This window comes from Kerstersia gyiorum (assembly GCF_004216755.1).
In the GTDB taxonomy this organism is placed as follows: domain Bacteria; phylum Pseudomonadota; class Gammaproteobacteria; order Burkholderiales; family Burkholderiaceae_B; genus Kerstersia; species Kerstersia gyiorum.
This window is the reverse complement of the sequence record NZ_SGWZ01000001.1, coordinates 1,378,852-1,431,133: the sequence shown is the minus strand read 5'-3', so window position 1 is coordinate 1,431,133 and position 52,282 is coordinate 1,378,852. Positions and strand designations below refer to the sequence as shown.

Below are 52,282 nucleotides of genomic sequence, written 5' to 3'. Positions count from 1 at the left end.
GCGCTGGCCCACACGTCATAGGGACTGGGCTGCACCGGGATCAGCACACGCTCGGCCGCCAGCAGCGCGGAGCGCGCCAAGGCGGCAATCCTGGGCGGCCCATCAATGACGACGTGATCGGCCCGCCTGGCGAGTTCTGGCGCTTCCTGATGCAGCGTTTCGCGGGCAAGGCCCACGGCGCTGAATAGCCGTGGCAAGCCTTGCTGGCTTCTTCGCTGCGTCCAGTCCAGCGATGAACCCTGCGGGTCGGCATCGAGCAGCACGACGTGCTGGCCGCGCAGCGCCAGTTCGCCCGCGATGTGGGTGGCGAGCGTGGTCTTGCCGACGCCCCCTTTTTGGTTGAGCAGAGCGAGGATCATGGCGCAGCCCTCCGGCTTGGAAGACCGGGCTGTTTTTGCCTTGCCGAACGGGGTTGGTTTTTCTCTTGGTTTTGCTGTCGGATTTGCTGCTGATTTTGACTTTCGGCAGTTGTCCACCGAAACGGCGCTTCTCTACTAAAAGTTAGAGAATTTAAGTTAGGTAAGTTAGAGGGCGCGTAAGCCCGCGCCATTATTGGTTTTCCGGCGGTTTCGTACTCCTGATAGCACGATAGTCGTACTCCCGATAGCACGATACCCCTTACTCCTGATAGCACGACACTATTCACAGGTTCTCCCGAAGTTATCCCCGTGCCGTTTGCGGCACGGGCCGGAAGGTCAGCAGTTCCATGTCGTCTTCGGGTATTCGCACGATGCCCAGTTCGTAACCCGGCAATGATTGCTTGGCGACCAGCGCACGCAGGTCGTAGGCAAAATCCGAGAATCGCGTGCTGCTGCCCGACTTGCGGTACAGGTGCCGGAAATCGAACTGCCAGCCATATTCCTGTTTGCCTCCATGCTTGCGCACCAGGCGGTACAGCCAGCGTTCGATGCCGCCAGTCAGGCGGAAGTACGTCGGGTCGATGGTCAATACCAGGGCGGCATCCACCACGCCCGCATAGAACCAGTCCGGCAGGATCAGCTCGATGCCCAGCGGCGTGCCGTGGGCATCGGCCAGTTCCTTCCACTCGTTGATCCAGGAAAAGCGGTGCAACCGCCGCCCGGTCGTCTCGCGGATGGAGGTGGCCACCGTGGTCGATTGCAGGCGATCCAGCGCGGCTTTCAGGCGCTGGTAGTCGCGTGAGCCGGTGCCGCGCCCAATGAAACGCAGGATCTCGTAGGGAGTGGCACGCATCAGCCGGGATGTGGGCAAACCCGCATCCTTGGCTTCGACGATCTGACTGGCAGCCCAGATCAGGATGTCGGCATCCCAGATTGTGGCGATGCCGTGCTCCTGCGTGCCTTCCACGCGGATGGTGATGTTCCCACTGCGAAAGTCGATCGGCGCGGTGCGCCGCGACTTCGCCAGCGAGAAGAATGGATAGGCCATCAAGTCCTGGGCATCGCGCGGTGCCATGTCGCCCGGCAAGGCGCGGAACAGATCGAGCTGTTCGCGTTCTTGCTGCGGTCGCTGCCGGGATGGCAGCGATGGGCTGGACATGGGGATGGCCACCAGCGATGCGCCAATCAGCGGCGATCACGGTAGTCACCCGCATGGCGCTCGGCATACTCCGGGTCGGAAGTGGCACCGAAGCTACGCGCATCGGCCCAGGCATCCAGGTCGGCTACGGCATACATGACGCGCCGGCCGAATTTACGGAACTTCGGCCCGCCGCCGATCACGCGTTGTTTCTCCAGCGTGCGCGGCGACAGGCGCAGGTATTCGGCGGCTTCGTCGTTGGTCAGGTAGCGTTGGGGCTGCGCGGGCGCAGCGACAACAGTGGCGGCAGGCCGCAAGGGAGCAGGACGCATGGGAAGTACCTCCATCAAGCCCGGCCACACCACGCGGCCGGATAGAAGCACTTTCAAGAAATTCAGGCTTCCTGCTAAGGGACGAATTGCAGGGCCTGCAAAACGTCCCCCCTTACTACGCTGCAACTGGCGCGAGCTGTGCCAGGCTGCGATAGCCGCCGCGCATCAGCACCTCGCCACGCCGTACCAACCGCCGCACGCGGGCACGTAAGGCGCTGTCCTTGTGCCAGTCAGCCGCGACAGCATCCACACCGAACAAGCCTTCGGCCACCGCGCGCAAGGATGCACCCGCCAGGGTCGCATCGAGCGCCTGCAGGGTATGCAACTCCAACAGCGCAGCCGCTGTTGGACGATCTCGGGTCGTCACCACGGGCGCAGCCTCCGGCAATCCAGCCAGCTTGTTCAACTGGGTGATCAGCGTGTGGTAGCGAGCGCACGGTATCGCGCAGGCGCGGATGGCATACGCGTACGCCGTGCCATCGACCAGACCGGGTGCGAGCGCAAAGCGCAAGCAGCATCCTGGCCATCGCGCCACCAGCACCAGGCGCTTGCCGTCGTGAATCAGGTGTTTGGTGCCAGGAATGCGCCAGAACTCGAACACCACCGCATCGGGCGGCGGGTCAGCATCTGGGTAGAGTTGCACCAAGACATCGTGATCGGGAAACCAGGCCGGGTGCGCGTCCCGCGCATCCAGCGCCGGGTCTTCCAGCAGGCGCAGCCCCCAGCGCTGCGCCGCATCTGGCCTGCGACGACGACGCAGCCAGTCGAGCCGGTATTCAGGATTGCGGCGCAGGTACTCCCAGGCCAGGGCTGGGCCATCGAGATGCAGCGTGTAAAGATACGCGGCGGTCGGATACCAATGCTCGTGGTGTTCGGCGCTCGGCTCTGCCATGACGCAACCTCCTGTCGGACAGCAGGAACGTCGCCACGGGCGTGAAGAAGGCAAACTACGGCGTCATCGGCAAACCGTCATGGATGGCTGGGTAAACTGGCAGTGTCAAGACCGATTGGCTCCGAAGCGTTGCGTGGTTCGTCCGAATGCGACGACCGCGCAACCCGAAAATGGTGCGCGGCATCGGATACCGTGCCGCAGCCCGCGCCAAAGATCATGACCGTTTGCGGCAGACTCGCACCGCTTCGGTGCAAGAGTGCCGATTCAGACCGAACAGGTCACAGACCAGACCGAAATAGACTGAATGCGCCTGCCTGGGCTGTGGTGGTTCAGTCCGGGATCGCGCCATTTTCTTCGGCCAGCCGCAGGTATTCCGATAGCCGCCGGGTCGGCAGGAAGTAGCGATCACGCATCACGGGCTGCTTGCGCGGGCCGACAATGGATGTCAGGTCGGACAGCTTCACCGTACCCAGGGCAGGCATGCCCAGCCCCAGGTCGATCAAGCCATGAGCGGTGTCACCATCTGCGGGATTAAGCGAGGCCAGCAGCCAGGTCAAATGCGCATCCGGGGTGAATAGGCGCACCACGGGTAGCGGATCGGTGTCTTGCCCGGCGGCACGTGCTTGGCCGTTGGCCAGCAGGCGTGTGCGGTCGTCGTCGGTGATGAGCGTCGTCATGGCTGTGTTCCTGCCAATAGCCGAATCCGCATAGCCGCTTGCCTGCCTTCTCACGCAAGCGCAGATGTGCAAGCCCACACTTCCCCAGAAGCGTAAAGACACACAGGCGCATGTGCGGAAGTCAGGAAAGGCACGAATCAGGTTCCCCGCTTTTAAAGAAAGCCGCCGATGCGGATTTCAGTAAAGACACAAAACAGGTGAAACGAATGAATGAGTTAAATATAACGTGGTTTTAATTGTGCTATAGATCGACGCTTCTGTCTATGCAGAAGCGTACCGTCCAGCGTGGCCGACCGGCCGGCACCACCACCTTTGACGCCGAACTGGCCCAGGCGTTCGGCGCGGCGGTGCGTGCGCTGCGCACGGAGCGCGGCATCGCGCAGGAGACGCTGGCCAATCTAGCGGGCGTCGAGCGTTCCCATATGGGCAAGGTCGAGCGTGGCGAGCACCAACCCACCCTGTCGCTCATCTTCAAGATCGCAGGCGCACTCGAATGCAGCACGACAGTGCTGATGGCCGAGGCCGAAAGCCGTCTTCAGGCTACCGAAGTGTAGTCGGATGCAGGAAGTGCCCCGCCGCGATGGGCGGGGCGCTGCGACGGTTATGCCGCCTGCGGTTTGCTGCGCGACCAGATCAGATCGTGCGTGCCGCTCTCGCCTTCGATCAGGCGGGCATAGATCGGAGCCGGGAACGAAGGGTCATCAAAGGTCACGGACAGGTATTCGCGCCCGGCGTCGCTGGTCTTCTTCCACGCCGCGCCGATGTCGTGACTGGCGGCCTGCAGGCGGAAGTCAGGGGCATTCTCGCTGTTGCCTTTGTCGTTGGGAACCAGCTTGACCTTGACGTTGAGCGTCAGGGTGCGAAGCGTGCCGGTGTAGCCGTCTTTGTCTGCGGTGAAGGTGCCGATGTTGGCCATAGTGTTTCTCCTTTCGGTTGGACAAGGTTCGCGCCCATCGCGTCCTTGTTGTGATCCGACCGGCGGGGGACGGGCTGGCTGCACCGCTTGCGGTCGCAACGCAGTGGAGAGCCGGGAGACGAAAAGAATTTGCTGCGCGGGGAATGCGCCGAACGCAGTGACAGCGCAGGGGAAATTGTTTTCGTCGGACGGTTGCAGCCATGAAGCCCGAGGCGCAGCCGTGCCACCGCCAGGATTCACGACAAGACAAGGACGCCTTGGGCCGAACCGCTCCGAAAGGAGATGTGGCCTGCTCGGCATCCCCGCATGAAAGCGGCTCCGGCTCGCCCACTGATGCGGGCAAGTCTGCCGCCCGACGATAGGCGGGAATGCCCATGTCGCACCTTGTGGTGCTGGTCTTGAGGTGCGGTGTGGAAGCCTATAGCGAGGCCGTGCGTGTTGTCCGTGACCTGCCTTTCGTGACGTGATGGGCAAGAACCGCCAGCATTGAGGACGGCACGCTTTTGCACAACCTGCCGCAGCGAATTCCGGCGTATTCGCAACGACCTGCTCGCTGCAACGCAGGACTGGTTGGACCGACCCGGTGCAACCGGTTCGGTTACATCAAGGGGTGCCAAGCATCGCACGACAGGGTTGTTCCCTGGAGGCAGGCGTGAAGGATTGAAGCTGAATGGCGTGACGACAAAGACGGCACGGGGCGCAGCCCGAAAGCCCGGTGGCGCATCGCGCCGACACGCACATTGGCATTGAAAATCATGCGTGCTTGCTAAACTGGCCAGAAATAGAAGAGTCTCCCGAGAAACGGGTTGATCTGCTTTTTGGTGCCCTGCATGCATTTCTTCTCCTGCAACGAAAAAAGGTGTTGCCCCTGACGACAGAAGGAGACTCGTTCCCTTCCCGGAGAAAAGGGCGGATGGATGAGGATGGAAAAGCCCGCAAGGGCTGTGCAGTGCCGACAGGCACCAAGGCGGTATGACCTAGCCAGAGCACAGCGTTGGCCAAGTCATACCGTAGCAACTAGTAGCGACGGAGAAAGGATGATTGATACACCTAAGATCTACATAGTCGGTGCCTCCTGCTCGGGGGTTTCAACCCTTGGGGCGGAGTTGTCGCGGCGAATGGGAGTAGCGCAAATAGACGTGGATGACTTCTATTGGATGCCTACCGATCCGCCCTACACGGTCAAGCGTCCTCCCGAAGAGCGAGTGAAGCTGATAGCAGCTCGCCAAAAGGAAGCTGGAGGGTGGGTGTTGACCGGCTCGTTCATGGGATGGGGAGACACACTGATCCATGCCGTGGATCTGATTGTGTTCATTTACACCCCTGAGTATATCCGCCTTCAACGGCTGGATGAGCGTGAAGCTACACGGCACGGAAATCGCATATGGCCGGGAGGCGACATGTACAAGGCACATTTGGATTTTCGAGAATGGGCATCGAGTTATGACGACCCTCTGTTCAGCGGGAGAAACCGTGCGCAGCACGAACGATGGCTTAGCGAGCAAACAGCTCCTATTCTTAGGTTGGCAGGAGAAAAACCCTTGCACGAACTGGTGGCCGCTGTGGAGCGAACGCTGTTATGACCGACAACGAGGTAGAAGCCATCTTCGATCTGTTGGAATCGCGTACCACGCCGCATGCTATGGCCTGCCTGCCCCACTTGAAATACCGTAAGAACGTTGAAACGTAGTGGGCACGACCTACCGCAGCAAACGGGGCGTATCCGCACTATGCGGCCATTATTTCACATCGTAAAATGATGAGCAGATTGGCATAGAGCGCGTGCCAGGCCTGCATACATTAAACAGAGCGCAAGCACCTATGGATCACGATCTCGATGCGATGACGCGAGAACAGCTCATCGAAGAAGTCAAGAAACTGCGGGCGGGCATTCGCACACACCGCGACACTTCCGGCCACGACCTGTGTTGGTATCACCCGCACCTGTGGGCCTTGCTGCCTGAAAAGGTCGAGCATCAGCCCACGGTGCCTGATTGGCCGCAGTTCATGCGTGGCTGCGTGAAATACCGTGAATCGCTTGATGCCCAATGCCCGCAAGTCCCGCGCAGCAAGCAGGAATTTGGCGAATAGATACCTTGCCGCAAGCGAAGCGCGCCGCCGCAGGCGCGAAGGATTGAAGCCGAATGGCCGTGACGGCAAAGACGGCACGGGGCGCAGCCCGAAAGCCCGGCGGCGCATTGCGCCGACACGCCCAGGATTCGAGGCTGCTATAGCACCGTAGCTCAGCTACATGAAGAAGCTGCCCTGATCGGAGTAACCTGCAGGCTCGATCGCCACATCCGCAATGCGCGATTGCAAGGCACGCTTGCAGCGGACGTTCTCGCCTCCGTCCTGAATCCAAGCCCCAAGGCGCCGCTCTACCCAACCACAAGCAACAGCATCCCCGCTAGTCAAATCGCAATACCATTCCGGCTGAATGTCAGCTTTCCGAGGTTTGAGAACAACATTGATGGAAAGCTCGCCACCACTGATGGCATCCACGCTGGCAACGGCAGGCAGATCCTCGTCAAACATGAAGCGGTAGGTGCTGCGCGCGCAGTCATGGCTGCCCTCGGCACTGCCGGGCCACCAGTTCTCGCCTTCTGACAGTCCGAACAGGCGCTGTTCAAGACCGGCGTTGACCGCCGACACCATCAGGTTTCTCCATACCCACCAGCGCGCGCTCCGTTGCTTTCGCAGCGGAAAGGTCTTGAACGGTGAATAGGAATGCTCGAACTCAGGCAGCAACTGCAAGTCGTCGGGTACGGCATAGCCGAATTGCCGCAGGCGTTGCACCAGCCGGGCATTGCTCGGCTTCTGTGCTTCAGCGGTCGAGTGGCCGGTAAGAGCTGCACGCAGCGCTGCATGAGTCTTGAATCCCAAAGCTGCGGCAACCGCTTCGCTCAGATGGGACGAAGAAACACCGCTCACTCCGCGCTGCGCCGTCTGTTTGAGGGTACGCACGGCAGCTTCGGAAACGAAAAAGGTCTGAACAGTCATACCAAATTCCTAAGTGACTGGTCGATGTCTGCCGATTACGCATCAACCGAGGAATAGGTACGGTCATAGCGAAGGGAAAGCGCGGAAACGTCGTTTAACCCGGCAGCAGGTTCAGCGTGACGCGGCTGTAGCTTTCATCATACTGCATACATTGCCAGCATGGACACTGAATATTGCTACGGGCATTGATACCGGTCGCGGCCACTGCCGCGACCGGATTTTTGATCACCTGCCCCAAGTCGGAAGAGCTTGGGGCTGGTGCTGACCTGACAGCAAAGCGCCTTGGTCGAAACCAAGGCGCTTTGCTTCATAGATAGGAAGATCACGCGGCCACTGCCTCGGCCTGCGTCTGCTCATCCGCTACGGCGGCGGCTTCCTCCGGTCCTTCGGCTGCCTCGTCCGTCACTACTTCCTGCGCGGCCTGCTGCGTGGCTTCGGCGGCGAAGATGGCAGGCATCCAGCCGGTGCCATCCGCCAGCCGTTCGGCTTCGCTGGCTATATCGGCCTTCTTCAACTTCGCCAGCCGGGAAACCTGCTCGGGCGCGAAATCTCCCACGGCATCCAGAATTGCAGCCTTCGGGATGTGCTGGAAATAGCCTTCGCTGGTGGGCTTCCACCAAGCGGCCATATACAGCCCCACGGCCTGCGCCAGTTCCGTGCCGGGTTGCAGCGCCGTGGCGCGAGACGTCACCACATCCACCGTAGCAGCCACGCATACCGCCAGCAGCCGCACCAGTTCATCCTGCGACTTCCCCAGCAGCGTGGAGAACAGTTCGGCACTGTCCTGCGGCAAGCCTTCACCCGCTACCTGCTGCAATTCGCGCAACGCTGCGGCGGCGGGCGAATCCGGTATATCCGGGGCGATGCCTTCCAGCCGGTCTTGCACTTTCAGGCTCACGCCCAGCGGCAAGTCGTGAATGTAGTAGCTGCCTTGCAAGACGGTCTGCACTATGCCATGCACCAGCGCTGCCAGCGCCACCTGCGGATGCCGTGCCACCTCGATTTGCAGCGCGGCGGTACGGTGGGCGCTCAAGCGCTGCGCCAACTTGTCGGACATGGCGACGGCCTTGGGCTGCTCGTCGTTTTCGTCTGGGTCGTCGTTCCCGGCTTCTCCGTCGCTGCCGAAACCCTGCCGCAACCGTTCCAGGGTGCGCAACGCCTTGGCCTCGGCTTCGCGCAGCAGGCCACGATGCACCACGATCTGGCCTTGCCGGTCGAGCGTGACGATGGCACCGGCTGCGGCTTTGACGTTAGGGCTGTAGTCCAGCAAGGCATCTTCCAGCGCCTGCAACTGTTCGCCCAGGCGATCGCCTTCCTCCTGCAAAGCGTCTGCCTTATCCTCGTCGTCGGCATCCATCGCGGCATCCACGGCTTCGCCAATGGCCTGCATCTTTTCTTGCAACTTCTCCATGCGCTGCGCTTCGCGTTTGTTCGGGGTGCGGCGTTCCCGTGGCGCACGGTGGAAGGCTTGCAGGTCGGCATAAGTGGCGCTGGGTGTGGCATCCACCCATGCCCAACCTTCGGCGCGGATGGTGGCGGCATGTTCATCCAGCTTGCTGCGCACCAGCGTTTCCAGCAGCGCAGCATCGGTCAGATATACCCCTGCGTCGCCTTCGGCAAACAGGTCGCGGCGAATGCCACCGCCTGCTGCTTGGTAGGCATCCATCCCGACGAACCTCACCAGCGGATGTTGGGCATCTATCTCGCGTTCGGTAAGGCGGTCGCGCAAGGCATGCGGACTACGCTGCCATTCTGGTGCGTCGTAAAACGCAGCTTCCTGCGCAGCGTGGTCGTCGGTGATGGCAAGGGCCATCAACTGGTCAAGGCTCACGGCATCGGCGCGATAGTCGGCCATCAGGCGCGGCGATACGTTGGCGAGTTTCAGACGGCGCTGCACCACCAGCGGCGTGACTGCAAAATCAGCGGCAATGTCTTCGATGGGTCGGCCTTCGGCCACCAGTGCAGCGAAGGCTTCAAACTGGTCTGCCGGGTGCATGGCTTCTCGTTGCACGTTCTCGGTCAGGCTCACGGTGCGGGCGCTGGCATCCTGCACCAGCAAGCAAGGCACCTCCCAATCCTTCGGGATATGGCGTTTCTTCGCCAGCAGCTTCAAAGCCGCCAGCCTGCGGCCACCGGCCACGACTTCGTAATGTTCGCCATCGCTGGCAAGAATGACGGTGAGGTTTTGCAACAGCCCCACGCGGGCGATGCTGGCCGCCAGCGTGTCGATGGACTGGCCTGCGGTCTTGCGCACGTTGCGGCGCGAGGGGCGAAGCTGCGATAGCGGCACCAGCAGCAGATTCTGCGCCGGGGCGGCAGTTTCCAGTGTGGTGGCGATGGCTTGGGTTTCGGTGTGGGTGATAGCGTTCATGGTGTAACTCCTTGCGATGATGGAATGCAGCAGCGAATAACGCGGCAAGGGTTGCTGCCTGCCCCTGCCGCGCAGGGGAATCAGGCTTTCAACTGGCGCAGGCCATCGGCCAGCAGCCACAGGGCGCGATTGAGGCGAATATCGGAATCAATGCCCTGTACCGGGCGTGTCTGCTGGCGGCGTCCGTTGGCGCTGCGCCCATGCAAACCGCCTTTGGTCAGGTTTTCCTGGGTGCGGTTGAACACGCTCCACAAGTCCGGGCGGCGGTCGTCGAACCGGCGCGGCATCAGGATTTGCGATTCGGTAATGGGTGCGGGCTTGTCCGGGTCGTCGTACTTGAGCGACAGCGCGGCGCGGGCGAACACTTCGGCTTCGCCTTCATCCAACGTGATGGCCTGCATGGACTCGCGGGATTCCAGCGCACTGTCAAAGCCGTGCAGCACCTGATAGGCACCTTCGATCACTTGTCCGGCCACATCGCCCTTATGCGGCACGCGCACATCGGCCACGGTGTCGCCGCAGACAAGGCCATTGCTGCACACGAAACGGAACATCCCGGCCAGCATCTGGTAGCTGCTGGTGCCATCGTGCGAGTTCAGCAGGATGATTTCGTTGGCTTCGCCTCGGGCATTGATCTGGCTGGCGTGGCGCAGCCGGATCATGTGCTTGGTGTAGTCGCGCCGGTCTTCGTGGCGGGTGCGGGTCTGCGTCACCATGAAGGGCTGAAACCCTTCCTTGCGCAGTTCGGTCAGCACCGTGGCGGTGGGGATATAGGCGTAGCGCTGAGAGCGGCTTTCGTGGGGTGCTTCCGCAAAGATGGACGGTGCCACGCGGTGAATCTGATCATCGGACAGTGGGGAATCGCTGCGCAATACCGGGGAACGGGAAGCAAAACGGGATGCAAGCATGGTCTTTCTCCTGACAAAAAGGGTTTGCTGTTCAAACCGCACACCGGATTCCAAGATTCGGAGCCCAGCCTTTCGGCTGTTCGGTGCGGTTGGCACGAGGAACCCGGTTGGCCCTGTTGCCACCGTCTTTCCTGAGTTCATCGCCCGCGACGGTCAGGAGCCCACGGACGTGGGCCGTCAAGGAGAAAAGCGTCAGGTTGGAGCGGCCCGCAGGCGCAGCCGAGGACACGGCCTGGCACGCCTTGACGGCACGCGGCCACGGGCTACAGTCGCGAGCAAGGTGATGGAGTCAGGAGAAGACGGCTGGACATGGCAACGGCCGCCACGATGTGCAAACCGCACGCAAGCGAAGCGCGCAGGCCCGAAGCTGGAAGCCGGGTCGTAGGCGTCAGGGATGTGGAAGGCTGGCGACTGCCAGTCCCGTCAGGGATGAGCGAACAGCGAACCTGAAGCAGCGCGGTCCGCGAAGCGGAGACGCAAAGATATGTTTCGTTTATTATCTGTTTGTGCGAATTAAACAATCCATCAGCCACAAAGAAAGATATGGCATTGAGCTTAGATTAAACGTTGATGGTTTATGAGGCAGAGTGCCTCCAAGTCTGCGGCAATCCATATGCTATTCACAGGCCGCACACAAGCATTGCCACAAGTAGCATAGGGGTAGGCATAAGACAGCTTTCAATAGTCGATCGAGGATGGCATGAATCATTCGGAAAAGATTGCAGCGGATAAAACATCGCTTGGCTTCGAGTTTCAGGATTTGGTTTACATTGAAAAGCTCATTGAGCTTAGGTCAGGGCAAACACTTGGCCTTGAGCTCCATGACGACATTCATGTAGAAACCGCGGCAGATGATTCTTCTATCGAGGAAATCTTGCTCATCCAGGTCAAACACTCTGTTGAATCTGGGAACATCACGGATCGAGACATCGACCTTTGGAAGACTATCCATAACTGGCTGAAGCTTGTCCCAGGCCTGCCAAATTGCCGGTCACTAAAATTCCAGCTGTACACCAACAAAAGCCTTAATAATCAAGAATTTGTAAGCTTACTAAAAAATTCACGAGCCAACATCCAGGCGATCATTGATCATATAAGAAAGACAAATAAAGAAATTACAGAATCAGAATCACAAAAGAAACCTGAAGATTCTAGAAATCCACTTTCCAAATATGTGGATTCAGTTTCTCAATCAAGCGACGAGGAACTTAAATTTATCTTTGATAGATTTGAATTCCACTCTGATAAATCGCCCATCATTGCAAGAATATCTTCTGCTCTTCGACAACTATCAATTCCCGACTCTCGTCTGGAGGAAACCAGAAAGCATGTAATAGGTGCATTCAAAGAATCAAAATTTTCGAGAATCATAGAAGGGGAAAAGGTTGTCATTACCTTCGACGATTTCAGGGTCAAAATGGGGTTTGACAGGATTGTCAGATCCGCTCGATCAGAACCTGCTGATTTTGATCAGTTTGTAGACATCTACTACAGCTATCACCGACCAGACAAACTGTCTTTCAGTCATAGCAGGTTCTATACACAACTGAAAGACATTGGTATCAATGATGAAGAAATCATTGACCGTGGAGTCGAAATGATGCTGGCAGATCAGTTCATGGATTCTCTGCGAGACGCAGGGTCTTTTAGCTCAAGCGACAATTCCAGGTTAGAAAACAAAGCAGTATCCGACTGGCAATTACTGCACAACCAATCACATAGAAAAACAACCGAAAGCGATGAGGGGCTGCATCAACAAGCATCTCTAGACTGCTACGACAAAACAATGGGTAGCACATTGAAAGCTGGCGACATAGAACTTCCCAGAAATTTAAGCTGTGGGAAATACACGAAGCTCTCCAACATTCCTCGCATTGGATGGCGTAAAGATTGGAAAGAGAGATTTGAAGAATGAATCGCTTATCGCAAAATGAACTGATCGGTGTGGTAGCCATTCAAAGTGCGCTAGATAACTTAGAAGACCAGCACTTATCTCTTGCAAAAGCGATGCTAATCTTGCCCCTTGCTTTTGATAAGGCCGTACGCTCCATTCTAAAAAGAAAAAACAGTGTCGTATTAAGCGCCAAAGATCTTCTGGTTTCCAATCCATCTTCATTTATTACCATTCGATCAAGATATGAGGATTTAACCATAACATCCTTGAATGCGATTATTCTGGCACAAGAGATGGGAGTTGCGGCATTGACTGGAAATAACCTCACCCTCAAGAAAAAGATATTTTTTCAGGGTGAATCAGAAATTGGCAAGATTGCATCAGATATATTGGCATCAGGCCCGAATCTCGGCGTAATTCTCAGCGAAAGCACTGCCGATCTCTACCAAATATTCAGGATTGAATTGTGAGCAATATTCAGATCTCAAAAATCATTCTTTGGCAAAAAAACGGAATCAAAAGAACTCTTGATTTCCTTCACAATCGCATCAATGTGATAACTGGAGATTCAGGGAAGGGAAAATCATCAATTCTATTTATTATTGATTATTGCTTGCTGGCAAGCGAAACCACTGGAATATCGAAAACAAACATCGACTCAAAGGTGGATTGGTATGGTATCAAGATCTCCAGCAATGACAAGGAAATCGTCATAGCACGTCCATCTGAGAGCAATGGAACGACTGATCAAGCGTACTTTAGTGAGAACGGAATTATTCCGCCTACTCCGATATTAAATATCAGGGTCGAAAATTTAAAAAAAATTCTCAGCGGAGCCTTTGGAATTGATGCTGATTTACGGGTTCCTTATGGCGGGCGATATATCAAGGCCGGCTCTAAAGTATCTTTCCGGAACTTCCTTGCATACAGTTATCAAGACCAGAGCAGCATCGTCGCACCAGACCATCTTTACATTCGGCCTGCTGATGGCCGATACCAGGAGGCGATCGAGCGAACTTTCCGGATGGCCATTGGGGCGGAGAATGTAGGTACAGCGCTTGCACGCAACCGTCTGTTGGAACTGGAACGCAAGAGAGCCATTCAGGAGAGAAAAAATGAATCTTATAAAAAAACCGCAAATATATTTGCTGAAGAAGTTGAGTCTTTGTCTAGAGAGGCTCATTCACTAGGAGTCATAGAACGCATTCCTGATTCTTATGAGGACAGCATCACGACACTGCGGGAGTTAGTGCAAAAGCCCGTACCGCCCAGCGACCAAAGAAAAGAAATTGAACGCATAGAGCGTGAAATTTTCCGGTTGTCCGCAAAGAATAGACAATTGCAAGCTTTTATCGAAGGCAAGCCCTCCTATACGTCTAATTTGAAAGAAATTGAGGATGCGCTCAAACCCGTGAACGCCTTCAATTCGCAGTCCGACGATATCTTTCCATCCGAACTCGCCAATGAAGTTATTGCCAGATTGCAACGTGAACTTGTCGATATAAAGTCATCATTACGTAGCCGCAATAGTTTTCCATTTTTGGATGAAGTGAAAGGCATCCATGAGGTCAATGAAAATAGGATAAAAGAGCTCAAGGATGAATTGTCTTCAATAAAAATAACCAACCCAGTCAGTCACAACCCCAACGATTATTACCGCTATTTGGGCCGCCTTGAGACAAAGCTGGATGTCTATAGTCACAACGCGAGCCAGGATATTAAAGAACTACAAGATGATCTCGATGAAGCCATCATAAACTTGCAGAGAGTTGTTGATCAAAATGAAGAGAAAAGTACTTTAGCCAAGCAGCAATTAAATACACTGATCAACAATCGACTCGCTAAGCTTCCATTAAAGGGCTATGACGATTTCTCTGCTTTTTATTATGAAAAGGAGAAGTTAATCCATCTACACTCTTCAGATTTGGCTACTATAGAAAAGATGCCGGATGTTGGTAGCGCATCAAATTATCTGTATCTTCACGTGTGTTATTTCCTCGCAATTCATGAAATAGCTAAGGCGAGACAAATTCCTTGGGTTCCCTCCTTCTTGGTGCTAGATCAGGTCAGTACGCCGTACTTCTCTAGCGATGGTAAGCCCAATGATGACATCCGTAGCTTGGATAAAGTATTAATGGAGCTAAATCAATTTGTCATCGACATGGATAAGCATGGTGGGTTTCAGATTATTTTGCTAGAGCATATTGACCAGGGTCATTGGACCTCACTGAATCTGGATCGCTTCCACCTTGTGGACAAGGAACTCCGCGAAAATTACGGTCTTATTCTTGACAATCTGGAAGACGGAAAAGAATAACTTTCTAGTGGTATTTTCAACTGGCATGCAAATATATGCTGAATAGCTCGGAGTATATGGAGATTGATGCTGGGACTTCTCGTTGGGCTGCCTATGTTCAATGGACCATGTATGGTCGTTTCTGTAGATAAACACAGTCCTCGCGTAGCGCAGAAAATCAGGGACCGTAGCCCCAAAATGTCAGATTAGTCCATGCTCTGCAAACGACGCTGTGTTTGCACCGGCTACAATCACATGATCCAGCGTGCGCACCTCCACCAGCCCCAGCGCGTCCTTGAGCCGCTGTGTCAGTACCTTGTCGGCGTTCGACGGCTCGGGATTCCCGCTCGGATGGTTGTGCGAGAGAATGACCGCCGCCGCATTGAGCCGCAGGGCTTCTTTGACCACTTCACGCGGATACACCGATGCGCTGTCGATGGTGCCGTGGAACATCTCCCGATACTCGATCAGCCGGTGACGTGTATCTAGAAACAGCACAGCAAAGATTTCATGCTCAAAACCTGCCAACTTATTGCGCAGGTACTCCTTTACCAGCGCCGGGGAAGTGAACTCAGCGCCACGTTGCATCTTCAGCTCAATGGCCTGGCGTGCCGCTTCGAGGATTTGATCGACAGATGCCGGCAGGTAGCGCCCCTGGGCGTCACGCACCAGCAAAGCGTCATCGAACGAGGAAAAGGACAGTTGCGACATGATCGTGCTCCGGTTGCTCGGGCGGAATTGCCCGGAACCGTGATCAGCACGGCGCAGCGCAAGCAGTCAGGGATCGAAGACGGCCGACAGGCCGCAAGCGTGCGAGCACGCGAAGTCATTGACGGCGAGAACGCCGTGGTACGGTGAAGGGAACAGCAAGACCGCCTACACCCCACTCAGCCACACACCCGCCGTTGGCAAGTGCGCAGCACGCGCAGACCCGGATCAAAAATCCAGGTCGGAGGCGTCAGGGATGTGAAAGGCTGGCGATAGCCAGTCCCGTCAGGGATGAGCGAACAGCGAACCTCGAGCAGTGAGGTCCGCGAAGCAGAGACGCAAGCATGTATTTCGCTTATTATCTATTTGCATCAACACTTGGTTTCGGCCAAGCGCGGATGATTGGAACGGTTTATATAACGATTTATAGAAGATTCGGCTTGAAGAGCTCTACGTTTAGTCCTGGGAATTGCCCATAACCGGAACGGAAATAGAAAATGAAAGTAGTTCGTCTAGGCATCTCGAATTTTCGGGGCATCAAGTCTGCGGAACTGCTTTTCGATGGGCACACGCTCATGGTCGGCTCTAATAACGTCGGTAAGAGCACCATCTGTGACGCGCTAGACCTTGTCTTGGGGCCAGATCGACTAAACCGATTCCCGCCAATTGACGAGTTTGACTTTTACAACGCCCAGTATCTGGCCCCGCCTGCACAAGAGGGGGCCGAGCCCGAGTCAATTCCATTACGCATAGAAGTCGTCCTGATCGAATTGAGCGCTGAAATCGACGCCAAGTGCGGTGGCAACACAGAGTTCTGGCACTTAGAGGAACAGCGCCTTTTGGGCGAGGGGGAAGTACAGGCCGCCAACCCGCCACATGTGGTTCCTTGCCTTCGTCTGGAGACCATTGGCAAGTACGATCTCGCCGAGGACGAATTCGAAGCCAGAACTTTCTTTTCCCACAGCCCTGACGCGCCAGAAGGCACACTGACGCCCGTCTCTAAGCCGATCAAGCGGCAGTTCGGATTTCTCTACCTGCGGGCATTGCGGACGGGATCGCGGGCGCTGAGCCTTGAGCGCGGCTCGCTTCTGGACATCATCCTACGCACCAAGGGCGTTCGCACGACTCTTTGGGAAAAGACCATCGAGCGACTACGCGGGCTCGACATTGAAGCCGATGCCGCTGAGATCGCTCCTGTCTTGCGTTCGGTCGAAAAGCGGCTTGCCCGCTACATCGCGTTGGAGTCGCCCGGCAACGCGACGAAGCTGCACGTCTCGGAGCTCACGCGCGAGCATCTTCGCAAGACGATGTCGTTCTTCCTGTCCATCTCTGCCGACCAAGGCCCCGTCCCCTTTCCCCACGCGGGCACCGGCACTGTCAACACGCTTGTGCTCGCTCTGTTGTCGTTCATCGCGGATCTCAAACCCGACACCGTTATCTTCGCCATGGAGGAGCCCGAGATCGCAGTACCTCCGCACACGCAGCGCCGAATCGCCCAATACCTGCTGACGAAGACCACCCAGGCCTTCGTGACCTCCCACTCGCCCTTTGTGATCGAGAAATTCGAGCCGTCGAAAACACTACTTCTCTCGCGTGACGGCGGTATGGTCAGCGCCCGCAAGGTATCCGACGCAACGGGCCTCAAAGACAACGACTACAAGCGATTCTCCCGCTCGGGGCTGTCCGAATGCATGCTGGGGCGAGCAGCCATTGTCGTCGAGGGCGTCACTGAGCTGCATGCAATGCCCATCATCGCGCGCCGCATGGAAGAAAACGACCCTAATTTGCAGCCTCTGGACATCGCTGGCGTGGCGTTCTTCGACGCCGACGGCGAGTCGAACATGCCCAAATTCGGTAAGTTCTTCAAAACGCTGGGGCTGCGTACCTTCGCTTTCTACGACCTCGACTACAAGAAGAAGCGCAAAGCCGAGCAGGCGCAGGCACTTGCGGAAAATTTCGAGATTAACGTCGAGCACGCCTACAAGGGCTTTGAAGACCTCCTGGTGGCTGAAGTGCCAGTGGATCGACTTTGGTCATTCCTCGCAAACCTCAAAGCAAACGGCGAACATGGCAATATCGCCATCCCCGACGCGCGCCCATCCGACGACGCTATCAAGGCCGTCGCCAAGGAGGCTCTCGGCGGAAACAAAGGCGCAGGCTGGTCGGCCCGCCTTCTTGAAGAGTGCGAATTCAACGAGCTGCCGGCTACCGCCACACAATTCCTCGCGTCCGTGTTCGCTCTGTTCCCGCCGCCGCCGCCCATCAACGAGGGCGACGGCGAAAACGCCGATCTGTTCGCCTAGCCATGAACGAGCCTTGCCCGCTTCGCGACAGTGTCCTCGCTTGCGAAGGACACGCACTGGTCATTGGTGGCCCCGGCAGCGGTAAGACGACCATTGCACTGCGAAAGGCGGTCAAGCGTATTCAACAGGGTATGACGCCTGGGCAGTCCGCGCTTTTCCTAAGCTTCTCGCGCGCGGCAGTGACGCGCATCCTCGACGCGGCCAAGCTAGAAGCTACAGCAGCCGAGCAAGAGCAACTTTCGATTCAGACCTTCCACTCCTTCTTCTGGGACATCCTGAAGGCGCACGCCTACCTGCTCGGTGCTCCGCGAAAACTGTCGATTTTGCTGCCGCAGGATGAGAAGGCTCTGAGCGGGGGCATCGACGACGATGACGACGAATGGGATCAATGGCTAATTGAGCGCGAGCGGCTGTTCCGCGAAGAGGGCCGCATCGCGTTCGACCTGTTCGCTCCCAACGCCACTCGTCTGCTCGCCACCAGCAGCCACTTGCTTTCCTCGCTCGCGCGGCGGCATCCCATCATCATCGTGGACGAGGCTCAGGACACCGGGCAATTCGCGTGGCAATGCGTTGAAATGCTTGCTCCACACGCGCAGATCGTTTGCCTAGCCGACCTTGAACAACAAATCTTCGATTACCTGCCTGGCGTTGGACCAGAGCGGATCGCAGCGATTCGCGCTGCCCTTCATCCACTCGAAGTTGATCTGGGCACTCAGAACCATCGCAGCCCAGACTCTGAAATCTTGCTCTTTGCCAACGACATTCTGGCCGGGCAGGCGCGCGGTGCACCCTATAAAGGGATCTCTTCCTTTTCCTATCGGCCAGAAAACCCAACACCGAACTGGAACCATGTTCTACGACGCGCCATAGCTCAGTTGCTGTCGAAAATCCGCGCGGAGTCCGATAGCCGACCTCGAACGCTCGCAATCTTGGTGTCAAACAACAGAAGTGCGCTGCGTATGTCGAACGCGCTCAACGCAATCGAACCTAATGTAGGCAAGGCTGTGCGCCATAAGCTGCTATTCGACGAGGCCGAGGCCTTACTCTCGGCACGATTTGCGGCATTTCTGCTTGAACCCAAAGACCTTGCGCAACTCGAACTCGATGTGGCAGCCAGCATGGAGCTGATCGCCTCTGCGCGGCGGGCGACCGGACAAGCTAAGGCCGCCGTGAGCAAGCTCTTGGAGCAGGCTGGGAAAATTCGAGGCGGCAAGACCCTCAACATCAACATCGTTAAAGCGTTGCGGGGCTTAATTACAGGTCTTCACGCCGACGGCTTCACCGGAGACCCCGCCACCGACTGGCTTACCGTCAAATACGCTCTTCGAGACACTGGCCAAAATGAGTTGCTGCGCGTGGCTTCCCAGCTTGACTTCCTAGTCGCCTTCCGACGTGGACATCGAATTTCAGCAGGCTTAGCCAACGAGTGGCTGCGCGACGGTGCGTACACGAACGCTCGCTTAGCATTAGATCAAGCCCTCGCACAAGAGCAGATCTTGGATGGTATCGAGGCTCCTGCTGGGCTCCAGGTAATGAACTTTCATAAGGCCAAGGGGAAGCAGTTCGATGGTGTTGTGATTGTCCGGGAAGCTCGGCGCACGGCTGCAGGGGTACAGTCGTCCTTCGTTTGGCGAGGGGATGAGGTACCGCATCCTAAAAGCCGCAAGGTCCTGCGTGTGGGCATCACGCGTGCTCGCACTCACACGTTGATCGTCGATCCCCTGTGGCCGGCCTGTCCAATCCTGCGCGGACATAAGTTGTAGGGGCAAGGTCTGTGAAGCTCTTCTACCGACAGCGCTGACGGACTTCAGTTCTACCGTAGTCCGCAACCCTTACAGGAACTCTATAAATTCAATGACTAAATCTACGCACGAGAAAAACAAGACAAAAAACGACTACTTCGCCGCTGGCAAACCAGTTCACCGGCTGTCGTACTGTGCTTTTCTGGATGTCCTAGGATTTTCGGAGAGGATTCGCACCAGCTACAAGGATGGTACCGCGAACACACTATTGGAGAGTTTTCACAGAATCCTCGCCAAGAGCATTGCACGGCTTAAGGAGGATACCGACGAGTCGATGCTCTATTTCAAGTCGTTCACCGACAATGTGGTACTAGCCCATCCTCGATTCAGCGACGATATGGAATCGGAGTTCGGGTTCACCCTTTGGCCCATCAGGGAATACCAGTTCCAGATGGCGCTCAACGGTTTCTTCATTCGGGGCGGGTTGGCGGTTGACCAGTTGTTCATGGATGAAAACAGCGTGTACGGCATGGCGTTGTTGACAGCCCATGACCTTGAAAGCAAGGTCGCGGTTAATCCCATCGTCGTGCTGTGCGACAACACCATGAAGCTGGTTGACAAGCACATCGGCTACTATTCTGGAGAGGTTGCCCCTCAAGTTCGGGATGTTCTGAAAGGCCCGGACGGCCGTTATTTCTTGAACTATCTCGTAGAGTGCATTATTGAGGGTGATGAGCGAGAGTATCTCGATGCCAAATCTCTTCGCCGACACAAGAAGCAGGTCGAATCAGCGCTAAAAACCTATGCTTCAATACCGGCAGTGTTCTCCAAATTCGCGTGGCTCGCTGCGTATCACAACTATTTCTGCGACACGGTTTCAGGCTACCCGGAATACAGCGAGGCAATGAAGGTGTCCGCGACTGTCTGTGCTGTGCAGTTCCAGCGAATCACCAAGAAAAAGTAAGCCTTATATCAAGGAACCCGCAGGTTGCACACCGTGAAACTCTGTTATTTCCTGCGTCTTTCGGGGACCAGCGTGTCACGAGATTCGAGCAGACGCCGCGTGTTCTCCAGCTCTTTTTGCAGCAATTCAGCATCTGGCAGCACCGTCCGGTAGTTTGCCGCCATCACCTTGGTTGGCAAGCCATCCAACGCATACCGCGCCAGGGCATGGCCCTTGTCCGCGCACAGGATCAGGCCCACCGGAGGATTCTCATCCGGGTAAGCCCAATGCTCCTTGGCATAGTTGCAGTACATGTGCATCTGCCCCACATCGGCATGGGTCAGGCTGCCCAACTTGAGGTCGATGATGACCAAGCAGCGCAGCTTGCGATGAAAGAACAGTAGATCGACCCGATACCAGGTCTGGTCGATGCGCAAGCGACGTTGCCGCCCGACGAAGGTGAAGCCTTCCCCGAGTTCCAGCAGGAAGTCTTCCAGACGCTGGATTAATGCCGCTTCCAGGTCGGATTCCGAATACTCGTCCTTGAGGTCGAGGAACTCCAGCACATACGGGTCTTTGATGGCATCGTTGGGCGTGACGGCATCCTCGGGCTTGGCCACCGAACCCTTGACCAGCATCGCTGCCTTGTCCTTGGACAAGGCCGTGCGCTCGTAGAACTGGCTGCCAATCTGCCGGTCAAGTTGGCGCACGCTCCAGCCACCGCGCAGTGCCTCTGCCTCGTAGAACTGCCGGGCATAGTCATCCTTGACCGACAGCAGCCGGACATAGGCTGACCACGGCAAGGTGAAGGTCTGGGCCAGTTCGGAGAGGTCGAATTTCCGAGACACTGTCTGGGATTTCTCGGCAGGCGACTCATTTCCCAATTTCCCAGACACTGTCTGGGAAATCTCGGGCTGGGGGTATGCGAGGAAGAAACGTCGCATACTCTCCAGGTTATTGACGCCGAACCCACGCCCGAATCGGGCCGTCAAGTCGGCGGACAACCTCTCCATCAACTGCTCGCCGTAACCGGCCCGCCGTCTGCCTTTCTGCTCGGCTTCGACGATCCGGCGGCCAATCTCCCAATAGCTGGCCGTCATCAGCGCATTGACACTGCGCGCCGCCGCCTGACGCGCCGCGTCCAGCAGCTCCACGATGCCGCCGTGGATGCCGGCATAGCCAGCCGGTAAGGCAGCGGGTTTCCGTGTTGCCACGGGCGTCTTCCTTGTCATGCTGTCACCTCCATAGAACGGGATGCCCTGGTAATCGCCAGTCGCCGATTCGCCACCAGTTCGGCCGCATCCCGCACCGGCTTGTCCTCGGTATGAACATAGTGCATAAACATCGCCACGGTCTTGTGACCTGTGAGCTTCATGCCCACCTTGGTCGGCACGCCCGAATTGGCAATATCGGTGGTCGCCCGGTGACGAATGCCATGTGTGCCAACGTGCGGCACGCCAGCAGCCTTGAGCACGCGCGTCCAGCCGCCATAGTGTTCGCTGTGGGTCAGGTGCCGGGTCGGGTCATTCGGCGACGGCAGGACGTAGGGGCAGCCTTCTCGGCGCGGCGCTGTGGACAGCAGCCGATAGGCTTCCTCGCTCATGGGCTTGGAGATGCCGCCGGTCTTGCTGTCAGGCCAGACAACACGGCGCTTTTCCAGATCAACCCACGCCCATTCAAGCGGGCAGATTTCGGAACGGCGGGCGGCGAACTCGAATTGCAGACGGATCGCCAGCGGGATGACGTAGTTCTCTAGTCCTTCCGCCTCCAAGTGCTCCAGGTGACGGAAGATCCGCACCAGTTCATCGTCCACGATGAGCCGGGTTTCCTTGCCAGGCGGATACATCGGGACGTGGCGGCACGGATTCGTACCGTCTGGGCGAAGCCCCCACACTTCAGCCAGGTTGAACATCTTGCGTAGCACGCCGAAAGTACGGTTCGCCTCGGCCTGCTTGTAGGCCAGCTTCTTCATCAACGCGGCCACATCCGGGCGCTTCACGTCCTGCACCTTCATCCGGCCCATGATCGGGATGATGCAACGGTCAATCACGCCCTGATAGCCGCGCTGCGTGCTGGGCTTGTTGCGCTGCTTGGAGTAGTCCTCCATGAAGGTATGGCAGAACTCCTTCATGGTCGGTGCCTTGCGGGCGGCGTTCTTGGCCGCGCTGGGGTCGCCACCTTTGCGCACCTCGGCCAGCCACTCCTGCGCCATCGTGCGTGCCTGATCGACCGTCAGTTCCCCGTACTGCCCCAGGGCGGGCTTGCGGCGCTCTCCGGCGTTCGTGCGGTACTGGAGCATGAACACCTTGCGGCCCGCCGGGGTGATCTTGCACAGGAAGCCGGGCACCACGGTATCCCGCAGTTCGATGGCCTTGTCTTGAGGTTGCGCCGCATCGACTGCGGACTTGGTTAGCTTGATCTTCGCCATGATGACTCCTCGGAAAGCCCGGTTTCCAAGAGCCGCATGGGAGCCACGCGAGGGGAAGCCGGGTCAAGTTTCGGAAAGCACCGGCATATGTTGAACTCGCCTAAGTGATTGATAAACCTGCTGTATCGAGCCTTGGCGTAGTCCAGCGAATTGCCGAGCTAGAGTCATCGTGAAACAAAAAAACCGCAGTTTTCGTCCTCGGCTGCGCCAGTGACGACCGCCGTGCCGCATCATTCATGCGGCAACAGCCTGACGCGGCCACGAACGCAACTGACGACCCACTCCCCGTGCCTGACCGACATTTTCCGGTCATGTCCCAAGGCATGCAGTTGGCGCAGTTGCCTGAGCATATCGTTGAGCCTGGCCTCGGTCGGCATCATTGCCCCCCGAGTCTGCAGCCAGTAGCGAAAGACATGCGCCTGGCGGGCCGTGGAAAGCTCACGCCAGCGCGCCAGCGCAAAGCTGCCATCCTCCGCCAGTTCCAGCGCCTGCAAATCGGCATGCGCGACTTCCGCGAGTATTTCCGCCTGCTGGGCCGCAAGGCGGGCATGCCTGGCGAGGATACTGCGCCAGCCGCGCCAGCGCTCGTCGAGCACCGGGGCAAGCTGCACACGCAATGCCGCCCGGGTATAGCGGGGATCTAGATTGCTTGGATCATCGGCCAGCGGCACGCCATATTGCTCGGCGCAAGCCTGCGCCAGCGGCACGATACGGCTGCGCGGCACATCCAGCCAGGGCCGCCAGTACGCCAGCCCGCCACGCTCGCTCTGCCGCGCCATGGCGGCCAGTCCTTCCGGCCCCGTGCCGCGCAACAGGCGCAACAGCACGGTTTCCGCCTGGTCGTCCTGATGATGTGCCAGCAGGATGATGCCTACCCCATGGGTGCTGGCCAAGTCGGCCAGCGCCGCATAGCGCGCTTCGCGAGCGGCGGCCTCCATGCCTAGTGCGGCAACACCGGTGACATCCACCCGGGCGACATGCACCGGACAGCCAAGATGAACGCCCAGCGCACGCGCCTGGGCAGCCCAGGCATCGGCCTGCGCCAGCAAACCATGATGGACATGGAAGCCATGCAATGCCAGGCCCAGGCCCTGTGCCAGCGGCGCGGCGCAACACGCCAGCGCAAATGAATCCGGCCCGCCGCTCAGGCCCACGGCGATGCGTGTTCCTGGGGACAGGCCGGCCAACATCACCCGCAAGGGCTCGGTCAGCGCGTTGGCGGCGCTGGCGCTCGAGCCGCGAGCCGCCGCTTGCATACTGTCCTCAGCCTTTGACTTCCTGCACTTCGCCATAGGCGCGAATGCGCTCCAGGCGGTGGGCCACCAGCTGGTCGGGCGTCATGCCGCTCAGCTGACGCAGGGATTCGCCCAGCGCCCGTCGCAGCAGGCGTGCCATGACGCCAGGGTCGCGATGTGCGCCGCCGATAGGCTCATTGACGATGCGGTCGATCAGGCCCAGTTCCTTGAGGCGCGGCGCCGTGATACCCAGCGCAGCCGCAGCTTCCGAGGCCTTGTCCGCACTGCGCCACAGGATGGAAGCGCAACCTTCGGGAGAAATCACCGAATACGTGGAGTACTGCAGCATCAGGACGGTGTTGCCCACGGCAATGGCCAATGCGCCGCCCGAACCGCCCTCGCCGATGATCGTCGAGATGATGGGCACGCGCAGCTCGGCCATGGCGTACAGATTGTGGCCAATGGCCTCTGACTGGCCGCGCTCTTCGGCACCCACGCCGGGATAGGCTCCCGGGGTATCGACGAAGGTGAACACCGGCATGCGGAATTTTTCTGCCAGACGCATCAGCCGCAGGGCCTTGCGGTAGCCCTCGGGCCTGGGCATGCCGAAATTGCGGCGCGCACGCTCCTTGGTATCGCGGCCCTTCTGATGACCGATCACCATGCAGGGCTTGCCTTCGAAACGCGCCAGGCCACCAATGATGGATTGGTCATCGGCGTACATGCGGTCGCCATGCAGTTCGTGGAAATCAGTGAAGATCTCGCGCACGTAATCCAGCGTATAGGGACGCTGCGGATGACGCGCCACCAGGGCGGTCTGCCAGGGCGTCAGCTTGGCGTAGATGCCCTTGGCCAGCGTCTGGCTTTTCTGCTGCAGTTTGGAGATTTCATCCGAAATGTCGACTGCCGAATCAGTCTGGACATAGCGCAGCTGTTCTATTTTGCTTTCCAGCTCCGCCAGAGGCTGTTCGAATTCGAGAAATGTATTGCGCATTGCGTATGGGATTCCGTATGCGTGAAGACGAGTCCGGGCCGTCAGCAGGAAGGCACTGCGACGGCATTCAGGCTGCGCCAGAGATACCAGGTGGCGACGGTGCGCCAGGGCTGCCATGCCTGCGACACCTCACGCGCTTCGAAGCGCGACACGGGCTCGCCACTGAAATAATGCTGCGAAATGGCTTTCAGCAGGCCGGCATCATCCAACGGCAGGACATCCGGCCGCTGTAGATTAAAGATCAGAAACATTTCCGCTGTCCAGCGGCCGATGCCGCGGATAGTGGTCAATTCGGCGATGACTGCCTCGTCATCCATGCTATCCCACAGTTCGGGGCGCAGCCTGCGCTCTTCGAAACCCGCTGCCAGATCAAGCACATACTCTGCCTTGCGCTTGGGCAGGCCGGCGCCTCGCAGGCCATCTTCGCCCAGCGCCAGGTACACGCCCGGCTCATGCGCCGCGTCGCTGGCCTGGCTCAGGCGTTCCCAGAGCGCGTTGGCCGCCTTGACGGAAATCTGCTGGCCGACCACCGAACGCACCAGCGTCGCAAAGGGCGTGCCGCGCGTCATCAGCCAGCTGCCATCGTGCTGTGGAATGATTTTCTTCAGGATGCGGTCGCGGCGCAGCAAATGCGCCACCGCAGCGTCCCAATACTCCGGCTTGGCGGAAGACATCTCCTGGCCGGCCTGGCCGATCTGGCTCATGCCCGCCTCCATACTGTCACGCCACCCGGCTTGTCGTCCAGTTCGATGCCCGCTGCCCGCAATTCGGCACGCAGAGCATCAGCACGCGTGAAATCACGCGCGCGCTTGGCTTCGCCGCGTTGTGCCACCAGCGCCTCGATGGCAGCATCAGCGAGCGCCGCGCCCGTTTCTCCACCGCTGTCGGTTTCCTGCTTCTGGCGATAGCGCGTCGGCCACTTGAAATAAGCTTCGGGGTCCTGTTGCAGCAGGCCCAGCAATTCGCCCAGGCCGCGCAGTTGTCCCGCTGCGCGGGCCGATGCATGACGGTTGGCTTCGCTGGCCAGTTCGAACAATACGGCCAGCGCGCCCGGGGCATTGAAATCATCGTCCATCGCAGCCTTGAATGCCTGCGCACTGGGGTGGTCCCAGTCGATCCCGGCGTCATCCGGGCGTACCGCCTGCAGGCTGCGGTACAGGCGATCCAGCGCATTCTGGGCGTCGTTCAGATTATCCGGCGCGTAGTTCAACGCGCTGCGGTAGTGGTTGCGCACGATGAAGAAACGCAGCATCTCCGCTTCACGCCGGTTGAACCAGTCGTCGCCTTCGCCTTCATGGTGTTCTTCATGGGAAGCGTCACGAGCGATGGTCTGGCGAATGGTGCGGAAATTGCCCAGCGACTTGGACATCTTGTCGGCATCCACCATGAGCGGGCCGCAATGCATCCAGATATTTGCCAGCGTCTGTTCGTAGGCGCCCTCGGTCTGGGCGATTTCATTTTCGTGGTGCGGGAACTTCAGGTCCGGGCCACCGCCATGGATATCCAGCGGCAGGCCCAGCAGCGCCTTGCTCATGGCCGAGCATTCAATATGCCAGCCTGGTCGGCCAAAGCCATAAGGCGAATCCCAGCGCGTATCGGCTGGCTCGGCCGGCTTGGCCGCTTTCCAGAGCACGAAATCGAGCGGATCGCGCTTGCTGGTATCGACCGCCACCCGTTCGCCGGCACGCAGGTCGTCCAGGCTGCGCCCGGAGAGCTTGCCATAGCCCGGAAACGAACGAACCGAATAATTCACGTCGCCATCATCGGCCCGGTAGGCCAGGCCTTTTTCCTCGAGCCTGGCGATGATGCCCAGCATATCGCCCACGTGCTCGGTCGCACGCGGTTCGGCGTCGGGAGACTGCACGCCCAGCGCACGCTCGTCGGCATGCATGGCGTCGATGAAGAAAGTCGTCACTTCACTGATGCGCCTGCCGGTCTGCACTGCGCGGCGGATGATCTTATCGTCGATATCGGTGATGTTGCGCACGTAACGCACTTCCAGCCCGCTGGCCCGCAGCCAGCGCTGGACCACATCGAAACTGACCAGCATGCGTGCGTGGCCGAGGTGGCAGTAGTCATACACCGTCATACCGCACACATACATGCGCACCTTGCCCGGTTCAACGGGGCGCAAGAAATCCTTGTTGCGTGACAGGGTGTTGTGAATCTGCATCATGAAGTCTAACGGCCCGATGTATGACAGGTAATGAACATGGCCGCGCGAACAGTGCATCCTGGGGAAATACCCCCTGGCGGCGCGGCGCAGCCAGCGACATGCCGTACCGGACGGCAAGCAAGGCTAAAATGGCGATCGGCAAGTATAGCAAGCACGGCTGCCCAGACTTCAAGCCCGGCAGTCTTTGCACAGAAATCCGCCCAGGCGATATGACCACAACCTTCTCGAATATCCTGTCCCGCACCCTGTTGGCCAGCCTGTTGCTGGCCTCTGCCGCTGCGCACTCCCAGGCATTGCCTGTCGTTGACCTGCCCACGCCGGGCAACAACGGCGAGCCCAGTGGCGGCTCGGACACACTGGCCCGTTTCCTCGAAGCCCTCAAGCCCGGCGTCGATACCTCGCTGCCGCCCAGCGCCAGCGAAACGGCGGCGGAAATCGCCCATCTGCTCGATAGCGGCAATACGAGCGAAGCCATGGAGCGCATCGAACAGCGCCTGGCCGAGGAAAGCGCCCGCAACGATCCCGGCGTCGATGTGCAGCTTCAGTTCCTCTATGCCCGCGCCCTCCAGGCCAGCGGCCAGACGGAACAAGCCATGAACATCTACCGCGAAATGACCGGCAATTACCCGGAACTCCCCGAACCCTGGAACAATCTGGCCGCGCTCTACTGGCGCGCCGGCAAGCTCGACCTGGCTGAAGATGCGCTATCCATGGCACTGAATGCCGACCCGGGCTATGCACTGGCCTGGGCCAACCTGGGCGACCTGCGCCTGGCACAATCGGCGCGCGCGCTGGAACGCGCACGCGCGCTGGGCCTGCGCGGCCTGGATGGCCGCATCTCCGCCGTACAATCCCTCTCATCCCCTGAGGTCCAGCCATGACCAACAGGACTTTTACTCGCCGGCTGGTTTTCTCCGGCATCGCCCTGGCGGCCGTGGTCGCCGCCAGCTTTGCACTGCTGCCGGTCAAGACCGGCGGCGCCTCCAGCCCGGCAATTTCACCGACAACTCAAGGAGCCCCCGTCATGAGCAATCAGCCCCGCGTCAAACTGCAAACCAATCAAGGTGACATCATCATCGCCCTGGACGCGGAAAAAGCGCCGGTCAGCGCCGCCAATTTCCTGACTTACGTCCAGGAAGGCTTCTACGACGGCACCATTTTCCACCGCATCATCGACGGTTTCATGATCCAGGGCGGCGGCTTCGAAGCCGGCATGAAGCAAAAGCAGACCCATGCCCCGATCAAGAACGAAGCCGACAACGGCCTGAAGAACAAGCGCTACACGCTGGCCATGGCCCGCACCAGCGACCCGCACTCCGCTACGGCCCAGTTCTTCATCAACGTCAAGGACAACGACTTCCTGAACTTCACCTCGCCCACGCCGCAGGGCTGGGGCTACGCCGTCTTCGGCGAAGTCGTTGAAGGCCAGGATGTGGTCGAGAAGATCAAGGGCGCCCGCACCGGCAGCCGTGGCTTCCACCAGGACGTGCCGGTCGAGGACGTCGTCATCATCAAGGCAGAAACGATTGAGTAAGTTGCCGCGCCTGACGCTGCCCGGCACGCTGTGGTTCGCCGCCGACCTGCATCTGGCGCAAGCCACTCCGGCTACCAATGAAGCCTTCATCGGCTTCCTGGAAGCCGCTGCCGAGGAAGCCGACGCCCTGCTGCTGCCGGGCGACATCTTCGATTTCTGGATCGGCGACGATACGGTCGCCATCGCGCCGCCCTGGCTGGCGGCAGTACTGGAGGCCATGCGCGCCACGGCCAGCCAGATCCCCCTGTGGATCGGCCGGGGCAACCGCGACTTCCTGATGGGGGAAACGCTGGCCGGCCAGTTGGGCGCGCAGTTGCTGCCCGACGCAGTGCTGCTGGAAACGGACTATCGCACCGTGCTGCTGTCGCATGGTGACGAATACTGCACCGACGACCAGGCCTACCAGCAATTCCGCGCCATGGTACGCGATCCGCAATGGCAGGCGCAGTTCCTTGCCATGCCCATTCCGGAACGCCTCAAGATGGCGCAGCAGGCCCGCAGCGACAGCATGCAGGCCAACCAGCAAAAGTCGCAGGAAATCATGGACGTGAATGCGCAAGCCATTGACGCCGCCTTCCGCGACACCGGTGTCTCCCTGATGATTCACGGCCACACCCATCGCCCCGCACGCCACGTGCTGCAGGTCGATGGCCGGGCCTGCGAACGCTGGGTGCTGCCCGACTGGAGCTGTGATGAGCAGCCCTGGCGCGGCGGCTGGTTCGCGCTGGACCTGGATGGCCTGACCGCCTACGACCTGGAAGAAGCCGACAACGAGGCAACGGAACACCGTTCCTGAGCCAGGCACGGCCGCCAGCCTGGCGGCCTGCCCGGCAATGGCCCGCTTGCAGACGAAAAAACCGCCTGCCACCCTGGTTTCATCCAGGAATGGCAGGCGGTTTCTTTTTGCCGGGCAGCCCTGGCGGCGGCGCCGCCTGCTGGATGCCCCCCGCTCAGGCCTTGGCGAACAGGACGACGGCCACCACCAGGCCCAGCGCGATGCGGTACCAGGCAAAGCCGCGATAGGTGTGATTGGCGACGAAGCGCAACACTGCACGCACGACCAGGATGGCGCTCAGGAATGCCGCCACGAAGCCCACTGCAATGGCCGACAGGTCATGTTGCGTCAGCAGGTGATAGTTGCGGTACATGTCGTAAACTGCCGCGCCCAGCATGGTGGGCATGGCCAGGAAGAACGAGAACTCCGTTGCCGTCTTGCGCTGGATGCCTGCGATCATGCCGCCGACGATGGTGGAGCCAGAGCGCGAAGTGCCCGGAATCATGGCCACGCACTGCGCCACACCCACGCCCAGGGCCTGCTTCCAGGAGATCTGCTCCAGCGTATGCGACGTGGCACGGACATCGGCCGCCGTCTGCTTGGGCTCCTTGGCGTTGTGCGCATTGCGCTCCACGTACAGCATGATGAGACCGCCGATGATCAGTGTGGTCGCCACGACCCCGGGGTGATAGAAGATCGCCTTGATCTGGCTGATGAAAATCGCGCCGACGATGCCGGCCGGCAGGAATGCCACGATCAGGTTGCGCGCGAACAGCACTTCCTGGCGTTCACCGCGCAAGGTGCCGCCGATCAACTGGCCCAGGCGGGCACGGAAAATCCACATGACAGCCAGGATGGCGCCCAGCTGGATCACCACTTCAAACACCTTGCCGTCACTGCTCTGGAAGCTGATCCAGTCACCGATGAGGATCAAATGCCCCGTGCTGGACACCGGAATGAACTCCGTCAGGCCTTCGATAATGCCTAGAAAAAATGCCTTGACCAGATGTAGAAGTCCTGCGTCCATGAATGTTTCCGATAGTCATTTAAGAAATCGGCAACGGCTGAAAGCCGCTGCCGTGTTTTATATCCGCTATCCGCCCAGCTGTGCTGTACACCGGAATCGGTCCGAAACGCCGCATCATACCCGGCTTGCCTGACCTCTTCTTGAAAGCGTGGCCGGCAAGCCGGCCACGCCTGCCGGGGTTCAGGCTGGCTGAGAGCCGCTTTCCGGCATTTCCGGCTCCAGGATGGAGCGTTCAACCAGTACGTCGGCGATGCGCCGGCCTTCCAGCGCCAGCACCTTGAAGCGCACGCGCACATGGTCCTGGACGTATTCGCACACGTCATCCACCTGCGGCAGGCTGCCGAAGCGTGCCAGCAGATAGCCTGCCAGCGTGGTGTAGTCGTCGGCCTCGTCCACCAGGCCATCGACTTCCAGGACCTGCTCCAGGTAGTGCAGATCGGCAGCTCCATTGACGCGCCAGCGGTTGTCACCGTCGGGGATGACATCCGGTGTTTCATCTTCGTCGGGAAACTCACCCGCAATGGCTTCGAAAATGTCGATGGGCGTCACCAGGCCGTCGATCGCACCGAACTCGTCGGTCACCAGTACCAGTTGGCCCCGCGAACGCTTGAGTGTTTCGATCAGACGCAGGATGCCGATGGACTCGTGCACGATCAATGGCTCCCGCAGGCGGTCGCGGCGGATGGCGCCTTCCGTGATGATGTCGGCGATCATGTCCTTGACCCGGCCTACTCCCACGACCTCATCGAGCGCCCCATCGCACACCGGGAAGAAGCTGTGCGGCGACGCGCTCAGCTGTTCACGGATTTCCTCGGGGCTGTCCTTCAGGTTGACCCAGCTGATATCCGTGCGGGGCGTCATGATGGACTGGATGGAACGCTCGGCCAGCGTCAGGACGCCGCTGACCATGTTGCGCTCTTCGACGCCGAAGGCGACGGCAGGTTCTTCCGGCGCCGGCTTGTCGGTTTCGATTTCATCCGGCAGGCGCTTGCCCAGCATGCGCAACACAGCTTCGGCCGTGCGTTCACGCATGGGTCGCGCCGCCACTGTGCGCACCAGGCTGCGACGTGCCAACTGATTGAGCACCTCGATCATGATCGAGAAACCGATGGCCGCGTACAGGTAGCCCTTGGGCACCTTGAAGCCAAAGGCTTCCGCCACCAGCGAAAAACCGATCATCAGCAGGAAGCCCAGACACAGGACAACCACGGTAGGGTGGCGGTTGATGAAGATCGTCAGCGGCTTGGAGGCGATCAGCATCACGCCAATGGCGATAACCACAGCCATCATCATGACCGACAGGTGTTCTGCCATACCGACGGCGGTAATGACGGCATCCAGCGAGAATACGGCGTCCAGCACCACGATCTGCGTCACAATGACCCAGAAGCCGGCATAAACGCGCGGACCGCGGACGTGATGTGTCTTGCCTTCGATACGCTCGTGCAACTCCATCGTGCCCTTGAAGAGCAGGAAGAAGCCACCAGCCATCAATATCAGGTCGCGGCCGGAAAAGCTCAGCGCCCCGATGGAAAACAACGGGGAAGTCAGGGTCGCTATCCAGGAAATCGCCGTCAACAGCGCCAGACGCATAATGAGCGCCAGTGACAGGCCGATGATACGGGCACGATCCCGCTGCGAAGGCGGCAGTTTCTCTGCCAGGATAGCAATGAATACCAAGTTGTCGATGCCAAGCACCAGCTCGAGCACGACCAATGTCAGCAAGCCGACCCATGCTGAAGGGTCCAGCAGCCACTCCATGTAAGACTCCCGTTGTTCTAGAAGCCTCTAATCGTACTAGGATTCTGTGTCACACGCGGCGCAACAGGATAAAAAAGTCTACGCATCCATCCGGCAATACGAAGCCGGGGCCCCCCCGCGCACGATTCCTGCGGCCTGGCCGGCTCGGCCACCATCCTGGCCCGTCTTCGTCTGGCGCAGCGTGGAAACCATAAAAAAACAGGCGCGGACCTTGCGGTTCGCGCCTGTTGCCGATGCATGGTTCCTGCCGCCATACGGCAGGCTGCCAACCATCAATCCAGTTGCAGGTGCCCCAGCATCTGCGTGAAGATCTTGGGCGAGCCGGCCAGCACATTGCCGGTTTCGAACCAGGTCTGCTCGCCTTCGAAATCGCCCACCAGGCCACCGGCTTCCAGCACCAGCAGGCCCGCGGCCGCCAGATCCCAGGGCTTGAGGTCCATGCCGCAGAAACCATCGAGGCGACCGACGGCCACATAGGCCATATCCAGCACCACCGAACCGCTGCGGCGCACGCCCGAGCACTGTTCCATCAATTCGCGGTAGCGCGGCACGCCGACCGGACCGGCACCGCTGGGCCAGCGCACGCCCAGCAGGGCGTCGTGATAGCGCGCGCGGCTGCCCACGCGCACACGGCGGTCATTCAGGAATGCGCCGCCGCCACGGCTGGCCGTGAACAGCTCATTGCTGGAGGGATCGTAGATCACCGCCTGGGTGGTCACGCTGCGATGCTGCAGGGCGATGGACACGGCAAAGGACGGATAGCCGTGAATGAAGTTCGTCGTGCCATCCAGCGGGTCGATGATCCAGCGATACTCGGATTCGGTCGAACCGTCGGCAGGCGGAACGTCGCCCGACTCTTCCGCCAGGAAAGCGTGGTCGGGATAGGCGGTGCTCAGGATTTCGATGATGGCCTGCTCTGCGGCCCGGTCGATTTCCGTGACATAATCGTTGGGCCCCTTGCGGCCGACCTGAATCTTGTCGAGGTCCAGGCTGGCGCGGTTGATGATCGCGCCGGCACGGCGCGCCGCCTTCACGGCGGTGTTGAGCATGGGATGCATAGAATTCCGTATTGATCCGTTCGCAGGCCCTGGATGACTCCCATCCAGGGCCTATATAAAAGTAACTGGCAGTAGGCCCAGACCGGTATTTTAAATGACGCCTGTTTTTTCGCGTGTACGCTTCATCATGACCTCCCCCAGCCACCCTGGCAATGTGGGAGCAGCCGCCCGGGCCATCAAGACCATGGGGTTCTCATCGCTGGTGCTGGTCACGCCCAAACTGGACGATATCACCCTGCATCCCGATGCCATTGCCATGGCCAGTGGCGCCGATGATATCCTGTCTGGCGCGCTGATAACAGCATCTCTTGAAGAAGCGCTCGCGCCGGTAACCCGGGCATATGCCCTGACCGCCAGGCCGCGCGACATCGGCCCGCCGGTCTGTGACATCCGCGAAGCCGCCGCAGAAAGCCGCGAATTGCTGGCCTCTCAGGATGACGCCAGCGTCGCCATTGTATTGGGAACGGAGCGCAGCGGCCTGACGAATGCGCATATTGCCCTCTGCCAGCGCATTTGCCACATTCCCGCCAACCCGGAATACAGTTCGCTGAATGTGGCGCAGGCGCTGCAACTGGCCGCGTGGGAAATGCGTTACGCGCTGGGCGCCGAAGGACGGGCGCTACCACAAACGCCCATCCAGAGCGTGGACCCCGGCACGGCCCTGGCCAGCAACGGCCAGGTTCAGGCTTTCCTCGAACACTGGCGCGAAGCGCTGGTGGCCGTCGGCTTTCTCGACCCGGAACATCCCAAGAAACTGGTGCCGCGCATGCAGCATCTGTTCGGCCGCAGCGCCCTGACCCGTGATGAGGTCGATATGATGCGCGGTGTCTGTACCGCCATGCTGGCGCCGCAAAACTACCGCAAGCAGGACTGAACCGGCCCGGCACGCCGAGCCGGTTCAGGCTGGCTGCCTCAGCCCTGCTGGCGCTCCTTGGCAACAACCGGGCCCTGCAATTCGCGCACGGGCACCGCAGCGCCCATGCCGGCACCCACCAGCGTCTTGCGAATTTTGTAGAGCAGGTCCCAGCGCAATTCCCAGTATTTGCTGTTGTCCGTCCAGACCCGCACATTGATGCTGACGCCGTTGTCACGGTAGCCCATCACCATCACCATGGGTGCCGGCTCCTTGGATACCAGCGGATGGTCGTTGATCAGCGCCTTCAGGCTCTCTACCGCCGCGTCCAGATCGTCGTCATAGCGCACCTGGGCTTCGAGATCCAGGCGGCGGGTCGGGTTGCGGCTGTAATTGATCAGGTTCGCGCCCCATACCGTGCTGTTAGGCAGCGAGATCGCAATGCCATCGAATTGCGTCAGGCGCGTCATGAACAGGCCGATTTCCTCGACCGTGCCTTCATTGACACCGCCGACGGACACGTACTCACCGGCACGCATGGGCCGCAGCGCCAGCAGCATGACGCCAGCGGCAATGTTCTGCAAGGTGTTCTGCAACGCCAGGCCGATCGCCAGGCCGGCGGCGCCCAGGACGGCGATGATGCTGGCCGTCTGCACACCAAAGCGGGCCAGGACCGCCACCAGCGTGAAAACACGGATTGCCCACACGGCCGTGCTGCTCAGGATGGGCACGATGGTGGCGTCGATGCGCGGCGAACTGGTCGCGGCACGGCGCACCATGCTGCCCACCCATTTGGATACCCACCAGCCGACGATCAGAATGACGGCGGCGATCAATAACGTAATGGCGAAACCGTATGCCTGGGATTCCAGTATGGCCTTGCTGACTGAGTCGGACATGAAGAAACTCCTGTGATACCTGTCTTCCGCCGCCACCACGGCAGCCGGAACTGCCGACAGCCTAGCACACCCCTTCGGCACGTCCACCCGTCATTTGTCCATTCTTATCCCGAAAAAATGTGGACAACTTTTGGGATAGCTTGGGGAACACATGATTTCCCCAATAAAAATCAATTACTTGAAAACAGTGATTAAACTTTGAGCAGAAACATATGCACACCAGTACAGGCAAACGGACGGCATCGTTCACTGCCCCGCGCTACCGTCGTGCCGAAAAATACGCATGATCTGCTGGCCGATCTCCGCCGGTGACAGCAGGCCCTGGCGGTACCAGCCGCTCACATTATTGAGCAGGGTCAGCAGCAGCAAGCGGTAGACATTGCGGTTCAGGCCGGGAGCCAGCGGCAGCGCCGCAATCAGACCGCGGAAAATATCTTCGAATTTGTCCCGCTTGGACACCAGGCTGACACGGATCTCCGGGGGCACGGAATTGAAGTCGCTCATCAGCGGCATGGTCAACGATTCCGGGTCCAGTTGTATCTCCAGCATGGCGATACAGGCTGCCTCCAGGCGCCTCCACGGGTCCTCGTGCGGCGCCACTGCCGCGTTGATGCGGTCTTCAGCCACCTGCAGCGCCATGTCGTGGATATTCACGAACAAGGCCTCCTTGGATTTGATGTAGTGGTACAGGGAGCCGCCCAGCAAGCCCACGCGCTCGCCGATGTCCCTGACCGAAGTCGCCGCATAGCCACGTTCGGCGAACAGGGCCGCAGCCGCCTCCAGCACCTCACGGTGGCGTTCGCTCATGCCTTCGACGGGTAATGCGCTGATGAACTTTCCCCGACTGGCCCGCTTTTCCGCCCCGCTTCCATTACCCATCATTTCTGCTCCGACCCGATTGATTGAATCCCCTTCCGTGCATCGGCACCGGCACGCGGCACGCAGGGGAATGTGCGGATATAGCGTGTTCACGGCATCGCGTCAAGCTGGGAGAATCGCCTTCTTCGTTATTACACCAATCGTTTGATATAGTCATTGGCAGATAGAACGCCGTGCTCTTGGCCATCGGTTTCCAGTAGCGGCTTCCTGGTCCAGGCAGGCCTGTCTGTCTCGATCCCTCACCGCGCGGCGCGCATTTTCAACCTACACAAGGAACACATGCCGTGACGAGCAATACCCAGCGCGAATCCATGGACTTCGATGTGGTCATCGTCGGCGCGGGTCCGGCCGGCCTGGCCGCAGCCATCCGGCTCAAGCAACGGGCACAGGCGGAAGGGCGCGAGATTTCCGTCGTGGTCGTGGAAAAAGGATCGGAAGTCGGCGCGCATATCCTGTCGGGCGCCGTCATTGACCCGTCGGGGCTGGATGCATTGCTGCCCGACTGGCGCGATGATGCAGACCGGCCACTCAAGACGCAGGTCAGCGACGATCGCTTCTACTTGCTGTGGCGTACCGGTGGCATGCGACTGCCCAACCGGATGATGCCGCCGCTGATGAACAACCATGGCAACTTCATAGCTTCGCTGGGCAGCCTGGCGCGTTACCTCGCCAGCCGCGCCGAGGCCCTGGGCGTGGAAATCTACCCTGGATTTGCCGCCACCGAAGTGCTGTACGACGACAAGGGCGCCGTCTGTGGCATCGCGACCGGCGACATGGGCATAGGCCGCGATGGCGAACCTCGTGCCGACCATGCGCCGGGCATGGAACTGCGGGCCCGCTATACGCTCTTCGCGGAAGGCGCGCGCGGCAGCCTGAGCAAGCAATTGCTCGCCCGATATGGCCTGGAGTCCGGGCGTTCACCGCAGAAGTTCGGCATAGGCATCAAGGAGCTGTGGCAGGTCACGCCCGATGCGTTCCAGCCTGGCCTGGTCCAGCACTCATTCGGCTGGCCGCTGGACCGGCAGACCGGCGGGGGGTCCTTCCTGTATCACTTCGACGACCATCTGGTCACCGTCGGCTTCGTCCTGCACCTGGACTACCAGAATCCGACGCTGTCCCCTTACGACGAATTCCAGCGCTTCAAGACGCATCCCCTGATCCGTGGCACCTTCGAGGGCGCGCGGCGCCTGGCCTACGGCGCACGGGCGCTGACCGAAGGCGGCTGGCAGTCCGTGCCGAGGCTGGCCTTTCCCGGCGGCGCGCTGACAGGCTGTGCCGCCGGTTTCATGAACGTGCCACGCATCAAAGGCAGCCACAACGCCCTGCATTCCGGCATGCAGGCGGCGGACGCTGCCTTCGATGCCCTGGCCGCCGGGCGCGGACATGACATCCTTGACGCCTATGACGACGGCTGGCGCGACTCTGCGATCGGCCGCGACCTCAAGCCCGTGCGCAACGTCAAGCCGCTGTGGTCACGCTATGGCACGCCGGCCGGGATCGGCCTGGGCGGCCTGGACATGTGGTTACAGACCTGGACCGGCAAATCCCCATTCGGCACCCTGGCCCACCGCAAGCCCGATCACGCCTGTCTGAAGCCGCTGGCCGCAGTCCGGCCCATCGTGTATCCGAAATATGACGGCATCCTGACCTTCGACAAGCTTTCCTCTGTCTTCCTGTCCAGCACCAGCCATGCGGAAGACCAGCCCATCCACCTGAAGCTGGCCGACCCCGCCATCCCGATAGGCAGCAATCTGCCGCGCTATGGCGAACCTGCACGGCTCTACTGTCCGGCGGGCGTCTACGAAATCGTCGATGACGCCCCTGCCACCAGCAACCCCACGGACCCAGCCATGCCGGCTGGCGCGCCGCGTTTCGTCATCAACGCGCAGAACTGCGTGCACTGCAAGACCTGTGACATCAAGGACCCTGCCCAGAACATTACCTGGACGCCACCGGAAGGCGGCGGCGGACCCAACTATCCCAATATGTAATGCATAGACATTCCTTACCGGAGACTCCATGACAACCGCATTCATCGTCGATTACCTGCGCAGTCCTTTCACGCCGGCCCATCGCGGCGCGCTGGCCGGCGTCAGGCCCGACGATCTCGCCGCCAGCGTGATCGCTGCGCTGGTACGCCGTTCGGGCCTGGACCCGGCCTTGCTGGAAGACGTCAACCTGGGCTGCGCCTTTCCCGAAGGGGAACAGGGCCTGAACATCGCCCGCTGTGCGGCGCTCACGGCTGGCCTGCCGCTGTCGGTTGGCGCCTCTACCGTCAATCGCTGGTGCGGTTCTTCGCTGCAAGCCGTGCAAATGGCGGCCGGCGCCATTGCCATGGGCGCCGGCGAAGCCTTTATCGCCGGCGGCGTGGAAAGCATGAGTCGGGTACCGATGATGGGTTTCAATCCGCTGCCCAATCCCGCATGGGACGATGCTCTGCGCACGGCACTGCTGAATATGGGCCTGACGGCCGAAAACCTGGCCAGCCGTTACAGCATCGGCCGGGCTGAACAGGATGCCTATGCCCTGGAAAGCCAGCGTAAAGCACTGGCCGCCCGCGCGGAAGGCCGCCTGTCTGCGGAAATCACACCAATCGACGGTGTGACCGAGGACGGCTGCCCCAGGGCCACGGACGCCGACAAGCTCGCCGGCCTGAAGACCGTCTTCAAAGCCGAAGGCAGCGTCACCGCAGGCAATGCGTCGCCCCTGACGGACGGCGCCAGCGCCACCCTGGTGTGCTCCGGCGATTTCGTACGCCGTCACCATCTGCAGCCGCTGGCTCGCGTTGCCGGCTATGCCATCTCGGGCTGCGCCCCAGACATCATGGGCATAGGACCGGTCGAAGCCACGCGCAAGGCCCTGGCCCGTGCCGGCATAAGCGCGCAGCAACTGGACGTCATTGAAATGAACGAAGCGTTTGCCGTACAAGTACTGGCCTGCTGCAAGGATCTCGATCTCGATCCCGCCCGGCTGAACCGCGACGGCGGCGCCATCGCGCTGGGCCACCCGCTCGGCGCCACGGGCGCACGCCTGGTCGGCAAGGCTGCCAGCCTGCTGCACCGCGATGGCGGACGCTATGCACTGGCAACCCAGTGCATAGGCGGCGGCCAGGGCATCGCCATGGTGCTGGAGGCTGCCTGACATGAACGCCCCAATTCAAAAAGCCGCCGTCATCGGCGCTGGTGTCATGGGCGCTGGCATTGCCGCCCACCTGGCCAATGCCGGCCTTCAAGTCGTCCTGCTGGACCTGGAAAAAGCCCAGGCCGATGCCGGCATCGCCCGCCAGCTGAAAGCAGGCGGGTTCATGGACCCCGCCTTCGCAGCCCGTGTGCGCACGGGCGCAGTTGCTGCCGACCTGCCCGCCATTGCCGATGCCGACTGGATCATAGAAGCCGTCGCCGAAAAGCTGGACATCAAACAGGCGCTGTACCGCGATATCGAAAAGACGCGCAAGCCCGGCAGCCTGGTGTCCTCGAATACATCGACGATTCCGCTTGCCGCACTCACGGCCGGCATGCCCGAACGCTTCTGCGGCGACTTCCTCATTACCCACTTTTTCAACCCGCCGCGCATCATGCGGCTGCTGGAACTGGTGAGCGGCCCGCAAACCCGCAAGGAAGCCACTGAAACACTGACCTACTTCGCCGACCGCCAGCTGGGTAAAAGCGTGGTGCATTGCAAGGACACGCCGGGCTTCATCGGCAACCGCATCGGCAATTACTGGATGGTCGTGGCTCAGAACGAAGCCATCCGCCTGGGACTGGACGTAGAGGAAGCCGATGCCATCATCAGCCGGCCTTTCGGCATCCCGGCCACCGGCATTTTCGGCCTGCTGGATCTCGTCGGCATCGACCTCATGCCCATGATCCTGCGCATCCTGCAACAGGCCACGCCTGCCGGCGACGCCATCCAGGATTGCGATGCAGAGCCGCCGCTGATTGCCCGCATGATCCGCGAGAATCGCCTGGGCCGCAAAAGCGGGGCCGGTTTCGTACGCCTATCGGCCGACCGCCGCCAGCGCGATGTCATCGACCTGGCAACCGGCGAGTACCGGCCACAGCGCAGCGTGGCCTCGGAAAGCCTGCAGGCCAGCCAGGGCGACCCGCGTGCGCTGATGGAACACCCTGCGCCTGGCGGCCAGTATGCGGCAGCCGTCATGGAGCGCGCCCTGGCCTACGCTGCCGCGCTGGTGCCGGAAATTGCCGATACCCCCTTCGATATCGACGAAGCCATGCGCAACGGCTATGGCTGGAAACAGGGTCCATTCGAACTGATGGACAAACTGGGCACAGACTGGCTGGCGCAGCGCCTGCAGGCGCGTGGCCTGCCGGTGCCGCCCTACCTCGCCCTGGCGGCGCGCCATGGCAGTTTCTATTCGGTACGCGACGACCGCCGTGCCTGCCTGCTGCCGGACGGCAGCCACCAGCCACTGCGCCAGGCACCTGGCGTGCTGCTGCTGGGCGACCTGGCCCTGGCGCAACAGCCTGTTGCCAGTTGGAGTACCGCGGCGCTCTGGGACCTGGGCGACGGCGTGGCTGGCCTGGCTTTCCGGACCAAGATGAATACCTTTAATCCCACGCTGCTGGAAACCATACAGGCCGCGCTGGCGCATACACAGGAGCATTTTCAGGCGCTGGTGATCGGCAGCGACGCGCAGGCATTCAGCGCGGGCGCCGATCTCCGGGTCTTTCTTGAAACCCTGGAGCAGCACGGCCAACCGGCCCTGGAACGTTTTCTCGACCTGGGCCATGGCACCTTCCAGGCCATCAAGTATGCCCCCTTCCCGGTAGTCGGCGCGGCGGCCGGCCTGGCCCTGGGTGGCGGCTGCGAAATCCTGCTGCACTGCGACGCCATCCAGGCGCACGCCGAGCTGTCCATGGGACTGGTCGAAACGCGTATCGGCGTCATCCCCGGCTGGGGTGGCTGCAAGGAGATGCTGCTGCGCATGCAGGCCGCATCGGGCGTGCCCCATGGGCCGGTCGCCCCGTCCATTGCCGCCTTTCAGCTCATCGCTGCCGCGAGAGTCTCCAGCAGTGCGTTCGATGCCCGCAGGCTGGGCTTTCTGAAAGACAGCGACGGCATCACCATGAACCGCAGCCGCTTGCTGGCCGACGCCAAGACCAAAGCGCTGGCGCTGGCTCGCGACTACCTGCCGCCCGAACCGGCCTGCGTGACCGTGGCGGGCGCCTCGGGGCTGGCAGCGCTGAAAAACCTGATTGCCACGGAAACCTTGGCAGGACGCGCCACTCCGCACGATGATGTGGTCAATACCGCCCTGGCGGAAGTATTGAGCGGCGGCGCCGGCGCCGGCCCGCTTTACCCGGTGGCGGAAGCCGCGCTGCTGAAACTGGAGCGCTCCGCCTTTCTTGAACTGCTCGCCACGCCTGCCAGCCAGGCGCGTGTCCGTCATATGCTGGACACTGGAAAGCCCCTGCGCAATTGATTCGACTCGCCGTCCCTAGACACAAGGAAACACGATGACTGCTTATATCCCCACGACTGAAGATGCACAATTCCTGCTGTCCGACGTCTTCGATTTCAATGCCAGCATGGCCGTCTTGCCGGGCTGCGAAGAGGTGGACACCGATCTTGCCCTCAGCATCCTGGAAGAAGGCGGCAAGTTCTGCGTCGAAGTGCTGGAACCGCTCAACCGCAGTGGCGATGAAACCGGCTGCCGCCTGGAGAACGGCCAGGTCATCACCCCTCCCGGGCTGGCCTCGGCCTACCAAGCCTTCCGCGAAGCCGGCTGGTGCGGGCTGTCCGGTTCCGCCGACTATGGCGGTCAGGGCCTGCCGCTGACCTTGCAGATCCTGCTCAACGAAATGGTGTCGTCCGTCAATCTTTCCTTCGGCCTGTTCCCCGGCCTGACGCACGGAGCGGTGGAAACGCTCACTCACCACGCCAGCCCGGCGCTCAAGGGGCTTTACCTGCCGCGCATGATCAGCGGCGAATGGACTGGCGCCATGGCCCTGACCGAAGCGTCCGCTGGCACGGACCTGGGCCTGCTCACCACCCGCGCCGAACCGCTGGACGATGGCAGCTACCGCATCACCGGCACCAAGATCTTCATTTCCTCCGGCGACCAGGATTTTGGCGGCAACATCATCCACCTGGTCCTGGCACGCTTGCCTGGCGCAGCCCCTGGCGTGAAAGGCATCAGCCTGTTCCTGGTGCCCAAGTTCCTGCCGGACGCCAATGGCGAAATAGGTGAGCGCAACAACATGTCGGTGGGCGCGCTGGAACACAAAATGGGCATCCATGCCCAGCCTACCTGCGTCATGAATTACGACGGCGCCATCGGCTGGCTCGTGGGCGAAGCCGGGCGCGGACTCAACGCCATGTTCACCATGATGAATGCGGAACGCCTGTTCGTCGGCATTCAAGGCCTGGGCCTGGGCGAAGCCGCCAACCAGAAGGCGGCCGCCTATGCGCGTGAACGCCTGCAAGGCCGCTCGGCCGACGGCAGCCGCGGCCCGGTAGCCATCATCGAACACGCCGACGTGCGCCGCATGCTGCTGACCGGCCGCGCACTGAACGACGCAGGACGCGCGCTGGCCGTCTGGACGGCATTGCAGATGGACACCGCAGCCCGCCATCCCGATGCCGCCACGCGTCAGCAGGCCGACGGCTTCGTCGCGCTGCTCACGCCCGTGATCAAGGCAGCCTTCACCGACTTCGGCTTCGAAACCGCCGTACTCAGTCAGCAGGTTTTCGGCGGCCACGGCTACATCCGCGAATGGGGCATGGAGCAATATGTGCGCGATGCCCGGATCACGCAGATCTACGAAGGCACCAATGGCGTGCAGGCCATGGACCTGGTCGGCCGCAAGTTGCCCATGGCGAACGGCGCACTCGCCAGCAGCTTCTTCGCGCTCGTGCGCAAGGAACTGGAACAGGCCCGGGCCGGCAACACCGCCGACCTGGCCGCTCCCGTACTGGATGCCCTGCAGCGCCTGGAAAGTGTGACCGGATACCTGTTGTCGTCCGCGCATGACGCCAATACCCTGGGAGCAGCCGCCACCGACTACCTGCGCTTTTTCGCACTGGTAGCCTATGGCTGGCTGTGGGTACGCATGGCCGGCAAGAGCCAGGCGGGTGCAACGCCGCTGCATCAACGCAAACTGGCCGCCGCGCGCTTCTTCGTGACCCGCCTGCTGCCGCAGACGATCGCGCTGGAACAGGCAATCCGCGCCGATGCAGCCGAGCTTGCAAAACTGGCAGCAGACGCATTCTGACCTGCGCCGACACCTGGAGGAGACAACCCATGCTCGGCAATATGATGCACCAGCCCCTGCTGATTTCATCGGTTCTGCGTCACGCGGCCACCTACCACGGAAAGACCGAAATCGTGTCGCGCACCGTGGAAGGCCCGTTGCACCGCTACACCTATGCTGACGCCTGGCGGCGCAGCCAGCAGCTCGCCAACGCCCTGCAGCGCCTGGGCCTCAAGCTCGGCGACCGCGTCGCCACCCTGGCCTGGAATGGCTACCGCCACCTGGAGCTGTATTACGGCACGTCTGGTTCCGGACTGGTATGCCACACCATCAACCCCAGGCTGTTCAAGGAGCAGATCAGCTACATCATCCGCCACGCCGAGGACAGTGCGATCTTTGCTGACCTCACGTTCCTGCCTCTGCTGGAATCACTGGCGGATCAGCTGGGCGGCATGAAGGCAGTCGTCCTGCTGACCGACGACGCCCACATGCCTTCGTCGAGCTCGCTGCCCGGCCTGATCAGCTATGAAACCTTGATCGGCGGCGAATCGCCAGAGTACGACTGGCCGGTCTTCGACGAGAACACCGCTTCCGGCCTTTGCTATACCTCCGGCACGACCGGCGAGCCCAAGGGCGTGCTGTACAGCCATCGGTCCACGGTGCTGCATGCCATGGCCATCCCGGCACCAGACGTGCTCGGGCTTTCCGCCAGCGATACCATCGTACCTGTCGTGCCGATGTTTCACGTCAATGCCTGGGGCCTGCCCTTCGCCGGACCGATGGTCGGCGCCAAGCTGGTCATGCCCGGACCGCGCCTGGACGGCGCCAGCCTGCACGAACTGTTCGCCAGCGAAAAAGTGACTTTCACGGCAGGGGTGCCCACCGTCTGGCTGGCACTGCAGGACTGGATGGAAAGCAACCGCCAGAGCCTGCCGGACCTGCGCCGCGTGGCGATAGGCGGTGCAGCAGCGCCTCCCATCATGCTGGAACGGTTCCGGCGCATGGGCATCGAGACCCGCCACGCCTGGGGCATGACGGAAACCAGTCCGGTCGGCCTGTCCTGCAGCCTTCTACCCAAGCATGCCGCACTGACACCCGAGCAGCGCCTGATGCTGGAGGCCAAGCAGGGCCGCCCCGTCTTCGGCATGGAATTCATGATTCACGGCCAGGACGGCCAGACGGTGGCGCGCGACGGCAAGTCGTTCGGCTCCATGCTGATCCGCGGTCCCTGGGTAGCCGGCAGCTACTACAACGCGCCAACCAGTCCCGCCCACACCCTGGTCCCGGGCTGGTTCGACACTGGCGACATCATCACCATGGACGAAGATGGTTTCGTACAGATCGTCGACCGCAACAAGGACGTGGTCAAATCGGGCGGTGAATGGATCAGTTCGGTCGAGCTGGAAAACCTGGCGCAGGCGCATCCCGCCATCCAGGAAGCCGCCGTGGTCGCCATGCCAGATCCGCGTTGGGGCGAACGCCCCATCCTGGTGGCCGTTATCCGGCCTGGCCACACCTTCACACGCGACGACATGCTGGACATCTACAAGGACAAGATCGCCAAGTGGAGCATTCCCGACGATGTACTGATCGTCGACGAACTGCCGCACACAGCCACAGGCAAGCTGCTCAAGGCGTCCATCCGGAAGCTGGTACACGAACGCTATCAGTCAGGCATTTAGCGCACGCCACTATCGGCGCGATCAGTAGTCCACGCCAGGCTGAGACAATTCATTGGATGGATTTCCTGGATAATCCATCCAGGGCCAGGTGGTTTATCTCCGGGCACCCCCGGCCTAAGCTGGGGGCATCCCCATTTGCAAAGGAGAGTCCCATGGCAGACCATTCCATCAAAGGCAAAACCGTTCTCATCGCCGGCGGGGCCAAAAACCTCGGCGGCCTGATCGCCCGTGATCTGGCCCAACATGGCGCCAAGGCAGTGGCAATCCACTACAACAGTGACGCCAGCCAGGGTGATGCAGAGGCCACAATTACGGCCGTCAAGGCAACCGGCGCGCATGCCGTGGCAATCCAGGCAGACCTCACCACAGCAGCTGCCGTCGAGAAACTATTCACCGATGCCATTGCCGCCGTAGGCAGACCTGACATTGCCATCAATACCGTAGGCAAGGTGCTCAAGAAACCGATCACCGAAACCAGCGAAGCCGAGTACGACGACATGTCGGCAGTAAACACCAAAAGCGCATTCTTTTTCCTCAAGGAAGCCGGCAAACACGTCAACGACAACGGCAAGGTGCTTACCCTGGTAACCTCGCTACTCGGGGCTTTCACTCCGTTCTATGCTGCGTATGCAGGCACCAAGGCGCCGGTAGAGCACTTCACCCGTGCCGCGGCAAAGGAATTTGCTGCACGCGGCATTTCAGTCACAGCAGTTGGACCGGGTCCGATGGACACGCCGTTTTTCTACCCGGCTGAAGGCGCCGATGCCGTGGCCTATCACAAAACTGCGGCAGCGCTTTCTCTGTTCAGTAAAACCGGCCTGACGGACATCGAAGACGTCGTACCCTTCATCCGCCACCTGGTTAGCGACGGCTGGTGGATCACAGGCCAGACCATCCTGATCAACGGCGGCTACACCACCAAATAAGCAGGCTGGCGGTGCCCCCACTCGAGCATTTGCTGGCTGAACCGGGAACAGCAAAATAGCCTGGACCTGGGCGCCAGCACCATGGGGAGACTATGGACAGGCTCGATCAGTACCGTATCTTCGCTCAGATTGCGGAGATGGGCAGTTTCATCAAGACGGCGCATGCACTGGAGTTGCCGCGTGCCTCGGTGTCGGCGGCCATCCAGCAACTGGAAGCTCAGGTAGGTACACGTCTGTTGCACCGGACCACACGCCAGGTACATCTGACCGCCGACGGTATGCAGTTGCTCGAACGCATACGCCCGCTACTGGCGGATGTAGAAAACATAGACACGATGTTCCAAGCCAGCCAGCGCCAGGTGTCAGGGCAGCTGCGAATTGATGTGCCCAGCCGCATCGCGCGCAGGCTTATCGTGCCGGCATTACCCATGCTTTTGCGGCAGCATCCCCAATTGCGACTCATCCTGGGTTCCAGCGATCGCGCCGTTGATCTGGTACGGGAAGGCATTGACTGCGTGGTGCGTGTCGGCGCGTTGCCGAACACCGCACTTGCCGTCCGGCCGTTGGGCCTGATCAGGCTGATCAACTGCGCCAGCCCCGCCTACCTGCAAGAACAAGGCATACCAGAGCACCCCGAGGAGCTCTGCAGCAAACACTGGATGGTCGGTTACGCCTCTCCGTCCACCGGGCGAGAAATACCGTGGAGCTATATTTCCGCCGACGGCGCCGAGCACAGTGTGCCCATACCCAGCCAAGTCGTAACGAATAACGCGGAGAACTACATTGCGTGCTGCCGCACGGGTCTGGGATTGATCCAGATACCCGGTTTCGACGTGCAGCACCTGATCGACGCGGGAGAACTACAGGAAGTCATGCCTGACCATCGCGCAGCCCCCTTGCAAGTATCACTACTCTATCCGCATCGCCGCCAGCGCTCACGCCGGCTGGCGGTATTCATGGACTGGTTCGAGGCACTAATGAAGCCCCATCTGCAGGCATGTTGAACGACGCTCGCCGTCAGGCCAGGAGGGCATGCACCAAGGCGTTCATCGCCAGCCCGCCCCCAAGCAGCCAGGCAAACAGCATCGCTGCCAGCAGCAAGGGGCGCAATCCAGCCCGGCGCAATGCCGACACATGCGTCGTCAGTCCCAGGGCGGCCATGGCCATGGCAAGCATAATGGTGTCCAGGTCGAGTGCGACACGCACCAGTTCGGAAGGCAGTTCGACCAGCGAATTGAATGCCGCCATCAGGATGAAACCGAACGCGAACCAGGGAATCGCGATCCCGCGCCGCCCCTGCGCCGGGGCCCCGTTGCTCGCCCCCCGCCGAGCCAGCAACAATGCAAGCCCGAGCAGGAAGGGTGCCAGCATCATTACCCGCACCATCTTCGCAATCACGGCAGCATCCGCTGCATCGCTGCCCAGCGCACGCCCGGCAGCCACCACTTGCGCCACCTCATGCACCGTCGCGCCGATGAACACGCCCGCCTGCCGCGCATCCATGTGCACCCACCCCCACTCTTGCCCCAGGTGATACAAGGCAGGCCAGGCAAACATCGCCAAGGTGCCGAAGATCACCACCGTCGCTACCGCCACGCTGATCTGGGCTGCCCGCCCGCCCACCACCGGACCGGCCGCCATCACGGCCGCTGCGCCGCAAATCGAACTGCCTGCGCCGATCAGCAGCGCAGTCTGGCGGTCCAGGCTCAGCCAACGCGTCCCCAGCCACCATGCCAGACAGAAAGTGGAGAGCAGCATACAGGCGTCCAGCAACACCCCTTCATAACCTACCAGGGCCACGTCGGAGAAAGTCAGCCGTAGCCCATACAGCACGATGCCGGCACGCAATAGCCGCGTCTTGGAGAAATCGACCCCGGCACCCAGCCTGCCTGCCACTGACGGATACACCGTATTGCCAACCAGCATCCCCAGCACGATGGCCAGGGTCAGCGCCGCTATACCATGCGTCTGAGCCCACGGCTGGCTGCTGAGCCATTGCGCGGCCGCCGCAATGCTGCCAGTCAGCAGCAGCCCGGCGACCAGTGCGCCCGGCTGCCACGACCTGCCTGCCGGCGCCTGGGCACCTGGGGAAACTCTTGCCGGCGCAGCCGCTGCAGCATAGGCCGCGCCTGCGGTCAATGCCGGGGAGCCTTCATGCAGCATGCCCTGCCCTTCCCGTGCCGGACGATCTTCCTTTGCCTCGCCGCGCAGCGCCGGACAGCCGTCCCTGCCCGCAGTCAATATATTATTAGCAGTCATTACGGAACAATTCCTTATGAATTGAACACATAATGAATGCAGAAGGAATATCTGTAAAACAGGTTATATTTCTATAACCTATCGTAATTTCAAATAGATCAAACCGCCCGATGCGCATCACTCTGAGGCAGCTGCATATTTTCACGGCCATCGCCGAACATGGCAGCACGACAGCGGCTGCCAGCAGCATCCCGCTATCGCAATCCGCCACCAGCGCCGCGCTGGGAGAACTGGAAGCCATGCTGGGCGCCAGCCTATTCGACCGCGTGGGCAAGCGCCTGCAGCTCAATGAGACCGGGCGCGCCCTGCTGGACCCGGCACGCTCGCTGCTGGATATGGCGCGCACGATAGAAACCCATTTCGGCATGGATGGCGGCAACCCTGGCGCGCCACTACCGGCACGCATCCGCCTGGGCGCCAGTACAACCATCGGGAATTATCTGATGCCGGCCCGGATTGCCCGGCTGCTGGAGGCCCATGCCTTGGCCAGCGTGGAAATGCGCATCGGCAATACCCAGGAAATCGTGGGCGCTGTGCTGCGCCGCGAAGTCGACGCCGGCGTCATCGAAGGCCCCTGCCATGCCGACGAACTGGAAGCGCTGCCCTGGCTCAGCGACGAACTGGTGTTCGTCGTGGCTGCACACCATCCGCTGGCGCAATCCCAGACCCCCTGCCCGCTGGCAGAACTGCGCAAGCAACGTTGGCTGCTGCGGGAAAGCGGGTCTGGCACCCGCGAGGCCGTGGATAACGTGCTGCTGCCGCATCTGGGCAACTTCGACCTGGCCTTGCAGCTGGGCAGCACCGAGGCCATCAAGCAGGCCGCAGCCGCTGGCCTGGGCATCGCCTGCCTGTCCCGCAGCGCGGTTCAGGACCTGGTGGATCTGGGCCGCCTGGCGCTGCTGCGCACCGCCCTGCCACCACTACACCGCCAGCTCTACCGCATCCGCCACCGCAGCAAGCAGTTCTCTCCCGCGCTGGCCCTACTGCTGGAGCAGGACTGAAGCCGGACGGAGCAGGCCGCCAACACCCGCCTACTGGAAAGCCGTTTCGATGAAACTGCGCAGCTTGCGCGAGTGCAGCCTTTCCTTGGGCATGCTGGCCAGCAGTTCCAGCGCATGGATGCCAATCTGCAGGTGCTGGCCGACCTGACGCCGGTAGAAGTCATTGGCCATGCCCGGCAGCTTCAGCTCTCCATGCAACGGCTTGTCGGAGACGCAAAGCAAGGTACCGTACGGCACTCGCAGGCGGAACCCGTTAGCGGCAATCGTGGCCGATTCCATATCCAGGGCAATGGCACGCGACTGCGCGAAGCGCTCGACCAGTTCCTGGTGATCGCGCAACTCCCAGTTGCGGTTGTCTATGCTGGCCACTGTACCGGTACGCATGATGCGCTTGAGCTCCCAGCCTGACAGGCCGGCAATTTTCTCGACGGCCGTTTCCAGCGCCACCTGGACTTCCGCCAGCGGCGGGACCGGGACCCACAGCGGCAGGTCTGCATCCAGCACGTGATCATCCCTGACATAACCATGCGCCAGCACGTAATCTCCAAGGCGCTGGGTCGAACGCAAACCGGCGCAATGCCCCACCATCAGCCAGGCTTGCGGCCGCAATACCGCGACGTGATCCGTGATGGTCTTGGCATTGGACGGGCCGACACCGATATTGATCAGCGTGATGCCGCCATGACCTGCCCGGCAGAGGTGATAGGCCGGCATTTGGGGCAGGCGCTCAGGCGCCGTACCCGAGACGGGTTCAGCCTCGCCGCGCAGCGTGACGACATTGCCCGGCTCGATGAAGGATTCGTAGCCACCGACGCCGTCGGCCAGCCTGGCACGGGCGTAGGCGCAGAACTCGTCCACGTAGAACTGGTAATTGGTGAAGAGCACGAAATTCTGGAAATGCGCAGGAGACGTCGCGGTGTAGTGCTGCAGGCGATGCAAGGAATAATCCACCCGCGGCGCAGTAAAAGGCGCCAGCGGGTGCGGCTTGCCCGCTACCGGACGCCAGCTGCCGTTGACAATGGCATCGTCGGTGATGGTCAGGTCGGGCACATCGAAAATATCGCGCAGCGGACGACCCAGCGCGGCCAGGTCCACGCCCTCCACGTGCGCCCCGCCAGGGAACGCGAAATGCAGCGGAATGGGCGTCTCCGATTCACCGACCGCTACCTTCACTTTGTGATGCAGCAGCAACAGGCCGATCTGCTCCACCAGGTAGGCCTGGAACAAGCGCGGCTGGGTAATGGTGGCCTCGTAGACGCCGGGCTCGGAAACATGGCCGTAGGACAGCCGCGTATCAACCAGGTCATAGGTATCGACCTGGATGCGGATCGCGGGATACCAGGCCCGCACGCGGGCAGAACGTGGCAAGGGCTCGCCACGGGCAAGTTCTGCGAAATGGCTGCGCAGGAATGCGGTATTGCGCTCGTAAATCTCGATCAGGCGGTCCACCGCCGCTGCGGCGACCTCGAAGGACTGGAAATCGACCGGTTCCGGAGTGAGTACCACCGAAGGAAAATACGCGGACATCCGTAAACTCTCCTGGCCTGCCGGGTAACGGTTGAGGGCCTAAGCGTGGGTTGTCGGAAGGCCCGCACCGCCATGCGGGCGGGCCGAGCACATCATTCAGCTGGACTGGCGCGCGCTCATCAGCGCGCTTTGCCAGATATGCAGGGGCACATGGGTACGCAGGCGCTCGATAGCGCGGGTCACCAGCGCGACATTCAGCTCGTGGCCGATATCGGGCAGGATATCCAGCGTGGCGTCGCCTTCGAGTTCCTGGATACGGTCGTAGGCATCCTGCGAGGACGACGGCGGCACGACATCGTCCTCGGCACCATGCAGCAGGTGCACGCTGGTTTCCGGCGCGGCTGCCTGCGGCAAGCTGGCATAACCGGCGGAAAAGGCGATTACGCGGCCAGCCAGCGCATGGTCGGCTGCAGACAATTCGAGCGCCACCAACCCGCCTTGCCCCAGGCCGAACAAGGCCGTGGCGGCAGGAGCAATCTGCCATTGCGCCTGCACGCGGCGAATCAGCTTGAGCAACGGCGGCAGGCCGGCTGCGACCTGCCCGGCCAGCTCATCGGCATTCAATTCATCTGCGACGAACCACTGCCGGCCCTCGGCTTCGCTGGCCCCTGCGGGATAGGGAGCGCGCAAAGCCATGATGGCTGCGCCTGGCCATTGCGCCTGCAGGGTGCGGGCCAGCCAGAGCAGGTCTGCCGGTTCGCCTCCCTGGCCATGGAACATGACGAACAGTTGTCCCGGCGCCTGGCCGTCGTGGGTCGGGGGAACCAGCCACAGGGCTTCGCCATCCGAGGAAAATTGCGTGGGGTTCTGAGCATCTGTCATATAAGCCTTCTCCTGCTGCTAGCGGGATATTGTATGGCGGCTTTGCAACATTGCCATGAAGGCATGGCCAGAATTATCCCTGCCCGCCCTCCCTGAAAAAAACACGCACCAGTCCCAGACCCGCCGCTATTGCCATGTGGGACACGGCTGCCAGCCTCCGTGCATGCCGAACATGTCATTTTCATGGCAGAAACAGAATTTTGACTGAATTCTGGCGATGTAAGCACCACAATACACACACATCGCCGAATTTCCCGTTTTCAGCAGGCAACACTTGACAGGCCGCAGGATACTCTCCATAGTGATCAATTCCTGACCACCTGCGTGCGCCGTCTGCCACCGGGGATCGGTCGTGAAGCACGCCTGCTTTCCAGGTCGGCGCGTCTCCGCCACGATCCGGCAGCTTTCGGCTCCGGGTAGTCACCGTCTTGCGCGGTCCGCCCTCGGGGCGCCAGGCCCCTTACCGGGTCCATGACCGGCCAAGATGCTCTACAGGAGATGTGCCTGGTGTACCCGAATCGCTACATCTACAAGGGCTATCTGCTGCTCGCTCGCCTGTCCACCGCGCCTGAAGGCGCCAATGGCTCCGGCCCGGCTTTCACCGCCACGCTGGACATACGCAAGGCCAGCCAGCCCGACGACCCTGGTTTCACCTATCCCGTACCGGCATTTGCCAACGCCGCAGATGCTGCCGTGGCCTATGCCCTCAGTCCGGCTCAGGCCATAGACACGGCCATCGGCCACGGCATAGAC

The 52,282-nt window shown here is 60.6% G+C and carries 47 protein-coding genes (1 of these 47 cut by a window edge); 23 read left to right on the top strand and 24 right to left on the bottom strand.

All coding sequences use genetic code 11. The annotated features are described in order from the left end of the window. Positions 1-359: AAA family ATPase (locus tag EV679_RS06340; RefSeq protein WP_165389962.1), on the bottom strand; the 359-nt coding region annotated here is incomplete at its 3' end. Between EV679_RS06340 and EV679_RS17715 the strand changes: the two genes are divergently transcribed. After that, positions 358-498, top strand: a complete 141-nt coding sequence (locus EV679_RS17715; RefSeq protein ID WP_207224895.1) for a hypothetical protein — start codon at positions 358-360, stop codon at positions 496-498. The two genes, EV679_RS06340 and EV679_RS17715, sit on opposite strands and share 2 nt — an antisense overlap. Positions 499-660: 162 nt before the next feature. On the opposite strand, the gene EV679_RS06330 is transcribed toward EV679_RS17715, so the two are convergent. From EV679_RS06330 to EV679_RS06315, 4 genes are all read right to left on the bottom strand, one after another. Then, positions 661-1,518, bottom strand: a complete 858-nt coding sequence (locus EV679_RS06330; protein WP_130486730.1) for a replication initiator protein A — start codon at positions 1,516-1,518, stop codon at positions 661-663. Positions 1,519-1,544: 26 nt separating this feature from the next. After that, complete coding sequence (locus EV679_RS06325; RefSeq protein ID WP_130486790.1) at positions 1,545-1,829, bottom strand: helix-turn-helix transcriptional regulator; 285 nt, start codon at positions 1,827-1,829, stop codon at positions 1,545-1,547. A 115-nt stretch (positions 1,830-1,944) separates the two neighbouring features. Further along, positions 1,945-2,721 (bottom strand): DUF2285 domain-containing protein, encoded by a 777-nt coding sequence (locus tag EV679_RS06320; protein ID WP_130486729.1) that lies wholly within the window; start codon positions 2,719-2,721, stop codon positions 1,945-1,947. 329 nt (positions 2,722-3,050) lie between these two features. Next, positions 3,051-3,398: a DUF2958 domain-containing protein gene (locus EV679_RS06315; protein WP_130486728.1), complete on the bottom strand. Its 348-nt coding sequence runs from the start codon at positions 3,396-3,398 to the stop codon at positions 3,051-3,053. 263 nt (positions 3,399-3,661) lie between these two features. Between EV679_RS06315 and EV679_RS06310 the strand changes: the two genes are divergently transcribed. Beyond that, positions 3,662-3,952: a helix-turn-helix domain-containing protein gene (locus EV679_RS06310; RefSeq protein WP_130486727.1), complete on the top strand. Its 291-nt coding sequence runs from the start codon at positions 3,662-3,664 to the stop codon at positions 3,950-3,952. 47 nt (positions 3,953-3,999) lie between these two features. On the opposite strand, the gene EV679_RS06305 is transcribed toward EV679_RS06310, so the two are convergent. Next, positions 4,000-4,314, bottom strand: a complete 315-nt coding sequence (locus tag EV679_RS06305) for a DUF736 domain-containing protein (RefSeq protein WP_130486726.1) — start codon at positions 4,312-4,314, stop codon at positions 4,000-4,002. Between the two features lie 1,037 nt (positions 4,315-5,351). Here EV679_RS06305 and EV679_RS06300 point away from each other — a divergent pair. Then, positions 5,352-5,897, top strand: coding sequence for an ATP-binding protein (locus tag EV679_RS06300; protein WP_130486725.1), 546 nt, complete (start codon positions 5,352-5,354; stop codon positions 5,895-5,897). Between the two features lie 238 nt (positions 5,898-6,135). Continuing rightward, positions 6,136-6,405, top strand: a complete 270-nt coding sequence (locus tag EV679_RS06295; RefSeq protein ID WP_130486724.1) for a hypothetical protein — start codon at positions 6,136-6,138, stop codon at positions 6,403-6,405. 156 nt (positions 6,406-6,561) lie between these two features. Here EV679_RS06295 and EV679_RS06285 read toward each other — a convergent pair whose 3' ends face one another. From EV679_RS06285 to EV679_RS06275, 3 genes are all read right to left on the bottom strand, one after another. After that, positions 6,562-7,314 (bottom strand): hypothetical protein, encoded by a 753-nt coding sequence (locus EV679_RS06285; protein WP_130486723.1) that lies wholly within the window; start codon positions 7,312-7,314, stop codon positions 6,562-6,564. A 322-nt stretch (positions 7,315-7,636) separates the two neighbouring features. Next, positions 7,637-9,685, bottom strand: a complete 2,049-nt coding sequence (locus tag EV679_RS06280) for a ParB/RepB/Spo0J family partition protein (protein ID WP_130486722.1) — start codon at positions 9,683-9,685, stop codon at positions 7,637-7,639. Positions 9,686-9,765: 80 nt separating this feature from the next. Further along, the gene (locus EV679_RS06275; protein WP_130486721.1) at positions 9,766-10,593 is read right to left on the bottom strand and encodes a DUF932 domain-containing protein; all 828 of its coding nucleotides are present in this window, start codon (positions 10,591-10,593) and stop codon (positions 9,766-9,768) included. A 700-nt stretch (positions 10,594-11,293) separates the two neighbouring features. Here EV679_RS06275 and EV679_RS06265 point away from each other — a divergent pair. The 3 genes from EV679_RS06265 to EV679_RS06255 are packed head-to-tail and all read left to right on the top strand — an operon-like array spanning position 11,294 to position 14,804. After that, positions 11,294-12,508: a dsDNA nuclease domain-containing protein gene (locus EV679_RS06265; protein ID WP_130486719.1), complete on the top strand. Its 1,215-nt coding sequence runs from the start codon at positions 11,294-11,296 to the stop codon at positions 12,506-12,508. Then, a complete protein-coding gene (locus tag EV679_RS06260; protein WP_130486718.1) occupies positions 12,505-12,957 on the top strand; it encodes a three component ABC system middle component in 453 nt (150 codons plus the stop codon). Before EV679_RS06265 ends, EV679_RS06260 begins: the two co-directional genes overlap by 4 nt. Further along, complete coding sequence (locus EV679_RS06255; RefSeq protein ID WP_130486717.1) at positions 12,954-14,804, top strand: DUF3732 domain-containing protein; 1,851 nt, start codon at positions 12,954-12,956, stop codon at positions 14,802-14,804. The genes EV679_RS06260 and EV679_RS06255 overlap by 4 nt, the downstream gene beginning before the upstream one ends. A gap of 180 nt (positions 14,805-14,984) precedes the next feature. On the opposite strand, the gene radC is transcribed toward EV679_RS06255, so the two are convergent. Further along, positions 14,985-15,494 (bottom strand): RadC family protein, encoded by a 510-nt coding sequence (radC, locus tag EV679_RS06250; RefSeq protein ID WP_130486716.1) that lies wholly within the window; start codon positions 15,492-15,494, stop codon positions 14,985-14,987. A 494-nt stretch (positions 15,495-15,988) separates the two neighbouring features. Here radC and EV679_RS06245 point away from each other — a divergent pair, with 494 nt between their 5' ends. The 3 genes from EV679_RS06245 (at position 15,989) to EV679_RS06235 (ending at position 20,500) form a co-directional block, all read left to right on the top strand. Beyond that, a complete protein-coding gene (locus EV679_RS06245) occupies positions 15,989-17,794 on the top strand; it encodes an ATP-dependent nuclease (RefSeq protein WP_130486715.1) in 1,806 nt (601 codons plus the stop codon). A 2-nt stretch (positions 17,795-17,796) separates the two neighbouring features. After that, positions 17,797-19,557: a UvrD-helicase domain-containing protein gene (locus EV679_RS06240; RefSeq protein WP_130486714.1), complete on the top strand. Its 1,761-nt coding sequence runs from the start codon at positions 17,797-17,799 to the stop codon at positions 19,555-19,557. Between the two features lie 91 nt (positions 19,558-19,648). Continuing rightward, a complete protein-coding gene (locus EV679_RS06235; RefSeq protein ID WP_130486713.1) occupies positions 19,649-20,500 on the top strand; it encodes a hypothetical protein in 852 nt (283 codons plus the stop codon). 44 nt (positions 20,501-20,544) lie between these two features. Here EV679_RS06235 and EV679_RS06230 read toward each other — a convergent pair whose 3' ends face one another. The 6 genes from EV679_RS06230 to cysS all read right to left on the bottom strand — a co-directional run bounded on the left by EV679_RS06230 (position 20,545) and on the right by cysS (position 27,312). Then, on the bottom strand, positions 20,545-21,711 hold the full coding sequence (locus tag EV679_RS06230) for a PDDEXK nuclease domain-containing protein (RefSeq protein ID WP_130486712.1): 1,167 nt from the start codon (positions 21,709-21,711) through the stop codon (positions 20,545-20,547). Then, on the bottom strand, positions 21,708-22,907 hold the full coding sequence (locus tag EV679_RS06225) for a tyrosine-type recombinase/integrase (RefSeq protein WP_130486711.1): 1,200 nt from the start codon (positions 22,905-22,907) through the stop codon (positions 21,708-21,710). The genes EV679_RS06230 and EV679_RS06225 overlap by 4 nt, the downstream gene beginning before the upstream one ends. Positions 22,908-23,137: 230 nt before the next feature. Next, complete coding sequence (gene tilS, locus EV679_RS06220; protein ID WP_130486710.1) at positions 23,138-24,163, bottom strand: tRNA lysidine(34) synthetase TilS; 1,026 nt, start codon at positions 24,161-24,163, stop codon at positions 23,138-23,140. Positions 24,164-24,170: 7 nt separating this feature from the next. Next, entirely contained in the window at positions 24,171-25,136 is a 966-nt protein-coding gene (locus tag EV679_RS06215; RefSeq protein ID WP_068370343.1) for an acetyl-CoA carboxylase carboxyltransferase subunit alpha, read from the bottom strand. Positions 25,137-25,177: 41 nt separating this feature from the next. Further along, positions 25,178-25,810, bottom strand: a complete 633-nt coding sequence (locus tag EV679_RS06210; protein ID WP_083969566.1) for a DNA-3-methyladenine glycosylase family protein — start codon at positions 25,808-25,810, stop codon at positions 25,178-25,180. A 26-nt stretch (positions 25,811-25,836) separates the two neighbouring features. Next, positions 25,837-27,312 carry a cysteine--tRNA ligase gene (gene cysS / locus EV679_RS06205; protein WP_068370488.1) on the bottom strand — a complete coding sequence of 492 codons (1,476 nt, stop codon included), beginning with the start codon at positions 27,310-27,312 and terminating at the stop codon, positions 25,837-25,839. A 209-nt stretch (positions 27,313-27,521) separates the two neighbouring features. On the opposite strand from cysS, the gene EV679_RS06200 reads away from it, so the two are divergent. From EV679_RS06200 to EV679_RS06190, 3 genes are all read left to right on the top strand, one after another. Further along, a complete protein-coding gene (locus EV679_RS06200) occupies positions 27,522-28,193 on the top strand; it encodes a tetratricopeptide repeat protein (protein WP_068370489.1) in 672 nt (223 codons plus the stop codon). Between the two features lie 143 nt (positions 28,194-28,336). Beyond that, positions 28,337-28,846 (top strand): peptidylprolyl isomerase, encoded by a 510-nt coding sequence (locus tag EV679_RS06195; RefSeq protein ID WP_068370494.1) that lies wholly within the window; start codon positions 28,337-28,339, stop codon positions 28,844-28,846. Between the two features lies 1 nt (position 28,847). Further along, entirely contained in the window at positions 28,848-29,642 is a 795-nt protein-coding gene (locus EV679_RS06190; RefSeq protein ID WP_068370347.1) for a UDP-2,3-diacylglucosamine diphosphatase, read from the top strand. A gap of 154 nt (positions 29,643-29,796) precedes the next feature. Here EV679_RS06190 and EV679_RS06185 read toward each other — a convergent pair whose 3' ends face one another. From EV679_RS06185 to EV679_RS06175, 3 genes are all read right to left on the bottom strand, one after another. Further along, positions 29,797-30,648: an undecaprenyl-diphosphate phosphatase gene (locus EV679_RS06185; protein WP_068370349.1), complete on the bottom strand. Its 852-nt coding sequence runs from the start codon at positions 30,646-30,648 to the stop codon at positions 29,797-29,799. Positions 30,649-30,828: 180 nt separating this feature from the next. Beyond that, positions 30,829-32,409, bottom strand: coding sequence for a TerC family protein (locus tag EV679_RS06180; RefSeq protein ID WP_068370351.1), 1,581 nt, complete (start codon positions 32,407-32,409; stop codon positions 30,829-30,831). Between the two features lie 272 nt (positions 32,410-32,681). After that, positions 32,682-33,467: an inositol monophosphatase family protein gene (locus tag EV679_RS06175; RefSeq protein WP_130486709.1), complete on the bottom strand. Its 786-nt coding sequence runs from the start codon at positions 33,465-33,467 to the stop codon at positions 32,682-32,684. A 94-nt stretch (positions 33,468-33,561) separates the two neighbouring features. Between EV679_RS06175 and EV679_RS06170 the strand changes: the two genes are divergently transcribed. Further along, positions 33,562-34,341: an RNA methyltransferase gene (locus EV679_RS06170; RefSeq protein WP_127774778.1), complete on the top strand. Its 780-nt coding sequence runs from the start codon at positions 33,562-33,564 to the stop codon at positions 34,339-34,341. Positions 34,342-34,379: 38 nt separating this feature from the next. On the opposite strand, the gene EV679_RS06165 is transcribed toward EV679_RS06170, so the two are convergent. Together EV679_RS06165 and EV679_RS06160 are read right to left on the bottom strand one after the other, a co-directional pair. Then, positions 34,380-35,219, bottom strand: coding sequence for a mechanosensitive ion channel family protein (locus EV679_RS06165; RefSeq protein ID WP_127774779.1), 840 nt, complete (start codon positions 35,217-35,219; stop codon positions 34,380-34,382). A 246-nt stretch (positions 35,220-35,465) separates the two neighbouring features. After that, positions 35,466-36,101 carry a TetR/AcrR family transcriptional regulator gene (locus EV679_RS06160; RefSeq protein WP_202969539.1) on the bottom strand — a complete coding sequence of 212 codons (636 nt, stop codon included), beginning with the start codon at positions 36,099-36,101 and terminating at the stop codon, positions 35,466-35,468. Between the two features lie 308 nt (positions 36,102-36,409). On the opposite strand from EV679_RS06160, the gene EV679_RS06155 reads away from it, so the two are divergent. The 7 genes from EV679_RS06155 to EV679_RS06125 all read left to right on the top strand — a co-directional run bounded on the left by EV679_RS06155 (position 36,410) and on the right by EV679_RS06125 (position 46,924). Then, entirely contained in the window at positions 36,410-38,089 is a 1,680-nt protein-coding gene (locus EV679_RS06155) for an electron transfer flavoprotein-ubiquinone oxidoreductase (protein WP_130486789.1), read from the top strand. A gap of 28 nt (positions 38,090-38,117) precedes the next feature. Then, positions 38,118-39,239 (top strand): thiolase family protein, encoded by a 1,122-nt coding sequence (locus EV679_RS06150; RefSeq protein ID WP_068370358.1) that lies wholly within the window; start codon positions 38,118-38,120, stop codon positions 39,237-39,239. A 1-nt stretch (position 39,240) separates the two neighbouring features. Next, the gene (locus tag EV679_RS06145) at positions 39,241-41,541 is read left to right on the top strand and encodes a 3-hydroxyacyl-CoA dehydrogenase/enoyl-CoA hydratase family protein (protein ID WP_130486708.1); all 2,301 of its coding nucleotides are present in this window, start codon (positions 39,241-39,243) and stop codon (positions 41,539-41,541) included. A gap of 34 nt (positions 41,542-41,575) precedes the next feature. Next, the gene (locus tag EV679_RS06140) at positions 41,576-43,333 is read left to right on the top strand and encodes an acyl-CoA dehydrogenase C-terminal domain-containing protein (RefSeq protein ID WP_130486707.1); all 1,758 of its coding nucleotides are present in this window, start codon (positions 41,576-41,578) and stop codon (positions 43,331-43,333) included. Positions 43,334-43,362: 29 nt separating this feature from the next. Further along, on the top strand, positions 43,363-44,994 hold the full coding sequence (locus tag EV679_RS06135) for a long-chain-fatty-acid--CoA ligase (protein ID WP_130486706.1): 1,632 nt from the start codon (positions 43,363-43,365) through the stop codon (positions 44,992-44,994). Between the two features lie 152 nt (positions 44,995-45,146). Continuing rightward, a complete protein-coding gene (locus tag EV679_RS06130) occupies positions 45,147-45,920 on the top strand; it encodes an SDR family oxidoreductase (protein WP_130486705.1) in 774 nt (257 codons plus the stop codon). A 92-nt stretch (positions 45,921-46,012) separates the two neighbouring features. Next, positions 46,013-46,924: a LysR family transcriptional regulator gene (locus EV679_RS06125; RefSeq protein WP_130486704.1), complete on the top strand. Its 912-nt coding sequence runs from the start codon at positions 46,013-46,015 to the stop codon at positions 46,922-46,924. A 13-nt stretch (positions 46,925-46,937) separates the two neighbouring features. Here the strand turns inward: EV679_RS06125 and EV679_RS06120 are convergent, their stop codons facing one another. Beyond that, positions 46,938-48,179, bottom strand: a complete 1,242-nt coding sequence (locus tag EV679_RS06120) for a YeiH family protein (protein ID WP_242611427.1) — start codon at positions 48,177-48,179, stop codon at positions 46,938-46,940. 110 nt (positions 48,180-48,289) lie between these two features. Here EV679_RS06120 and EV679_RS06115 point away from each other — a divergent pair, with 110 nt between their 5' ends. After that, entirely contained in the window at positions 48,290-49,180 is an 891-nt protein-coding gene (locus EV679_RS06115) for a LysR family transcriptional regulator (protein WP_127774785.1), read from the top strand. A 30-nt stretch (positions 49,181-49,210) separates the two neighbouring features. On the opposite strand, the gene EV679_RS06110 is transcribed toward EV679_RS06115, so the two are convergent. Then, positions 49,211-50,707, bottom strand: coding sequence for an AMP nucleosidase (locus tag EV679_RS06110; RefSeq protein WP_127774786.1), 1,497 nt, complete (start codon positions 50,705-50,707; stop codon positions 49,211-49,213). A 96-nt stretch (positions 50,708-50,803) separates the two neighbouring features. Next, positions 50,804-51,529 (bottom strand): esterase, encoded by a 726-nt coding sequence (gene ypfH / locus EV679_RS06105; RefSeq protein WP_083969556.1) that lies wholly within the window; start codon positions 51,527-51,529, stop codon positions 50,804-50,806. A 507-nt stretch (positions 51,530-52,036) separates the two neighbouring features. Between ypfH and EV679_RS06100 the strand changes: the two genes are divergently transcribed. After that, positions 52,037-52,282, top strand: partial view of a hypothetical protein gene (locus EV679_RS06100; RefSeq protein ID WP_127774787.1) — the 5' portion only. 48 nt of this gene lie beyond the right edge of the window; 246 of the gene's 294 nt are visible here — the first part of the coding sequence; it begins with the start codon at positions 52,037-52,039; the stop codon falls past the right edge of the window.

Bases quoted from the DNA above. Each gene is read 5' to 3' on its own strand.
- EV679_RS06285 (WP_130486723.1), bottom strand. From the start codon at position 7,314: ATGACTGTTCAGACCTTTTTCGTTTCCGAAGCTGCCGTGCGTACCCTC.
- EV679_RS06245 (WP_130486715.1), top strand. From the start codon at position 15,989: ATGAAAGTAGTTCGTCTAGGCATCTCGAATTTTCGGGGCATCAAGTCT.
- EV679_RS06180 (WP_068370351.1), bottom strand. From the start codon at position 32,409: ATGGAGTGGCTGCTGGACCCTTCAGCATGGGTCGGCTTGCTGACATTG.
- EV679_RS06130 (WP_130486705.1), top strand. From the start codon at position 45,147: ATGGCAGACCATTCCATCAAAGGCAAAACCGTTCTCATCGCCGGCGGG.
- EV679_RS06170 (WP_127774778.1), top strand. From the start codon at position 33,562: ATGACGCCTGTTTTTTCGCGTGTACGCTTCATCATGACCTCCCCCAGC.
- EV679_RS06275 (WP_130486721.1), bottom strand. From the start codon at position 10,593: ATGCTTGCATCCCGTTTTGCTTCCCGTTCCCCGGTATTGCGCAGCGAT.
- EV679_RS06310 (WP_130486727.1), top strand. From the start codon at position 3,662: ATGCAGAAGCGTACCGTCCAGCGTGGCCGACCGGCCGGCACCACCACC.
- EV679_RS06320 (WP_130486729.1), bottom strand. From the start codon at position 2,721: ATGGCAGAGCCGAGCGCCGAACACCACGAGCATTGGTATCCGACCGCC.
- tilS (WP_130486710.1), bottom strand. From the start codon at position 24,163: ATGCAAGCGGCGGCTCGCGGCTCGAGCGCCAGCGCCGCCAACGCGCTG.
- EV679_RS06210 (WP_083969566.1), bottom strand. From the start codon at position 25,810: ATGTCTTCCGCCAAGCCGGAGTATTGGGACGCTGCGGTGGCGCATTTG.
- EV679_RS17715 (WP_207224895.1), top strand. From the start codon at position 358: ATGGCGCAGCCCTCCGGCTTGGAAGACCGGGCTGTTTTTGCCTTGCCG.
- EV679_RS06135 (WP_130486706.1), top strand. From the start codon at position 43,363: ATGCTCGGCAATATGATGCACCAGCCCCTGCTGATTTCATCGGTTCTG.
- ypfH (WP_083969556.1), bottom strand. From the start codon at position 51,529: ATGACAGATGCTCAGAACCCCACGCAATTTTCCTCGGATGGCGAAGCC.
- EV679_RS06150 (WP_068370358.1), top strand. From the start codon at position 38,118: ATGACAACCGCATTCATCGTCGATTACCTGCGCAGTCCTTTCACGCCG.
- EV679_RS06265 (WP_130486719.1), top strand. From the start codon at position 11,294: ATGAATCATTCGGAAAAGATTGCAGCGGATAAAACATCGCTTGGCTTC.
- EV679_RS06195 (WP_068370494.1), top strand. From the start codon at position 28,337: ATGAGCAATCAGCCCCGCGTCAAACTGCAAACCAATCAAGGTGACATC.
- EV679_RS06230 (WP_130486712.1), bottom strand. From the start codon at position 21,711: ATGACAAGGAAGACGCCCGTGGCAACACGGAAACCCGCTGCCTTACCG.
- cysS (WP_068370488.1), bottom strand. From the start codon at position 27,312: ATGATGCAGATTCACAACACCCTGTCACGCAACAAGGATTTCTTGCGC.
- EV679_RS06110 (WP_127774786.1), bottom strand. From the start codon at position 50,707: ATGTCCGCGTATTTTCCTTCGGTGGTACTCACTCCGGAACCGGTCGAT.
- EV679_RS06175 (WP_130486709.1), bottom strand. From the start codon at position 33,467: ATGCATCCCATGCTCAACACCGCCGTGAAGGCGGCGCGCCGTGCCGGC.
- radC (WP_130486716.1), bottom strand. From the start codon at position 15,494: ATGTCGCAACTGTCCTTTTCCTCGTTCGATGACGCTTTGCTGGTGCGT.
- EV679_RS06280 (WP_130486722.1), bottom strand. From the start codon at position 9,685: ATGAACGCTATCACCCACACCGAAACCCAAGCCATCGCCACCACACTG.
- EV679_RS06305 (WP_130486726.1), bottom strand. From the start codon at position 4,314: ATGGCCAACATCGGCACCTTCACCGCAGACAAAGACGGCTACACCGGC.
- EV679_RS06325 (WP_130486790.1), bottom strand. From the start codon at position 1,829: ATGCGTCCTGCTCCCTTGCGGCCTGCCGCCACTGTTGTCGCTGCGCCC.
- EV679_RS06225 (WP_130486711.1), bottom strand. From the start codon at position 22,907: ATGGCGAAGATCAAGCTAACCAAGTCCGCAGTCGATGCGGCGCAACCT.
- EV679_RS06215 (WP_068370343.1), bottom strand. From the start codon at position 25,136: ATGCGCAATACATTTCTCGAATTCGAACAGCCTCTGGCGGAGCTGGAA.
- EV679_RS06200 (WP_068370489.1), top strand. From the start codon at position 27,522: ATGACCACAACCTTCTCGAATATCCTGTCCCGCACCCTGTTGGCCAGC.
- EV679_RS06145 (WP_130486708.1), top strand. From the start codon at position 39,241: ATGAACGCCCCAATTCAAAAAGCCGCCGTCATCGGCGCTGGTGTCATG.
- EV679_RS06125 (WP_130486704.1), top strand. From the start codon at position 46,013: ATGGACAGGCTCGATCAGTACCGTATCTTCGCTCAGATTGCGGAGATG.
- EV679_RS06185 (WP_068370349.1), bottom strand. From the start codon at position 30,648: ATGGACGCAGGACTTCTACATCTGGTCAAGGCATTTTTTCTAGGCATT.
- EV679_RS06120 (WP_242611427.1), bottom strand. From the start codon at position 48,179: ATGACTGCTAATAATATATTGACTGCGGGCAGGGACGGCTGTCCGGCG.
- EV679_RS06300 (WP_130486725.1), top strand. From the start codon at position 5,352: ATGATTGATACACCTAAGATCTACATAGTCGGTGCCTCCTGCTCGGGG.
- EV679_RS06295 (WP_130486724.1), top strand. From the start codon at position 6,136: ATGGATCACGATCTCGATGCGATGACGCGAGAACAGCTCATCGAAGAA.
- EV679_RS06315 (WP_130486728.1), bottom strand. From the start codon at position 3,398: ATGACGACGCTCATCACCGACGACGACCGCACACGCCTGCTGGCCAAC.
- EV679_RS06330 (WP_130486730.1), bottom strand. From the start codon at position 1,518: ATGTCCAGCCCATCGCTGCCATCCCGGCAGCGACCGCAGCAAGAACGC.
- EV679_RS06235 (WP_130486713.1), top strand. From the start codon at position 19,649: ATGACTAAATCTACGCACGAGAAAAACAAGACAAAAAACGACTACTTC.
- EV679_RS06240 (WP_130486714.1), top strand. From the start codon at position 17,797: ATGAACGAGCCTTGCCCGCTTCGCGACAGTGTCCTCGCTTGCGAAGGA.
- EV679_RS06260 (WP_130486718.1), top strand. From the start codon at position 12,505: ATGAATCGCTTATCGCAAAATGAACTGATCGGTGTGGTAGCCATTCAA.
- EV679_RS06160 (WP_202969539.1), bottom strand. From the start codon at position 36,101: ATGATGGGTAATGGAAGCGGGGCGGAAAAGCGGGCCAGTCGGGGAAAG.
- EV679_RS06140 (WP_130486707.1), top strand. From the start codon at position 41,576: ATGACTGCTTATATCCCCACGACTGAAGATGCACAATTCCTGCTGTCC.
- EV679_RS06115 (WP_127774785.1), top strand. From the start codon at position 48,290: ATGCGCATCACTCTGAGGCAGCTGCATATTTTCACGGCCATCGCCGAA.
- EV679_RS06165 (WP_127774779.1), bottom strand. From the start codon at position 35,219: ATGTCCGACTCAGTCAGCAAGGCCATACTGGAATCCCAGGCATACGGT.
- EV679_RS06155 (WP_130486789.1), top strand. From the start codon at position 36,410: ATGGACTTCGATGTGGTCATCGTCGGCGCGGGTCCGGCCGGCCTGGCC.